Genomic DNA, 57671 nt, shown 5'->3' with positions numbered 1-57671 from the left:
TGCACCTGCTCCAGGTAGTCCGAGCGGTCCACGCCGGTGGCCTGGAGGAGCTCGTCGAAACCGTCCAGGACGATGACCGGCAGCGCGCCGTCGGCGGACTCGGCGAGCTCGCGCCACGACGTGTTGTCGTGCAGGGTGCCCTTGAGCCCGTCCTCGATCTGCACGTGGATCGGCGAGTTGGGCTGTACGTTGCGCAGCTCGATGCGGATCGCGAGGAAATCCGATTCCGGGAGCTGGGCGGCCAGCATCTCGGTGAACTTGGACTTGCCGGCCCCGGGGTGCCCCAGGATCACGGTCGGCCGCGCGGTGGACTTCGGGTGCACCAGGTGGGCGGCGAAGAAGGACTGCAGGTCGCCGGCGGCGGGCTGACCGTCCCACCAGGCCTCGGAGGAGGGTACGGACGCGGGGCCGGCCGTGGTCACCTGGCCGCGCGGAGGGATGTAACCGTCCCGGAGCGAGGGCAGGCGCATCCCTTCGGGCAGGTCACCGGCGCGGATGACGTTCCGGTCGAGCGTCGCACGGTGGACGGCGGCCAGTTCCTGGCGGCGGGTGTCGACCGGACGGCCGGAAGCGATGCCCTCCAACTTGCCGTGCAGTTCCTCGAGGCCGGTCCCGAGCTTCTGCCGGGAGCGTTCGTGCTCGGCCGTATGCACCCACATCGCGAACTCGGGGACCTCGGAGGCCAGATGCAGCAGGTGTTCGCGGTAGCGCTCCTGGGCCGACTCCACGGACGCGAGGGAGGCGTCGTCGGGTTCACCCGACGGTGTGGCCGAGAACGCGATGGCCAGGGAGTCGAACTCGTGGAAGAACATGTCGCCGTTCGCCCGCCCCGACGCGTCCCCGACTGGCTCGCCGGAGAGGCTGCCCAGGTCCGTGGGGGCGGGAAGGCCGACACGGTCCTCGACGAGCTCGTCGAGCGCGTGCTCGGCCGGGAGAAGGGCCTTGCCTTCCTTCCACCCCAGCGGGACCTCCTCGCCCCGCTCCTCCAGTGCTTCGAGGAAGGAGACCACCACGATGATCCGGTGCGCCGCCTCGATCCGCTCGGTCCGGGTCAGCCGGCTCTCACCCCGCAGCTTGGCGCCGATGCCCTCCAGCGCACCCCTGCCCTTCTCCACCAACAGCTCGCGCAGGCCGAAGAGGTTGGGCACCCCCAACGCCCCCAGCCCGCCGTCGGTGAGTTTCTCGGCGAAGTCCAACAGCTCCGAGTCGTTCTTGCCGAGAACCTTCAACGCGTCCGCATAGCTCAGCTTCTTGGCCACGGCGAAGGGCCGCCTTCCTCGGTCGGGGGGTGGAGTACGAGGTCGCGTGCAGGGGAGTCAGGGGTGTGGGGCCGCAGGGGAGTCAGGGGTGTGGGGCCCAGTGTCTCAGGGCAGCTGCCAGTTCACCGGCGGCGCCCCCATCTCCTCCAGCATCTGGTTGGTGCGGCTGAAGGGGCGCGAACCGAAGAAGCCGTTGCGCGCCGACATCGGGCTCGGGTGCGTGGACTCCACACACGGCACCCCCGGCATCAGCGGACGCATGTTGCGGGCGTCGCGGCCCCACAGGATCGCCACCAGGGGCTTGCCGCGCTCGGACAGCGCCCGGATCGCCTGGTCGGTGACGGTCTCCCACCCCTTGTTGCGGTGCGAACCCGGCTTGCCCGGGGCGACCGACAGCGCCCGGTTGAGCAGCAGGATGCCCTGCTCGGTCCACGGTGTGAGGTCGCCGTTGGAGGGCATCGGCAGCCCGAGGTCGTCCTGCATCTCCTTGAAGATGTTGCGCAGGCTCGCCGGCAACCGCACGTCCGGAGCCACCGAGAAGCTCAGCCCCACCGCGTTGCCCGGCGTGGGGTAGGGGTCCTGGCCCACGATGAGCACGCGCACGTCGTCGAAGGGCTGCTGGAACGCGCGCAGCACGTTCTGCCCCGACGGCAGGTACGTGCGGCCCTCGGCGACCTCTTGGCGCAGGAAGTCCCCCATCTGGGCGATCTGGGGCGCTACCGGCTCCAGCGCCTTGGCCCACCCGCTGTCCATGATTTCGTTCAGGTCCCGTGTCGACATGGCCAGAACACTAGCGGCCGAGCCGGGTGGTCACGGCCGTTTCGGGGCATCGAACGCCCCGCACGCGGGGATCGTCACCTTCGCGGAACCCTGCGCTGCGCCTCGTGTTCGCTGCGCACCTCGCGGAGGTAGGCGCGCGCCGCCCGTTCCGGGATCCGGTACACCGAGCCCACCCGCAGCGCGGTGAGCCCGCCCCTGCGGATGAGCCGGTAGACGGTCATCGTGGACACGCCCAGGAGCGCGGCGGTCTCGGCGGCGGTGAGCATCGCCGCGACCTGTGCGGCTTCGAGCGGTTCCCCGTCCGTGTCGCGCGCGGGCTCGCCGCCGTTCGGTCCCCGCCCCGTGTCGTGGTCCCCCATGGCACGAGGTTAGAACGCGCAGACCCGCTGACGGGGGCGAATGCTGCATTCGGCCGATCGAGGACGGTGCCCCGCTTCCGGGTCAGAACCAGCCGAGCACGCGGTAGTCCTGGCTGCCGTCCTCGTCCAGGCGGGTCTCGTCCGCGGAACCGTCAACGGGCAGGAGGAACACTTCGCCGTCCCTGCTCACCGCGATCTGCTCGTGGTCGGGGGAGAGGGCGAAGGCGTCGATCCCGTCGGCTTCGGTGATCTCCGACCACTCGCTCACCTCACCCTCGTCGTCGAAGGTGAGCTCGACGAGGTGGCCGACGTCCGGCTCGGCGGTGTCGGACCCCTCCGTGCGGTCGATGCTCGCGCCGATGTAGGTCCCGTCGGGGGTGGGGGCGAAGTCCTCGTACCCCTCGTTCGGGCCGATCATCTCCCCGTCCGGCCAGATCCGTACGTAGGTGGGCATGGGCTCCTCGCCGGAGTGCACGCCCTCCACCTCGATGATCTCGCCGTCCACACCCTCGTGCTCGTGGTTGTACCTCTCGCCCGCCCGGAAGTCGTGGTTCCAGGCCCAGTCGGCGGCACCGCCCTCGGGCTCCCAACGTGCGCTGCGGACCTCCTCGGGATCTCCACCGTTCGTGAAGTTGGCCCGGTGGAGCGTTTCACCGTCGCCGTCCGCGGTGCCGAAGCCCAGAGACACACCGTCGGATGCGAAACCGACCCAGGTGAGGTCGGTGTCGGCCGGGTGGAGGCCGTCGGACCCCAGGTCGTGCTCCCACACCGGTTCCTGATCGACGAGGTCGTGCACCTCGACCTTTCCACCGTCCTCGGTCACGCGAGCCATGTGGCGGAAGTCGGGAGAGAAGGCGGTGGTGAACGGTTCCCCGGACGCGCCGAAACCGTAGTCCGGCGGGTCGTCGCCGAACCCCGGGTCGAGGCTGTCGATCTCTTCGCCGGTCTCGGGGTCGAGCACGTGGAGCATGCGGCGGTCGTCGCTGTGCACGACCACGCCTGGGGTGTCACCCCACACGTCCGGGTCCTGGCCGTCGCCCGTCCCTGCCTCGCGCTCGTCGTCCTCGCCCGCGTCACCCGTGCAGGAAGCGAGGGCGAGGGAGGCGCACACCGCCAGGGACAGCAGGCCGGCCCTGCGGGGGAGGAAGGGCATTCTTCCTGTTCCTCTCATGAAGAGCAGAGGGGGCCGGATGCCCCTGAGGTCAGTCCACGCGCCAGGCGCCCTCGCGAGTATGGAGGTTGAGGGCGGTCGTGACCAGGGGGACGTGGCTGAAGGCCTGCGGGAAGTTGCCGACCTGGCGACCCGCGCGCGGGTCCCATTCCTCGGCGAGCAGCCCGACGTCGTTGCGCAGCGACAGCAGGCGTTCGAAGAGCTCGTTGGCCTCGTCCTCGCGGCCGATGGACAGCAGTGCGTTGGCCATCCAGAAACTGCAGGCCAGGAACGCACCCTCGTCGCCGGGGAGCTGGTCGGCGGAGGTCTCCAGGTCGGTGCGGTAACGCAGCACGAAACCGTCCACCATGAGGTCCTTGCGGATCGCCTCGATCGTGCCGACCACACGGGGGTCGTCGTAGGGCAGGAACCCGACCTCGGGGATCAGCAGGAGGGCGGCGTCGAGCTCCTTGCTGCCGTAGTACTGGGTGAAGGTGTTGCGCTGCGGGTCGTACCCGTACTCGCAGACCTCGGCGTGGATGGTGTCGCGCAGGGCCCGCCACCTTTCCACGGGGCCCTCCTTGCCGAACTCCTCGATGCTGCGCACCGCGCGGTCGGCCGCCACCCACGCCATGACCTTGGAGTGCACGAAATGCTGGCGCGGCCCGCGCACCTCCCACAGGCCCTCGTCCGGCTCGTCCCAGCACCACTCCAGGTAGTTGACGAGGGAACGCTGCAGACCCCACAGGTGGTCGCCGCCGCGGATCCCGTGGCGCCGCGCCAGGTGGAGCACGTCCATGACCTCGCCGTAGACGTCGAGCTGGTACTGGCCCACGGCGGCGTTGCCGATCCGCACCGGGCGCGAACCCTCGTACCCGGGCAGCCAGTCGGCCTCCCACTCGGTCAGGCGCCGTTCGCCCCGGATCCCGTACATGATCTGCATGATCTGCGGTTCGCCGGCCACCGCCCGCACGAGCCACTCGCGCCAGGCCCAGGCCTCGTCCTTGTACCCGGAGCGGATCAGCGCCTCCAGGGTGATCGTGGCGTCCCGCAGCCAGCAGTAGCGGTAGTCCCAGTTGCGCACCCCGCCGATCTCCTCGGGCAGGGACGTGGTGGGCGAGGCGACGATCCCGCCGGTGGGCCGGTAGGTCAGGGCCTTGAGGGTGATGAGGGAGCGCACGACCGCCTCGCGGTGGGGGCCGTCGTAGGAGCACTGCGTCGCCCAGTCCTGCCAGAACCGCTGGGTGCGCGAGAGGGCCTTCTCCGCGTCCAGGTGGTCGGACTCCTCGGTCTGGGAGGGGTGCCAGGTCATCACGAAGGGGATGCGCTGGCCCGCGGTGACCGTGAAGGTCGCGTCGTGGGTGAAGTTGTGGCCCTGCAGCTCGATGGGGGCGCTCAACCACACGGCGTCCGGTCCGGCGATGGCCACGAGCTCGGACCCCTCGCGGTGCATCCACGGCACGACGTGGCCGTGGTCGAAACGCAGGCGGAGGGAGGTGTGCATCTGCACCGACCCGCGCACACCCTCGACGATGCGCACCACGTGCGGGGCGCCGCCGCGCGGGGGCATGAAGTCGATGACCCGCACCGTTCCGGTGTCGGTGTCCCACTCCGACTCCAGCACCAGCGTCTCGCCCCGGTACCCGCGGCGGGTGGCCTCGCGCGGACCCTCGGCCGGGCGCATGGTCCAGCACCCGTTCTGTTCGTCACCGAGCAGCGCGGTGAAACAGGAGGAGGAATCGAAGTCGGGCAGGCACAGCCAGTCGACCGACCCGTCCCGACCGATCAGCGCCGCGGTCTGCATGTCGCCGATGAGTGCGTAGTCCTCGATCCATCCGGGCACGCCGCTCACCCCCATCACGTCGTCATGGTCACTGCGCCGGGCTCTGCTCCCGGCCCGGGGCCGGGGCGTCGGTGCCGTCGCGGGTCGCATCGCGCACGCCGGTGTGCGCGCCTCTCGGGGCCCGGCCCGGTTCCCGGCGGCGACAGGTGGTCGCCGGCGGGCCGTGGGCCGCCGCCTCGGACATGGCCGCCTCCCCCTGGCCGCCCGTCGTCGTCACACGGGATATGTGCCCAGGTGGGGGCGGCCGAAAAGATCGGCACGGCAGAACCCCGGAAACGGGGCGGCCGGTGTCCGCCGCGCTCCATCTTCCACGCCCCGGAGGGTGCTGGCCACCTCCGATTGCACGTGCACCCGAGAATGCACGAGGTATGTCGGCATATGGGAGGCTTCGTCGCGGCAGAAGTTATCGACCGGTGACCCGAGGGCCCGTCCTCAGGACGGCTGATGGTCCGACGGCTCCGGGGGCCGCTGCGGCGCGTCAGGCATGCGCATCCGCGGCAGGAACACCTGTGCCAGGGGGCCGATCGCGAGCATGAACACCAGCGTCCCCACACCCACCGTGCCGCCGAGGAGGAACCCGCTCAGCGCCACCGTCACCTCGATGAGGGTCCGGGCCAGGCGCACGGACAGGCCCAGCGAGGCCAGGCCGGTCATGAGGCCGTCGCGCGGTCCGGGGCCGAGCCCCACACCGATGTAGCACCCGGTCGCCACAGCGCACACAAGAACGCCCAGGGCCAGCAGGAGCACGCGCAGCGGCAGCAGGCCGGTCTCGGGCAGCAGCCACAGGGACAGGTCGATCGAGAGCCCGATCACGACCACGTTGCTGAGCGTGCCCAGCCCGGCCTTCTGGCGCAGGGGGATCCACAACAGCATGAGCAGGGCACCGACCACGATGCTCCACGTGCCCACCGACCACCCCGTTTGCGCGGACAACCCCTGGTGGAGTACGTCCCACGGCATCGCGCCCAGGTCCGAGCGGATCAGCAGGGCCCCGCTCAGGCCGTAGAGGTACAGGCCTGCGTAGAGCTGAGCGAGGCGGCGCAACCGGGGACGAGGCAGCACGGGGATGATGAGCAGGCGCCCGACCAGGGGCGGGGCTGGTCGGGGACGGGACGGTTCGGACACGGGTGAGACTCTCCTTCGGTCATTGATCGGGTGGTGGGATGAAAGGCCGGGCGTCGGGCCACCTCGATAGAGTGGCGTAACCAGAGGTCGGCTTTGAAGAGCCAATCCACGAAAGTGGACCGTTCATCCGCGGTGAGGAGACCCCCCATGACGAGGCAGCGCACCGACCGACCGGGGACCGGGGGCGGGACCCGCCGCATCAACGGACCGCTCCTGGCCCGGCTCATCGGTGCGGCGCCCGTCGAACGCCCCTACTACCTCGCGATCGCCCGGTCCGTGAGCGGCCTCGTCCTGGACGGCCGTGTGCCCACCCACACCCGCCTGCCGGCCGAACGCGACCTGGCCGCCGCACTCGGGGTCAGCCGCAACACCGTCACCGCCGCCTACGCGTGGCTGCGCGACCACCGATTCCTCGACAGCAGGCAGGGCGCGGGCAGCTGGACCGTGCTGCCCGACACCGGGGCGAAGGGGCCCACCTCGTTCGCGCCCACCACCGAACACATCGACCTGGGCGTGGCCGCGCCGCCGGCCGTCGACGGGCTGCGCGAGGCCTCCTTCCACGCCTCCGAACAGCTCGCCGCGCACACCGGGGGCATCGGTTACTACCCCTACGGTCTGCCGGAACTGCGCCACGCCATCGCCCGGCGCTACGTCGAACGCGGGCTGCCCACCACACCCGAGCAGATCTTCGTCACCAACGGGGCCCAGCAGGCGATCACCATGGCCGTGGAACTGCTCGTGCAACAGGGCGACGACGTGCTGGTGGAGTCGCCCACCTATCCCCACGCCCTGGACGCCCTCAGGCGGGGCGGCGCCAGGATCCGTACCACCGGGGCGACGCCGCAGGGCTGGGACATGGACTACCTGGTGGACGCCTTCCGCCAGTGGAGGCCCGCGACCGCCTACATGGTGCCCGACTTCCAGAACCCGACCGGGGCGCTCATGGACGACGACGAACGCCGTGTGCTGGTCCGGGAGGCCCGCCGCGCCGGCAGCCACCTGATCGTCGACGAGTCGGTCGCGGAACTGGCCATCGACTCCGGGGACCTGCCCACCCCCGTGGCCGCCCACGACACCGACGGGCGGGTGCTGACCGTGGGGTCGGTGGCCAAGCTCCTGTGGGGCGGGCTCCGGGTGGGATGGATCCGGACGACACCGCCGATGGTCGACCGGCTCATGGCGGTGCGCCAGCGCTTCGACCTCGCGGGCTCGGTGCACGACCAGCTCATGGCCACGCACCTGCTCGCCGACGTGCTGCGGATCCGGGCCGAACGCAGCCGCCAGCTCCGCCGCAACCGCGACGCACTGCTCGAGGCCCTGCGCGAGCGCCTGCCGTCGTGGCGGCCCAGCGTCCCGGCGGGCGGGCTCGTGGTGTGGGTGTCGCTGCCCCAACCCGTGGCGACCGCCCTGGCCGAGACCTCCGGGCGGCACGGGGTGCACCCGGCGGCCGGCCCGGTCTTCGGCTCCGACGGGACCTTGGAGCGCTACCTGCGCCTGTCCTACACCCAACCGCCGGAGGTCCTGGCCGACGCGGTGGACCGGTTGGCCGCTGCCTACGACGAGACGCTCGACCACCCGGCCCAGCCGCGGGGCCGCCTCTACGTCTGACACGGGGGGCCGGCGCCGGGACCGACCTGCGGGGGCCGGGCCTACAGAGAGAAACGGTGGGCGAAGCGGGTCACCTCGGCCAGCACCTCGTCGCGGTTGGTCTCGTTGAAGATCTCGTGGCGGGCGCCGGGGAAGATGCGTGCGCTCACGTCCTCGCCGCCCAGCGACGCGATACCGGTGACCGTGTCGGAGACCGGGACCAGGGTGTCCTCGGAGCCGTGCAGCCAGAGCAGCGGCAGCGACCCGATGGAGCCCGCCGCGCGTCCGCGCTCGAGCTCGGTCATCAGACCGTTGACGGTGGGCCGCTTGAACGGGCCGTGCCAGACCAGCTCGTCCTCGACGTAGGCGCGCCCCACCGCGGGGTCGCGGGAGAGCGTGGACGGGTCGATCGGGTCGTCGGGGATCTCCTCGGCCGCGTGCAGCTGTTCCAAGGCGGTCCACCGGCCCAGGACCGGCCCCGAGAGCACGAGCGCCTGGATCGACCCCGGGTGGACCTGGGCGTAGCGCGCGGCGATGAGCCCGCCCATCGAGTGGCCGATGAGCACCAGCGGGAGCGTGCGGTAGGCGGTTCGGGCCTGGGAGACGACGCGGTGCACGTCCTCGACCACACCGCTGTAGTCGTCGATGAGGACACGCTCCCCGGAGGAGTTTCCGTGCCCGCGGTGGTCGGCGCCGTAGACCACGGCCCCCGCGGCGATCAGGTCCTCGGCTACCGCGTGGTACCGGCCCAGGTGCTCGCCGTAGCCGTGCACCAGGACCGCCAGCCAGGTCGGTTCGCTCCCGGCCGGGGCCCAGGCCCGCGCCGCCAGCTTGGCCGTGCCCGCGGGGTCGCCCGCGATGGCCCACTCGCGTGTGGTGATCACCGTGTTGTGCCTCCTCGTCCGTTCCCTCGTCTGGGAGCATGCCTGCCCCAGGGGTCTGCCGAACGAACTCTAGAGGCCGGAACCGGGGGCCCGCGAGGCGTCGGGCGCGTAACGATCGGGGATCTACGGGGCACGGAAGTTCTCAGTGGGCTCTATTGTTCCCCCAATACACGTGAACTGTGCCATAAGGCGCGAAATGCGTTACTCGCTGTGAAATGGGACCATTTGCGTTGAACAGTGGGTAGCGCTCGGTCGGGTACAGAACGAAGGACCCGCCCGAGAGCTCAGAGTGGAGAGGGTGACGCCCGTGCTGGCCGACTCCTATGGCCGAGTGGCGACCGACCTGCGAGTGTCGCTCACCGACCGCTGCAACCTCAGGTGCTCCTACTGCATGCCCCCCGAGGGCCTGGAGTGGTTGCCCAAACCCGAACTGCTCACCGACGACGAACTGCTCCGGCTCATCGACATCGGTGTCACACGTCTGGGCATCACCGAGGTCCGATTCACCGGAGGCGAGCCGCTCCTGCGCCGCGGCCTCCCGAACATCCTCGCCGGGACCACCGCGCTGAGCCCCCGGCCCAAGACCGCCCTGACCACCAACGCCATCGGGCTGGCCCGCACCGCGCCCGCCCTGGCCGAGGCCGGGCTGGACCGCGTCAACGTCTCCCTCGACACCCTCCAGCCCGAGGTCTTCGAGAAGATGGCCCGGCGCCGCCGCCTGCACGACGTGCTCGACGGGCTGTCTGCCGCAGCTGAGGCCGGGCTCACCCCCGTCAAGATCAACGCCGTGCTGATGCGCGACCTCAACGAGCACGAGGCCGCCGACATGCTGCGCTTCAGCATCGACCACGGCTACGAGCTCCGCTTCATCGAGCAGATGCCGCTGGACGCACAGCACGGCTGGCGCCGCGACACCATGATCACCGCCGACGAGATCCTGCAGTCCCTGGAGGCCGAGTTCGACCTCCGCCCGGCCGACTCCGAGACCCGCGGCAGTGCCCCCGCCGAGCTCTTCCACGTCGCCGGCGAGACCTTTCCCAACGGCGAACCCGCCAACGTCGGTGTCATCGGCTCGGTCACCCGACCCTTCTGCGGGGCCTGCGACCGCGTGCGCCTGACCGCCGACGGGCAGGTGCGCAACTGCCTCTTCGCACGCGAGGAGTCGGACCTGCGCACGCCGCTGCGCGACGGCGCCACCGACGAGGAGATCGCCGAACGCTGGAAGGCCGCGGTGGCACCCAAGCTCCCCGGCCACGGCATCAACGACCCCAGCTTCCTGCAGCCCTCCCGACCCATGTCGGCGATCGGCGGCTGACCCGCAACAGGCGGCACAGCAGGAAAACCGTTTGCCGTTCCTCCGCGGTTCTGGCTCGATGTAGGCGGCGCCACGCCCCCGCGCCCGCCACGAACCGACCCAGGAGGAGGTGAACCGGCGATGCCCTACCAGGAGGTGTCCGGAACCCGCGTGCCCATCCGCATGTGGGCCGACCCCGACGGCGTCGACGACCAGGTGATGGGCCAGCTGCGCAACATCAGCGGGGTCCCCTGGGTGCACGGCCTCGCCGTCATGCCCGACGTGCACTTCGGGAAGGGTGCGACGGTGGGGTCGGTGATCGCCATGCGCGATGCCGTCAGCCCCGCCGCGGTCGGCGTCGACATCGGCTGCGGCATGACCGCCGTGCGCACCGGGCTGCGGGCCGAGGACCTGCCCGACGACCTGCGCCGTCTGCGTTCGGCCCTCGAGGCGGTCGTGCCCGTCGGTTTCCACATGCACGACGAGGCCGTCGACCCCCGTTCCCTGCCGCTGTCGGGCAAGGGCGGCTGGGAGCGGTTCTGGGACGGCTTCGACGACCTGGCCCCGAGCGTGCACCACCGCCGGGACCGCGCCCACCGCCAGCTGGGCACCCTCGGAGGGGGCAACCACTTCCTCGAGGTGTGCCTGGACGACGACGGGCAGGTGTGGCTCGTGCTGCACTCCGGCTCGCGCAACATCGGCAACGAGCTCGCCGGCCACCACATCGAGAAGGCCCGCGCCCTGCCGCACAACCAGGACCTGCCCGACCGCGACCTGGCCGTCTTCGTCTCCGACACCCCGGAGATGGAGGACTACCGCCGCGACCTGTTCTGGGCGCAGGAATATGCCGAGCGCAACCGCGACGTCATGATGGCCCTGGCCTGCCGCGCGGTCGCCGAGCAGATCCCGCGCACCACGTTCGAGCAGTGGATCTCCTGCCACCACAACTACGTGGCCGAGGAGACCTACGACGGGGTGGACCTGCTCGTGACCCGCAAGGGCGCCATCCGCGCCGGCAAGGGCGAGTACGGCGTCATCCCCGGCAGCATGGCCACCGGGACCTACATCGTGCGCGGGCTGGGCAACCCGGACGCGTTCAACTCCGCCTCCCACGGGGCGGGGCGCCGGATGAGCCGGAACAAGGCGCGCCGCACGTTCACCCGCCGCGACCTGCTCGAGCAGACGCGGGGCGTGGAGTGCCGCAAGGACACCGGCGTCATCGACGAGATCCCCGGCGCCTACAAGGACCTGGAGTCGGTGATCGAGGCCCAGACCGACCTGGTCGAGGTCGTCGCACACCTGCGCCAGGTCGTCTGCGTCAAGGGATGAGCCGGCACCGGCCCGGGGCTCCGTCCGGGCCGGTGCGCCATCCTGGAACCATGCACGACACCGATGCCGCCCCGCACGGGCCCGCAACGGCCGCCGTCGTCCTCGCGGGCGGGGCCGCACGCCGCATGGGCGGGGCCGACAAACCCGGCCTGGTCGTGGGCGGCCGCACCCTGTTGGAAGGGGTCGTGGCCGCAGTGCGTGACCACAGCCCCGATTCCCACGTGGTCGTGGTCGGACCGGAGCGCTCCAGTCCGGCCGCCGAGTACGTGCGCGAGGACCCGCCCGGGGGCGGACCCGTGCCCGCCCTGCGCGCCGGCCTGGCGCGCGTGCACGCCGCCCGCACGGCGCTGCTCGCCGCCGACCTGCCGCACCTGCGCGCCGCCGACCTGGCCGCCCTCGAGGAGGCCGCCGCCCCCGGCCCGGGCGCGGTGTACAGCGACGCCGAGGGGCACCCGCAGTGGCTCACCGGGCTGTGGCACACCGAGGTGCTGCGCGGTGCGCTCGAGCGTTACGAGGGCGCGTCCCTACGCCGCCTGCTGGGTCCCCTGGGGCCGGTGCTCCTGCGGCCGGCCGACGAGCGCGCCGTCGCCGACTGCGACACCCCCGAGTCCCTCGCCCGGGCCCGTACCGACCTCGACCGGCCGGACCACCCTGACGACGGCTGACGCCTGTGGGACCGAGCGCGTGTGTCCTCCGGCCGGCGGTGACGGGGGCGGGTCGGGGGGCGTTCGTGCACGCCCGGATTCGGGTCGTGCTGGGTGTGTTTGCGTTCGTCACCGGCGAGTGGTGCGGGCGCAGTGTGGGTGCGGCGTCCCGTGGGGACGGCGCCCGGACGCACGTCCGGTGGGCCCGGCACGTGCCCGCGCGTCCGTCCCTCCGAATCGGAGCCGGGCCGGTGGCGCGCGGCCCTCGGGCGCTCCACGGGCGGGTCGTGCGGCCGCATGTGTGGCCGCAAGCGGCCCGAACCCGCTCGGGGCTTGCCGCGGCACCGCGCCGCCGCCATCATGGGCGCATGATCGACATGAAGGGCGTTGAGCGCCCGGGCCGTTGAGCCCCACCCGGCCGACGCATGCGTCGGCCCTCCAGCTGCTGCACGCCCACCGGCACCTCTCCGTCGCCGCGCGCGACCGTGCCCTGGCGCTGTACGCTCACCGGCACGCAGGAACCGAACACCTCACCTCGCTCCTGGACGAGCTCCGGGACCACGGACACGGCCGCACCTGCCTGCACATGGCCGAGGCCGCGACGCACACCCCCACCATCACGCGGCTGCTCCGCGACCCCGACCCCGCCCTGCGCCGGGCCGCCCTCGGAACGCTGAAACACGTGCCCGTGCCCGACGAGGCCCTCGAACCCGTCCTGGAGGACGCACCCACCGACCTGCGCCGCGCCTTCTACCACGCCCTCTTCCTGGGCCGGCGTACCGCGTTGGCCGACCGCCTTCTCCCACGGGTCAGGCAGGGCCACGGCGACCCGGACACGGCCGCGCTCCTGCCCGCCTGCACACCCGCAACGGTCCTCCGGGAGCTCCCTGGTCTCGCGCACGCCGTCGTCTCCTGGCGGCGTCTGGCCCACCGCCACCCCGAGACCCTGATCGACCTCCTGGACCGGGCCCGGGCCGAGGGCGAGGACCCGCGCAGTGACTGGAACGGTGCCCTGCGGGCGCTCGACCCGGTCCGCCCCGAGAGCGTCGCACTCCTGCTCGGGGACGTGCGCTACAACCCACGGACGTACCCGTGCGCCCACCGCACGCGCACCCACAACGGCAACGACGTCTTCTACGACCGCAGCTACCCGCCCCTGCACGACGGCACCCGGTCCCGGGTCCTCCTCAGGCAGCTCCTGTCCGGCGGCTCCGGGATCGCCCTCCAGGTCCTGCGTGCCATGCCCTGGGCAGAGCGCCGCCGTTACCTGTCCGTCGGGGAAGGGGAGAAGGGCCTGTCCCTGCGCCAGGTCGAGCTGCTGGAGGTCCTGCCCGAGGACCTGCGACGCACCGAGGCCGAGCGCCTGCTCGAACGGTGCGCGGAGGCCCGGAGGCAACGGCGCAACCGCGACCCCAACACGGACCTGGACGTGCTCGCCCACCTGCCCCTGGACGAGGTGGCGCCCGCCCTGCGCGAGGCGGCCTCCGACCCCGACCCCTTCCGGCGCGCCCGCGGCCTCGCCTGCCTGGTCCGCGCGATCGGCAGGGCCGGACGTGTCGCCGAGCACGCCGAGTTGATCCGGGAACGCGCCGAACGGGCCGGCGCCGACCGGGGACCGGTACGCCTGGCCCTGACCAAGGCCCTGGCGGCGCTCGACGCCGGGTCCCTGGCCGAACACCTGCTCCCCGCCCTGCGGCCGCTCCTACGGGCCGCGGTGGAGTCCCGGGACGTCTCCGCCGAGACCCTGCGCGCCCTGCGTGAGGTCTCGGCGCGCCTGCTGGGCCACCCCGGCCACGGCCCCGGCACCCCGGCTCGGGCGTTCGCCCTGCAGGTGCACACCCTCCTCATCGGGGTGCACGGGACCCGCGCCCTGGCCCCCGCCGGTCCGTCGCGCCACCGCCGACCCTGGTGGTTCCGCACGGCCAGGGGTACCTGGAGGAACATGTACCTGGGCCAGGAACCGCCGCTCGACCAGGTGCTGTCCCAGGAGGACGCCACCGAACTGCTCGCGCAGTTGGAACCGGTTCTGCGCGCGGCCGCCCAGCGGGGCGAACACGGTCTCGCCGCAGCCCTCGCCGGCTCCCTGGGCCGACGGGGACGGGACCACCCGGAGCTCGAGGAGGCCTTGGCGGCCGCGGTGCGCGAGGACCCCGAGGGCGCCGGGCAGCAGGCCGCGCAGGTCCTCCTCGACCGTCCCGACGCCCCGGACCGCGCCCTGGCCCTGTGGGAACGCAGCCCCGCGGCGATACGCGCCCCACGGGTCCGGTCGGTCCTGAGCCGCCACGCCCCGCCGCACGCGCTCGCCGCCGCCTTCGACGAGGCCGACCGGCGCAGGGAGGCGACCGGCAAGGTGTGGGTACCCCAGTCGGACCCCTCGGTCCTGCGCCGCTGGCCCGCCGCCCTGCGCGCCCGGGCCGCCCGCCACCTGCGTGCCGTCGCCGCTGACACCGGCCGCGCCGCCGGCGAACGCGAACGGGCACTGCTCGCCCTCTCCACCCTGCCCGGCGGGGCGGTCGACGACCTGGCCGCCCACCTGCACGGGGACGAGGGTGTGCTCAGGGAAGGGGCCGCCCTCGCGCTCGGGCGCTGCGACCGGCCCGGCGCGGCCCTGGACGTCCTCACCCAGCACGGCCCCGGGGCCGCCACCCCGTCCGCGTCAGGGGCCCTCTCGAACTGCGCCCGGCGCATCGCCCCCTCGGCGCTGGGCCCGCGGCTCGTGCACCTGCTCCACTCGGCGGAGCGCCTCTCCCACGCTCGCGCCGCCGCCCGCATGCTCGCCCGCCACCGCCCGCCGGGGTGGCTCCCGCCGCTCCTGGACGTCCTGCACGGTCCGCACACGCACCGGGACCTGCGCGCGGCCGCGACCGCGGCGCTGATGGGCGCCCTGGACGTGCCCGGGGCCGCCTCGGCGCTCCGTCGTGTCCTCCGCCCGGACGGTGAACCGCGGGCCAGGGTGGAGGTGCTCTCCCGCCACCCCCGTGCCGTCCCGGCCGCCGTCAGGATCCCCCTCGCCGTCGCGCTCCTGAAACTCGTGGACGACGGGGAGGAGGACGACCTGAAGTGCCGCGCGGGTTCCCTCGCGCGCTGGGTCTGCTGCCTGCCCGACCCCAGCGGGGAGGTCCTGGACCGCCTCCGTGAACCCGTACCCGTGGAGATGCCCCTGGTCAGGATCGTCGACGACCTGGCCCGGTGGGGGATCCTGGACGGGGACCGCACGCTCGACGCAGTCGCCGAACTCGTGGCCGAAGAACCCGTCGACGGCGGCGGGAGCGACCCGCGCTGGTGGGTGGAGGAGGCCGGCGCCGACCGCTTGCAGTGCCTGCGGGAGGCACTGATCCTGCCTGGTGCCCCGGCGGCCCGGGACGAACGGTACGCCGACCGGCTCGACCGGCTCTTCGCTCTGCTCAGCGGGCACCCGTACCAGCTGCCGGCGGCCCTGGTGGCCCACCGGGAAGCCACCCACAGCCGGATGTCGGCGTCCGACGGGGAAGGGGTCCCCGCGCTCCTGGCCGACCGGGTCCACGAGGTCGCCGAGCTGCTCGCCGAGGACCCGCTCGGCAACACCGGGGGGATCGCCGAGGCCGCACGCCATCTGACCTGGACCCCGGCGTCGTCGGTGCCCGCCGGCCTGGAACCGGTCTTCGACCTGTTGACCGAACGCCTGCCCGAACTGTCCGGCCGGGTGCGCACCGTCACCGGGCTCATCGTGCTGACCGCTCTGGAGGGGTATTCCATGGAACGCACGCGCAGGAGGGCCCTGGCGCTCCGTGTGCGCGACGCGGGCGACGACAGCCTCGCCCGCCGGGCGTGGACGGCGCTGGCACGGATGTGAGCGACACGGCGTCGCGTGGCCCCTTCCGCAGGGGCCGCGCGGCGCCCTCCGGCCGGGGTCAGCCCTCGTACTCGTCCCAGGGCACCGTCTCGCGCAGGAACCCGCGCATGTCCAGGAAGTTCGCCAGGTACTCGCGGTGCTCGTCGCAGGCGGTCCACACCTTGCGGCGCTCCGGCGTGTGCAGCTTGGGGTTGTTCCACACGATCGCCCAGGTGGCCCCGTTGCGGCAGTCCCGCCGTGAGCACTGCAGATCCGTGGCGTTCATGGCGGCCCCCTCGTGTCGATGCGTCTCCTCCGACGCCGGGCGCCGGATCCGGGCTGCAGCGTACCGGGCGCACAAAAAAGCGGCGCCGGGTGGTTACGGGGGCAAACCACCCGGCGCCGCATGCGATGTTCCGACGGGGGCTCGAAACATCGCCCCGCGCTTCGACGGGGGACCGAAGCGCTGATCCCAATGTACACCGATGCCCCCCTCTGTACGTCAAGAGTCAGTTACGACGTTGTCTCGGGACAGTCCCGTCCGCGCAAGGCCTTCGGTCCCGTAGAGTGACGGGAATCGCCCTGTGGCGGCACTTGTGGAGGCCTGCGCAGGGGTTCCGTCCTCATACGCGGGTCAAGAACGATCGAATCGGGACCCACGGCCCTGCCACACCCGGGTCAAGGGCCCCCGATGGGTCCCGGGTTCCGCGCGCGGGTGCGAACGCGGGGTCCCGTGTGGCCGACCTGGAGCCGGGGCAAGGAGGGGGACGAGGCCGCCATCGGGGCGGCCGGCGCACCGACCGACACGAGGGGTTGCCATGTCCGACCACACCTATCGAGTCACGGAGATCGTCGGGACCTCGCAGGAGGGCGTGGACCAGGCGATCCGCAACGGGGTCGGCCGGGCCTCCGAGACGCTGCGCGGACTGGACTGGTTCGAGGTCACCGAGGTCCGCGGCCACATCGAGGACGGCGAGGTCGCCCACTACCAGGTGGGCATGAAGCTCGGGTTCCGTCTGGAGGGCTGACCCTCCCGGCCGACGCCCCGACGTACGAGGGGGACGGCCCGCACGGGGTGTGCGGACCGTCCCCCTCGTGTGTTCCTCTGCGGCGGGTCAGGCGTCGTCCGAGCGCTCCCCGCCCGGCTGGACGTCGACGTGGACGTGGTCGAGGTGGCGCAGGATCTCGTTGTCCGGGTCGGCCTCGTAGTGGCGCCAGCCCATCGACGGCGCGTACGTGCTCCAGATCTTGTCGTCGAAGATGATCACGTCGATCTCGTAGTCGGGCGCGTAGGCGATGAGCCAGTGCGCCATCTGCCAGCCCTCGCGCCGGTTGTCCTCGTTGACCGGGCGGAAGAAGGCGTCGATGGCACGCCCGTCGTAGTGCGCGGACCCCTCGCCGTGGCCGGTGTCGTACCCGCCGGGCTCGTACCCGCCCAGGCTCGGCTCGGCGAAGACCTCCTCGATGCCCTCCTTTAGGTTCTGCGCGCGCGGCGTCAGACCCGACGGCTCCAGGTCCTCCTCGACCTCCAGCTCCGGGTTCTTGGTGGAGCGGCAGGTCATCGACGGGCCGGCGTCGTCCTCGGGCCCGTCCTGCAGGACCTGCATGGCACCGTCGGGGATGTCACTGGTGTCGGGCGCCTCGACGGGGGAGTCCTCGCCCTGGTGGTCGGCGACCGCGGCGGTGGCGGCGCGCTGGGCCTGTTCCCTCTCCAACGGGACCTGCTCGTCCCCGACGGTCACCGAACACTCGGGGCCCCATGGGGTGGAGGTGGGGAAGGCGACGTCGATCCGGTCGATCGCCGCTCGGGTACCGATGACCCCGATCACGGACAGCACCCCGAGGAGTGCGACCGAGATGATGAGGCCGTACCAGCGGCGGTGTGGCATGGCGGCTCTGTGCGTCATAACCTCGATTTCCCTGGGTCAGGGCCGGTCCGATCGCGGTCCGACCCGGGCTTCCACACAGTCAACCCGCCGACCTGTGCAGAGATTTCCGGCATGCGCGACATATTCCCGAGATCACACTCCGGTCACGGACTCAGGACCGACCACAGGACAAAAAGGCCGCCCAGAACCAGCGTCAGCGCCCAGACGCGGTCCATCGTCACCCCGCGCCACCGCAGGGCGTGCACCCCGAAGAAGTCGTAGGCGATCAGCGCCGCCACCCCCGCGGCCCCCACCATCGCCAGCGTGTGCACCCCGGTGGCGGCCAGGCCCACGAGCGTGGCGTCCCACAGGCTCCAGGTGGACTCTGCGGCCGCGCCGGTCTCCACCTCGCCCGCTGCCCCGGAGCCGCCGTTCTGAGCCCCGTGTGCGCCGTGTGAGCCGTGGTCGTCGTGTGCGTGCGTGAGCTGTCCGGCCAACACCGGGAACAGCATCAGACCCGCCCCGTGCGCCGACGACATCAGGAACGACCACGTGCCCACCTGCCACAGCGGCAGGCGGATCGCGCTCCAGTGGAAGTGGCGCCGCCGCAGCAGCATCCAGAGCCCGTACAGGGCGATCGCCGCGCCGCACACCACGGGGAAGAGCACCGAGGCCGCCATCGAACCGGTCACCGTCACGGCCACCGCCGCCACCGCCACGGCACCCGCGTGGCCCAGCCCCACCGCCGGCAGCGAACGCAGGACCTGCGCACGTCCGCCCTCCTGCAGGCCGCGGGTGACGGCCAACAGCCAGCCCATCCCGGGGTGCAGGCCGTGGAAGGCGCCGAGCGCGACCAGGGTCCAGAGTTGCGCGGCGGTCACGGCGCCAGAGTCACACGGCCCCTGCGGCAGGACAACGGATCACGGGGGATCGACCGGTTCCGGACAGCGGGAGCCGCCCCGGTTTGTGCGCACCGGGACGGGGGCAGGGGGACGTCCCTCCCGGGGCCGGTGGCGCCGACCCGTGAGACGGCGGCGGGGCCGGCGCACGTGGATGCGCCGGCCCCGCTCGTGTCGGTTCTTTTCCGACCGGCCCTAGCTAGGGGCAGATCGCGTCGAGGTCGGTGGCCTCGGCGCCCACCTGGCGGCCCGGGTCGGCGGGGGAGGGCTCGGCCAGACCGGTGTAGTCCTGCCACTCGGTCGACTCCTCGTCGGTGCCCTCCTCCTCGGGGGCGCCGTCCTCGCCGTCCTCGGGGGCCTCGTCCGCACCCTCGCCGGACGCGTCGCTGTCGGGGTCGGCCGGGACGTCGTCGTCGCCCTCGTCGCCACTCTCCTCCGCGGCGGCGGCGATGGCCTCGGCGACCAGATCCTGCACCTCGTCCCAGTCCGGGTCGGCGGTGCTCACCTGCGGCGGGGAGAGCTGCAGAGCGCTCATCGACCCGGTCTCGGTGACCCGCTCGGCCAGGTCGACGAAGGCCGGCACCTTCGACTGCGGCACGTCCGTGGTCAGGGTGCGCTGGGTGGCCCCGGCCAGGTCCCGGTAGCTGGTCAACAGGGTGGTCGGGTCGATCTGCTCGGCCACGTACTTGACCAGGCAACCCTGGCGCCCCATACGCCCGTAGTCGTCGCTGCCGATGCGCGAACGCCCGTACCAGAGGGCCTCGTAGCCGTCGAGGAGCTGGTCGCCCTCCTCCAGGACATCGCCCTGCATGCCGTAGGGGATGGGCTCCTCGATGTGGACCTCGATGCCGCCCACGGCGTCGATGAGGTCGCGGAAGCCCATCATGTCGACCATGGCGTAGTACTCCACGTCGAGGGCGAGGTTGTGGCCGATCACGTCCTTGAGGGTGTCGGCCGCGGGGTCGCGCACGCCCTCGTTGAAGGCCAGCTCGTCGGGCTCGTCGGCGACCGCCTGGTAGACGTCGTTGAGCAGCAGGTCGAACCCGTAGGGCTCGGGGTAGCGCTCGGCCAGCTCGGAGTCCTCGGGGAACTGCACGTTCTCGAGGTTGCGCGGCAGACCGACGAGCACGGTGTCACCGGTCTCGGTGTCGATGCTGGCCACCATCATGGTGTCGGTGCGCACGCCGTAACGGGTGTCGTCGGAGTCGGCGCCCAGCAGCAGCACGTTCATGCGCTCGGCGCCGTTCCACGGGTCGGCCTCGTCGTGGTCGCCGGCCTGGTCGTCGCCGCCGAACACGTCGCTGACCGTCTGGTAGGTGGTGTAACCCGCGTGCAGCGCGTAGGCCGAGGGCACCGCGATCGTCAGCACCAGCAGCGCCACCACGGCGCCGGCACCCAGGCGCAGCCCGAGGGAACCCCCCGGCGGGCGCGTGATCACCCAGGAGTGCACGACCACCGCGATCCACACCACGGCGACCACGAACACCACCACCATCGCCTGGAGCAGCCACCGGCTCGAGGTCGCCATCCCGGCCACCGCCGCGAGGGTGTCCGAATCGGCCCCCAGCGCGTAGGCGCCCCACCCCAGGAGGGCCAGCCCGCCCAAGTAGGCGAGCAGGATCAGGGCACCCGCCGTGCGACGCCCCACCCTCAGGTGGGCGATCCCCGGGAGCGGCACCGAAGCCGCGGTCCACAGCAGGGCCCGCGATGTGCTGCTCGGGCGCGCGCTCGTGCGCGGGGGTGCCGCCTCCTGCTGTTCGTCGTCCGCTGCCACCGACGCATCCTCTCCAGCCGGAGGGCGGACGTGATTCCCGCCCCTCGTGTACCTGTGTACCCGCCGCGGCCGTCGATCGCCGGGAGGGTTGCCGTGCCCCCGCGCGTCCCGTTCTCCGGAACGTCACGGTCCCCTGGACTCACAGTGTGGCGCCTCCGCGAGGGGCAGCGCACTGCCGCCGGTCTCATACCGGGTGTTCTATACAAGTCTGTTATGTGTCTCCGAGGCCGCAGATGGGGGATTGCATCGCGCTTTCGGACGGCCGAACGGTCCGAATCCGACCATTTCTTTTGCGATCAGTAGTGAACGGGCGCGACAACTGCGATGATCTGGCCGCAGGAGGGGGCGCCGTCCTGTCGGGAGCGGACGGCGTCATGGGAACGAAAGGCAGCACCATCGTGCTCGATGCGGTTGACGCAGCGCTCATGCGCGCGTTGCAGGGGGACGGAAGAGCAACTTTCCAAGCGCTGGCCGACGGGGTCGGGCTCTCACGCACGGCTGTGCGCGCCCGGGTCCGGCAGCTGGTGCAGTCCGGGGCGATCAGGATCGTCGGGGTCCTGCACACCGGGGTCCTGGGGATGGAGGCCCTGGGGCATGTCTCGTTCACGGTCAACGGGCCGGTCGGCCCGCTCATGAACAAGCTCGGCGAACGCGAGGCCGTGACCTTCGCGGCGCTGACGGCGGGGCGCTGCCAGGCGGTGGCGCAGGTGCGTGTGGCCGACGACCGCGCACTCGCCGCCGAACTGGCCGACCTGCGATCCCTGCCAGGGGTGGAGCAGGTGGAGGTCTTCCGCGCGGGGGCGGTCTTCCGGGACTCCCACAGCAGCGTGCGCAGGCTCCAGGACATCGAGCTCGACGCCCTGGACTGGCGCCTGGTGCGCAGGCTGCTGGTCAACGGGCGCGCGTCCTACGCCGACCTGGCCCGCCAGGTGGGGTTGTCGCAGGCCGCGGCGCGCTCGCGGGTGGTGCGGCTGCTGGAATCGGGGGTGGTGCACGTGACCGCTCTGGTGGAGCCCACGGCGCTGGGCGCCAACGAACAGCTGGGGCTCGGCGTGCACTGCCGGGGCGACGCCGAGGCCCTGGGTACGCGCCTGGCCGCCGTCGACGGCGTCTCGTTCCTGGCGAGCGGTTTCGGACGCTACGACCTCGTCGCCACGCTCACCGCGCCGGACCGCTGCCGCCTGGTGGAACTGCTCGAGACGGTTCGCGCCACGGCCGGCGTGGGGCCTGTGGAGACCTGGGACCACCTCTCGGTGCGCAAGGAACGCCGCGGGGGTGAGCACCTCGTGGACTGGCCCGACGCGGCCGGTTCCCCCGAGTAACGGACAAGCCCCTGGGTTTCGGCCCCCTGTAACCAGCGGTAGCATTTTTCTGTGTTTCCGCCTCGTATGGCTTGCGTCACGCTTAAGTTACCCGTGAGTATAGAAGGCGGGCCGGTGCCGACCGGCCACACCGGGCGCGGGTGTTTTGGGAGGCAGACGTGAGGCTTGCGGAGACGTTGACGGCGGTGGGGACCGCGGCGCTGGCGCGCTGCGGCGGTCGGCCCCTCGGGGCGCATCTCTTCTCCGTCTGGCCCGGGGCCGCCTTCGCCGCCTCGGCCTTCCCCGTCCGGTGCACCCCCGGCGACAACCTCGCGCTGCACGTGGCGGTCGAACAGGCCCCGCCCGGTTCCGCGCTGGTCGTGGACGTGTCCGGGGAGGCCGAGTTCGGCTACGTCGACGAGATCCTCGCGGTGGCCGCGCACACCCGCGGCGTCGAGGGCATCGTCCTGGAAGGCTGCGTGCGCGACATCTCCGCCATCGCGCGCTGCGAACTGCCCGTGTTCAGCGCGGGCGTCTCGGTGCGCGAGGCCGGACACCACGCCGGGGGATCGGTCGGGCAGACGGTCACCATGAGCGCCACCGGCCCCGTCCCGCTCCAGGTGCGCCGCGGCGACTGGATCGCGGCCGACGACGACGGGGTCGTGCTCCTGCCCCGCGGCCAGGTCAGCTCCGTCATCGGCCAGGCCATGGCCGGGCTGTCCCGCGAACGCGAGATCATCGACGCCGTGCACGCCGGGCAGTCCACGCTCGACCTGCTGGGGCTCGATCCGTCCCAGGTGAGCGGTTGGGAGGGCGCCAACGGCCTGCGTGGCCGAAGGGCCGGCCGCACGCGCGGGCGGGGAGGTGCACGCGGTGAGGGCCACGCGCCCCTGCGCTCGTGCGCCACGCCCCACACCTCCGTGGGGGAGGGGCGCCAGGACTGAGCGCGCCGACCCGGGTCCGGGAGATCCCCGCCCGGGCCGACGGCCTCACTCCTCGGTCAGGCTCAACAGTTCGTCGATGTAGCAGTTGGCCTCGCGAGCCGCCTCGGCGGGATCGGCGGCCCGGATCGCCTCCACGAGCTTGCTGTGGTCCATGCCCTCGTAGGACGAGGAGGGGCGGTCCCGCCGGTCGGTGCCCTCGTCGTCCTGCTCGTAGGCGGTGTGGGCGATGCTGGCGTAGACGACCTGGGCGATGTCGTCGTACAGGTCGATCAGCAGCCGGTTGTGGGTGGCCAGGACCACCGCCTTGTGCAGTGTGAAGTCCGACTCCACGAACGTGCCCATGTCCCGGTCACGCCAGGCCTCCTCGCGCACCCCCAGGGCGCGGTCGATGTCGGCCATGTCGGCGTCGCTGTGGCGCAGCGCGGCCAGGCGGGCCGCCTCGACCTCCAGCGCCCGGCGTACCTCCAGGTTCTCCCGCAGGCGCGAACGCTCCAGGCGGCGGCGGAGCGCCCCGCCGAGCTCGCTCGAGGCGCGGACGAAGGTGCCCGCCCCCTGGCGGATCTCGAGCAGGCCCGCGTGGGCGAGGGCCCGGACCGCCTCGCGTACGGTGTTACGGCCCACCTCCAGCTGATCGGAGAGCTCCGACTCGGTGGGGATCCGATCGCCCACGCCCCACTCACCCGAGTCGATCTGTGCTCGTAACTGACTGATGACCTGGTCGACGAGACCGGTCCGGCGCGTCGAGGCGAGGGGCACGCGGTTACCTCCTAGGGGCGGGTCGCCGGATGACAGGACCAGCGCACGGGTGCGGAACGGTTAGGCGGGAGCATAGACCAGTTGAGGCAAGGAAATGGCTATGAACGGCAATGCGTTATGCTCATGATGTACATCGGGTCATCCTATGAATATGTGAGTCGACTTTCATGAGCGCCGGAGCGGGGCACCACGAACCCGTGTGCACTGAACCCCCGGCGGCACGACGGACCCCGGCACCGACACGTTGGGCTCTGCTCCTGATCGGTGCCGGCATCGCGCTGGCCGCCCTCAACCTGCGAACCGCCATCACCAGCGTCGGCCCGGTCCTCGACGAGGTCACGGGCGGTCTCGGCATGTCCGGCGCCGGTGCCGGACTGCTCACCACCCTGCCCGTCCTGTGCTTCGCCCTCTTCGGCGGGCTGACCCCCGTGCTCTCGCGCCGGCTCGGCGACCACCACGTGCTCGTCTACGCGCTCCTGGCCCTGACCCTCGGCCTGACCGCCCGCGCCGCGGCGACCGAACCCTGGATGTTCCTGGCGCTGAGCGCCGTCGCACTCTCCGGTGGCGCCATCGGCAATGTCATCCTCCCGGCGCTGGTCAAGCAGCACTTCCCGCACCGGGTCGGGCTCATGACCACCGTCTACACCACCGCCCTGGCCGCGGGCACCGCCATCGCCGCCGCGGCCACCGTGCCGGTCGAACAGAGCACGGGGGAGTGGCGCCTGGCCCTGGGCATGTACGCCTTCTTCGGTGTGGTCGCCGCCCTGCCCTGGCTGGCGGTCCTGCGGCACAGCAGCCGCGGCGGCAACGGCAAGGACACCCTCGGGTTCACCCAGGTCCTGCGCACCGGCATCGGGTGGCAGGCGGTGGTCTTCTTCGGCACCCAGTCCTCGATCGCCTACATCATGTTCGGCTGGTACGCGCAGATGCTGCGCGACCAGGGCATGGACGCCTCCGAGGCCGGGGTGGCGCTGGCCTACCTGACCACCCTGGGCATCCCGCTCTCGCTGGTCCTGCCCGGCCTGCTCACCCGCACCCGCGACCAGCGTGTGTTCGTGGTGCTCTTCGCCGTCGCCTACCTGGCCGGTGTGGCCGGGCTGTGGATCGCCCCGCTGCAGGGCGTGTGGATCTGGACCACGCTCGTCGGCATCGGCATGGGCAGTTTCGTCTTCGCGCTGACGATCTTCGCGCTGCGCACCCGCACCAGCGCCGGCACGGCCGCGCTCTCCGCCGCCGGCCAGAGCCTGGGGTACCTCATGGGCGGCGCCGGCCCGTTCCTGTTCGGGTTCCTGCACGACCTCACCGACTCCTGGAACGCGCCGCTGCTGCTCGTGGCCGGCCTGGTCGTGGTCAACCTCGGCGTCGGGCTCCTGCTCGGCCGCAACCGCTACCTCGAGGACGCGGTGGAGGCCAAGCAGGGCCGCGCCTGACCCCTGTCTCAGGGGAGCAGCGGGACCTCCGCCCCCAGGAGCACCGTGGCCAGGGTCTTGCCGTGGGTGTCCAGGTGCAGCGACGTGGTCACCGTGTCCTCGGGGGCCCGCGCGAACACCAGGACGAGCGTGTGCACAGCGTCCAGCCGGTGCACGGTCAACGGGCCCCGCATCCGGTCCGCCAGTGCTCCACGGACCCGTTCGGTGGTCAGCGCCTCGCACAGCACCGGGTACCAACGCGGCTCGCGTGCGATGACCGAGACCGTGTTGAGGTTGCCCTTGTCCCCGGCCCTGGCGTGGGCGATGTCGCGCAGTCGGACGTTCACTGCGCCCCCTTCCCGACATAGGTGGTCACGGGCTCGACCAGATCGCGGCCGATGGTGGTGGACAGGATGCCGATCACCTCCGTGCTGCGGGTCCGCACGCCGCCCCCGCCCGCGGGGCCGCAGGTGTACAGGGCGGTGACCTCTTCCTCCACCGCCTCGGCGCCGGCCCGGTCCGGTCCGATCCCCGCCACACGCAGCCGGCACTCGCCCGATCCCCCGGAGGTGTCGCCGATCAGGTCGACCCTCGTCCGCACACGGCCACCCAGGCGCTCGACGGCGACCTCGCCGGCCAGCCGGGCACGCTCGGCGGCGCCGGGCCCCGCGTAGGAGATCTCGCCCTCGCCCCGGAACCCGGCCCGGTGGCCCACGCTGGCCTTCAGCCGGTCGGGCCGCGCCCTGCCACGCGCCCCCGCCACACGCACACGGTCGGTCCCGGCCGGGGACATGCGCACGCCCGTCAAGTCCAGTGAAACGTCCGGCGTCAGGTACGCGGCCGGATCGGTGACCTCGTAGGTCAGCTGCTCGGCCACGGTCATGGTGTCCACGCGCCCGCCCGTCCCGGGCAGCTTGGTGATCACCGCGGACCCGTCGGCGCCGACCTCGGCGAGCGGGAAACCCAGGTTCGCCAGGTCCGGCACGTCCTTCACCCCGGGATCGGCGAAGTACCCCCCGCTCACCTGGCCTGCGCACTCCAACAGGTGACCCACCAACGTGCCCGAGGCCGTCAGGTGCTCGTCGCGCGGATCCCAGCCCAGGCGTTCCAGCAGCGGTGCCAGGAACAGGGAAGGGTCCGCCGCGCGGCCCGCGACCACGACGTCCGCGCCGCCCCTCAGGGCCGGCAGCAGGGCATCGGCGCCCAGATAGGCGTTGGCGGAGACGAGTTCGCCGTGTGCCTCCAGGGGCAGGCCGTCCTCCCACGCCGGTGCCGAACGGTCGATCCGGTCCAGGACGTCGTCGCCCGTGACGGCGGCGACCCGGAGGGACACTCCTGCGTCCCGGGCCAGACCCGCGGCCATCCGCGCGGCCCCGAGGGGGTCGGCGGCCCCCGCGTTGGTGACGATCCTGGTGCCGTGGCGTGCCGACGGGCCCAGGAGGGGGAGCAGGCGCCTGCGCAACAGCGGGTCGTACCCGGGGCCGGAACCGTCCCGGGCGCGCAGGGCAGCCGCGGCCACCGTCCTCTCACCCAGGCACTCCAGGACGAGGGTGTCGAGCTCTCCCCTCTCCACCAGGTCGACGGCGGGCTCGAGGCGGTCGCCCGCGAACCCCGCTCCGCAACCGATACGGACACCACTGGGCACGAGTTCTCCTTCGGACGTGCGGTCAGGACTCACCGGGTCAGGAGACCCAGAGCGGGACGACACCCATCGCGGCCGCGGAGCCGAAGACCACCAGGCTCACAAGCCAGGCCCACGGCAGCAGGAACCGGATGTGGTCCCCGATGGACACCCCGGTCAGGCCCACCAGGAGGTAGAAGGCACCGGTCATCGGACTGATCGCGAAGCCCACGGTCTCCTGGCCGGTGATGGAGGCCTGCGCCACGTCGACCGGGGCCACCCCGAAGCTCTCGCCCACCGCCGTCAGGACCGGCATGACGGCGAAGTAGTAGGCGTCGGGGCCGAAGAGCAGACTCATCGGCACGGCGAGGACCCCGATGAGCAGGGTCAGGCCCGGGCCGAGGAAGGAGGGCATGGAGCCGGTCATGGACTCGGCCATCGCCTGGATCATGCCGCTCTCCTCCATGATGCCGAGGAACACCCCGGCTGCCAGCAGGGTGCTGGCCATGAGGATCGCGCCCCGGGCGTGGGCGTCGATCCGGGCAGTCTGCTGTTTCAGGCCCGGGTAGTTCAGGACCAGGGCGACCACCAGGGCCAGCATGAAGACCAGCTCCGGCGGCAGCACACCCGAGATGAGCACGCCGACGGTGGCCACGGTCAGGGCCGCATTGACCCAGTACAGGCGCGGGCGCAGCAGCTCGGCGGCCTCCGGGCCCTGTTCTTGCCCCTGGCCGTCTGCCCCATGCGCAGGGGGCTCTGTGCCGCCGACGGGCGCGGGAACCCTCGGCCCCGCCGGGGTCGCACGCAGCCGGTTGCGTTCGCGCACACCCAGGTAGTAGGCGATGGCCACACACGTGACCATGCCGATCAACTGGGCCGGGATGAGCGGGGCCCACAGGTCGTTGGCGGGGATGCCGGTGGCGGTCGCGGCCCGCGCGGTCGGTCCGCCCCAGGGAACCATGTTCATGATGCCCGCGCCCAGGCCGGTGAGCGCGGCCAGCACGAGCCGGCGCATGCCCAGGGCGTCGTACAGGGGCAGCATCGCCGGGACGGTGATCAGGAACGTGGTGGCCCCGGCCCCGTCGAGATGGGCGGCCATCGCCAGGAGCACCGTCGCCACCGCGATGGTCACGGGGTTGTTGCCGGCGAACCGCAGGACCCGGCGCACGACGGGGTCGAAGAGGCCCGCGTCCCGCATCACCCCGAAGTAGAGGATCGCGAAGACGAACATGGCGGTGGTGGCGGCCACGCCGTCGATGCCCTCGCCCACGAACGCCGAGACCTCGCCCGGACCGAACCCCAGCAGGAAGGCCGCGGTCACCGGGACGCCGATCAGGGCGACCACGGCTCCGACGCGGTTGGACAGCAGGAGCACGAGGACGACGGCGATGGTCGCGAATCCCATGAAGGTCAGCATCCGGGGGCTCCTCGAATCCGGGGGGCGGGGGTGGCTCGGGCCACATGAGCGCCATGTTTCCCCCGGGTTTCCGTGCATGTCCAGCATCGAATCCGCAAGGACCTATGATCCGGATGCATGGACGTGACACTGAGGCAGTTCCAGGTCTTCGCGGCCGTCGCGCGGTGCGGGAGTTTCACCGACGCCGCCGAGCAGTTGCACGTCGCCCAGTCCTCCCTGAGCCGGACCGTGATGGCCATGGAACGTGTGCTCGGGGTGCCGCTGCTCGAGCGCACCACCAGGAAGGTCCGGTGCACCGCGGAGGGGAACGAGGTGCTCGCTGTCGCCGAACGCCTGCTGTCGCAGCACCGGGCCGAGATGAACGGGCTGGAGCGTTACCTGCGCGGCGACCGCGGCGCGGTCACGGTGGCGACCCTGCCCTCCCTGGCCGCCACGTTGCTGCCCCCGGCGATCGTGCGCCTGCGCGAAGAGGCGCCCGGCATCGACGTGCACGTGCTGGACGGGATGTCGGAGGCGGCCCTGGACCGGCTGGAGGATGGCGAGTGCGACCTGGCCCTGGTCGTGGTCGGCCGTTCGCGCCCCGGCGTCCGGGCCTCCCCGCTGGTCAGGGACCGCTTCCAGGCGGTCCTGCCCGTGGGACACCCCCTCGCCGAGCATGCGGCGCCGACGTGGGGCGACCTGGCCGCCGAGCCCTTCGTCGTCACCGGCGGGGACTCGAGCGTGCGCAGCGTCGCCGAGCGCGCGCTCCGCGACGCCGGCGTCCTGTCCCCGCACCTGATCCAGGCGGGGAACATCTCCACCGTCGGGGGACTGGTCTCGGCCGGCCTCGGTGTCTCGGCCCTGCCCACCCTGGCCCTGCCCCTGATGGGCTTCGCCCCGCACACCCGCAGGCCGCTCGGAGGGCCGGTGACCGAACGCGGTCTCAGTGTGGTCGTGCCCGAGCACCGGAACCCCAGCCCTGCGGCGCGGCGCTTCCTCCGGGTCCTGCGGGACATGCGCGAGGAGGGGCACCCGTTGCCCGAGGGTGCGGAGTGGGAGGGGTGAGCCGGGCCGCCCGCGCCCGGGGGGCGCTGTCCCCGGGTCAGCGGCTGGGTCGGACCCCGAAGGCCGCGGGGTCGATCGGCCGGTCGGCACGGGGGAGCTTGCCGACCACCAGGCGGTAGGACTCGGTCACCAGCTCGTGCACGAGGTCGGCGTCGGCCCCCGCTGCGTCGGGGACGTCGGGGTACAGCGTGATCCAGTGACGTTTGTTCATGTGGTAACCCGGGCCGATCCCGGGGTGGCTCTCGCGCAGCGCCTCGGCGTCGATGGGAGCGGCCTTGAGCGTGACCACCGGCCCCGCCTCGAGCTCGGTCATCAGCAGGAAGACCCTGCCGCGGACCTTGAAGACCTCGTGCTCGGGCCCGAACGGGTACACCTGCTCGCTGCCGGGGAGCTCGAGGGCGCGTTGCCGGGCGGTGTCCTGCAAGCGGGTGCCGTCCACGGTGTGCCCTTTCCCTGTGGTCTGCTCCGGCCGCACGCCGGAGGCTTCCGTGCCATGATGCCCGCCTGCCGACCGCAGGTGTCGAACACACAGGAGAGTGGAGGAAGGGGGAGGTGAGAACCCTGCAGGCCCACACCCCCGCACGTGCGGCCGTCCTCGGATGGGCCACCCTGTGGCTGCTCTCCTGCTGCGGGTGGATCCTCCTGATCGGCCTGGGGCGGTACTCGAGCGGGCCGACGCAGTGCGCGTTCGACGGCACCTCGTTCTTCGGCGAGAGCTCGTGGTCGTGGCTGCCTCCGGGGCAGGTCTGCACCTGGGAGGTCACCGCCGGCGGGCAGAGCCACACGGTCACCGATGCGCCTTCGGCGGCGCGCCTGGCCGTCCCTGTGCTCCTGCTGCTGTGGGGCGCGACCGTGGCGACGCTGAGCCTGTGCCGGCTGCGCGGGTGAGTGCGGGGCTGGTTCCGAGCATGTTCTTGGGCCAGAATGCCCGGATGGCCACGCTCGAGACACCCCGCTTGCTCCTGCGCCGTTGGCGCCCGGACGACGTCGGTCCCCTGGCGGCCGTCAACGCAGACCCGGAGGTCATGCGGTGGATCGGTGACGGCAGCGTGCGCGACGAACAGCAGACCCGCCGCGGGGTCGAGGCGATGGAACAGCAGTGGGACACGCAGGGCTTCGGCCTGTTCGCCGTGGAGATCCGCTCCACCGGCCAACTGGCCGGCTTCACCGGCCTTGCGGTTCCCCACTTCATGCCGGAGCTGCTGCCCGCGGTCGAGGTCGGCTGGCGGCTCGGGCGTTCCCACTGGGGGCAGGGCCTGGCCTCGGAGGCCGCCGCGGCCGCGGTGCGGTACGGCTTCGAGGAGTGCGGGCTGGACCGGATCGTCAGCATCGTCCAGCCGGGCAACGGAGCCTCCGAACGCATCATCGCGAAACTGGGGATGTGCCTGTTCCGCGAGACCGTCGACCCCGGCTGCGGCCGTCCGGTGCGGGTGTTCGAGCTCCGCCGGACCGACGTGTGAGGGGCCGGGGAGGACCGGCGACCTCGGTCACCGTCCTCCCCGGCCCTCGAAGGCGTCACCGCACGGGCAGGCCGGTGATCTGGCGGCCGATGATGAGCTTCTGGATCTCGCTCGCGCCCTCGAAGATCGTGAAGATCGTGGCGTCGCGGTGCCAGCGCTCGACCGGGTACTCACGCGTGTAACCGTTCCCGCCGAGGATGCGCACGGCGTTCTGGGTCACGAACGTGGCGGTCTCACTCGCGTAGAGCTTGCTCATGGAGCCCTGCGCGTTGTCGAAGTCCTTGTCGTTGCGGGCCATCCAGGCGGCGCGCCACACGAGCAGGCGGGCGGCGTCGATGCGGGTGGCCATGTCGGCGAGCTGGAAGGCCACACCCTGGTTGTCGCCGATCGGCTTGCCGAACTGCTCGCGCTGGGTGGAGTACTCGAGCGCGTACTCGTAGGCGGCGCGGGCGCAGCCGATGGCCATGGCGCCGACGGTCGGGCGGGAGGCCTCGAAGGTCTTCATCGCGGCCTGGCCCTTGGACCGGCGGCCCTCGCGCGCGCGGGCGAGGCGCTCGTCGAGCTTCTCCTTGCCGCCCAGCAGGCAGGAACCGGGGATCCGCACGTCGTCGAGGATCACCTCGGCGGTGTGGGAGGCGCGGATCCCGTGCTTGGCGAACTTCTGGCCCTGGCTCAGGCCGGGGGTGTTCGGCGGGATCACGAAGGTGGCCTGGCCGCGGGAGCCGAACTCGGGTTCGACGGAGGCGACGACGACGTGGATGTCGGCGATCCCGCCGTTGGTGGCCCACGTCTTGACGCCGTTGAGCACCCACTCGTCCTTGGCCTGGTCGTAGACCGCGCGGGTCTTGATGGCCGAGACGTCGCTCCCGGCGTTGGGCTCGGAGGAGCAGAACGCGGCGAGCTTGACGTCGTCCGCGGTGCCGAACATCTGCGGCGTCCACTCCATGAGCTGTTCCTGGGTGCCGTTGGCGGCCACTGAGACCGCCGCCAGGCCGCTGCCGGTGATGGCCAGGGCGATGCCGGGGTCACCCCAGTACAGCTCCTCGAAGGCGACCGGGATGCCCAGGCCGCTGGGCTCCAGCCACTGGTTGGCGAAGAAGTCCAGGGAGTACAGGCCGATCTTGGCGGCCTCCTGGATCACCGGCCAGGGGGTCTCCTCCCGCTCGTCCCACTCGGCGGCGGCGGGGCGGATGACGTCTTTGGCGAACCCGTGCGCCCAGTCCCGGACGTCCCTGACGTCCTCGTTCAGTTCCAGGCTGAAGCCGGGGGCGTTGCCCTCACTCATGCGCTCTACATCCTTCGTCGGGCCCTCGGGGGAGGGGTGGCCAAGTGCGTGTTACCAACGGTAACAGTTGGCCTTGTGCAGGCACAATCACCCCGTTCACCAGGGGCGTCCGGCGGGCCGGGGTGCGATCCCTCCTGCGCACGGACGCGCAGTGGGGCGGGAGCGGAGCCGAGGGGAGGCCTTGACATGCCGGTGCGCCGCCTCGGATGATGCGCGTCACATTGGCACCCACCCCCATTTCCGGAGGCGTCCATGGCGTCGCGCTACGGCGACTACCAGCTCGAGATCTACCTGAACGGCCTCACCGGGGTCGTTCCCTCCCACCCCATGACCTTCGCCGAGCTGGAACGCCGGGCCGCCGAGACCCTCCCGCCGTGGGTGTGGTCCTACGTCGCGGGAGGCGCCGGCGACGAACACACCCAGGACTCCAACGCCGCCGCCTTCCGGCGCTGGGGCATCTACCCCCGCATGTTCGTCGGGGCCTCCGAACGCGACACCTCCGTCGACCTGTGCGGGATCCACCTGCCCTCACCGCTCATGATGGCCCCGGTCGGCGTGGTCGGCCTGTGCTCCCAGGACCGGCACGGAGACCTGGCCACGGCCGAGGCGGCGGGCCGCACCGGCGTGCCGATGATCGCCTCCACCCTGTCCCAGGACCCCATGGAGGACGTCGCCGCACGCTTCGGTGGCACCCCCGGCTTCTTCCAGCTCTACACACCCACCGACCGCGAGCTGGCGGCGAGCCTGGTGCAGCGGGCCGAGGCAGCGGGGTACGCGGGCATCGTCGTCACCCTGGACACCTGGGTCACCGGGTGGCGCCCGCGCGACCTGGCCACCGCGAACTTCCCCCAGCTGCGCGGCCACTGCCTGGCCAACTACACCTCCGACCCTGTCTTCCTGGAACGCGTGGGCGAGGACGCCGCGCCCGACGCCGTGGTGGCGCACTGGGCCGGGATCTTCGGCAACCCGCTCACCTGGGACGACCTCCCGTGGCTGCGGTCGCTGACCGACCTCCCGCTGATCGTCAAGGGTGTCTGCCACCCGGACGACGCCCGCCGTGCGGCCGACGGCGGCGTGGACGCGATCTACGTGTCCAACCACGGCGGACGCCAGGCCAACGGAGGCATCCCGGCGCTGGAGTGCCTGCCCGACGTGGCCGCCGCCACCGACCTGCCGATCGTCTTCGACTCCGGTGTCCGCTCGGGGTCGGACGCGGTCAAGGCCCTGGCGCTGGGGGCGACCGCCGTCGCCGTGGGCCGCCCCTACGTCTACGGGCTGGCCCTGGGCGGCGCCGACGGGGTCGTGCACGTCCTGCGGTCTATGCTCGCCGAGGCCGACCTGCTCATGGCGGTCGACGGTTATCCCTCGTTGGCCGACCTGGGCCCCAAGGCCCTCAAGGACCTGCGCGCCTGAGACGGGCCCGCCGCCCGTGTGTCCGTCCAGGTCACCGAGGCGGGGCGGCCTAGTGTGGGCCGGATGGAAGGACTGACCCTGGTCTTCTCCCTCGTCGCGGCGACGGCGGGCATCGTGCTCTGGCGGCTGGAGTGGCTCAAGGCGCCCCGGCACGCCTGGCGTGTACGCCGCCACCTGGTGCGGCCCGAACCCGGCAGCGAGGGGTACTGCGACGTCTACGTCCTGCCCGAGGGCCGCTACACCGTCTACAGCGTCGTGTGCACACTCCACGGCGCGTCGGTCCAGAACAAGCAGCCGCGCGCCCGCCGCAACCGGGTCTCACCCGACTCCGCGCCGCTCCACCTCACCGTGCCGCTGGCCGACCCGGACCCCGAGGACCTGTGGGTGGAGATCACCTGGGTGACCTTCCGCCCCTGCCTGCACCACGGCGAACGCATCGACGTGCACACAGGACAGTTCCTGCGCTGGACCTGGCTGTGGCGCTCCCTGCGCGTGCGCGGGCGCCCGGGTGAAGGTGTTGCGGGGCTGCGCCTGTGCCGCACGCGGGGGCGCTGGAAACACAGTTCCGCGCTCCCGCTGGTGATGATCCCCGGCGAAAGCTGACGGCCGGGCACCCGGCCCCGTGACACACGAGAGCCGGGGCGCAGCGCGCCCCGGCCCCTCGACCACTGTCCCCGCGTGGGCGGGCGTACTCACTCCCGGTTGTGGCGCTCCAGGAACGTGTACACGTCGTGTTCGTCCACGCCCGGGAAGGTCCCCGAGGGCAGCGCCGAGAGCACGTGCGAGTGGGCCCGGGCGGACGGCCACACGTTGCCCTCCCAGCGCGCCGCCAGTTCGGCGGGCGGGTGCACGCAGCACTCGCCGCCCGGGCAGTTGGACTGGGTGCGGTTGGTGGTCTCGCGACCCCGGAACCACCGCGACTCCTTGTACGGCACCCCCAGCGTGATCGCGAAGTTGCGCTCGCGGCTGGGGTCGACGTGGGCCACGCACCAGTGGGTGCCGTTGGGCTTGTCCGTGTACTGGTAGTAGATCGAGTACCGGTCGGGGGAGGCGAAGACCTGGCGCCCGGACCACTGCCGGCACATGCGCTGGCCCTCGATCGCGCCGGTCTCGTCGGTGGGGAAGACCAGCCCGTCGTTCTCGTAGGCCTTGTAGATGATGCCGGTCTCGTCGTTGCGGATGAAGTGGCAGACCAGATCCAGGTGGCGGTGGGCCAGGTTGGTGAACCGGTGCGCGGCCATCTCGTAGGAGACCGAGTAGACGTCGCGCAGGTCCTCCACGGACAGGTCCCGGGCCGCCTTGGCCTCCTGCAGGTACTTCACGGCCGTGGACTCGGGGATGAGCACGGCGGCGGCGAAGTAGTTGGCCTCCACCCGCTGGCGCAGGAAGTCGCCGAAGTCGTCGGGCTTGCGGTGTCCCAGGATCACGTGCCCGAGGGTCTGCAACAGGATCGTGCGGGGGCTGTGCATGCCCAGCGTCGTCTCGCGCTTGAGGTAGATGCGCCGGTTGACGTGGTCGGTCAGCGAACGCACCGAGCGCGGCAGGTCCTGCACGTACTTGAGGGTGAAGCCGTGGTGGGTGGCGATCGCCAGGATCTGCCCCTGGGAGAGGGGGCCCGCGGTGTAGTTGACCGCGTTGAGGGTCTCGGCGGCGGCCCGCTCGATGTGCTCGAAGTAGTTGCCGCGCTCGCGCATCTGCCACCGCAGCTCCGCGTTGGCCCGTCGGGCCTCCTCGGGGGAGGCGGTCGGCTTGGCGCTGCGGCGCCTGAGCTCGTCGTACAGGCCCACGATGTGCTCGAGCACGTCGTTGGGGACCCGCTTGCCGACCTTCAGGTGCGGCAGGTCCAGCCCTTGGTAGAGGGGATCGCGCTGGGCCTCCTCGACCGAGATCTCCAGCTGCGCGCGCCGGCTCGGGGGCTGCTTGGACAGGAGTTCCTCGACGGAGACACCGAGCGCAGTGGCGAGCGAGGTGAGCAGGGAGAGCTTCGGTTCACGCTTGCCGTTCTCCAGCAGGGACAGCTGGGAGGGGGCCCGACCCACGCGTTCGCCCAGGTCGGAGAGGGTCATCCCGCGTGCGCGGCGCAGGTGGCGCAGCCGCTGCCCGAAGGTGACGAGATCTAGGTCACCCGTCAAAGACGGTATTTCTTCGTTCCCAAAGTACGTCATGCGTTCATGGTACGGAAAGAATCAAGGATCTTCACCCGATTTTGAGTGGAAAACTCTTGGATCTTCCCCAAGAATCATAGTTACCGGCGGGGAACTTACGGGCCGGGGCTCACCCCTCAGCCCCGGAACAGGACTCTCTCGACCGGTACGAACACCTTGGGGACTACACGTAAGGCGGGAACGAAGATGAGCACCAGCGCTCGCCGTCAGGAAGCCAGCGCCGCGCTCCAGCGCGAGTGGGAGACCAACTCCCGCTGGGCCGGGATCGAGCGGAACTACTCCGCCGACGACGTGATCAAGCTGCGCGGTTCGGTCAACGAGGAGCACACTCTGGCCCGTCGCGGTGCCGAGCGGCTCTGGGACCTCCTGAACAACGAGGACTACGTCCACAGCCTCGGCGCCCTCACGGGCAACCAGGCGGTCCAGCAGGTCCGCGCCGGGCTGAAGGCCATCTACCTCTCGGGGTGGCAGGTCGCGGCCGACGCCAACCTGTCCGGCCACACCTACCCGGACCAGAGCCTCTACCCGGCCAACTCGGTCCCCTCCGTGGTCCGCCGCATCAACAACGCGCTCCTGCGCGCCGACCAGATCACCTGGTCCGAGGGTGACGACAACGCCCCCGAGTGGCTCGCCCCGATCGTCGCCGACGCCGAGGCCGGCTTCGGCGGCACCCTCAACGCCTACGAGCTGATGAAGGGCATGATCGCGTCCGGCGCCGCCGGTGTGCACTGGGAGGACCAGCTGGCCTCCGAGAAGAAGTGCGGCCACCTGGGCGGCAAGGTCCTCATCCCGACCGGCCAGCACGTCAAGACGCTCAGCGCGGCCCGCCTCGCAGCGGACGTCGCCGACGTGCCCTCGCTGGTCATCGCGCGGACCGACGCCCAGGCCGCGACGCTGATCACCAGCGACATCGACGAGCGCGACCAGCCCTACATCAGCGGCGAGCGCACGGCGGAGGGCTTCTACCGCTTCCGCAACGGTGTCGACGCCTGCGTCGCCCGCGGTCTGGCCTACGCGCCGCACTCCGACCTGCTGTGGATGGAGACCGGCACGCCGGACCTCGAGGTCGCCCGCGACTTCGCCGAGCGCATCAAGGCCGAGTACCCCGACCAGATGCTCGCCTACAACTGCTCGCCGTCCTTCAACTGGAAGCGTCACCTGGACGACTCCACCATCGCCAAGTTCCAGCGCGAGCTGGCCGCCATGGGCTACAAGTTCCAGTTCATCACCCTGGCCGGCTTCCACTCCCTGAACTACTCGATGTTCGAGCTCGCCAAGGGTTACGCCGAGACCGGCATGACCGCCTACGTCGACCTCCAGGAGAAGGAGTTCGCGGCCGAGGCCGATGGCTACACCGCCACCCGCCACCAGCGCGAGGTCGGTACCGGCTACTTCGACGAGATCAGCACCACCATCTCGCCCGAGGCCAGCACCACCGCCCTCACCGGTTCCACCGAGGAAGACCAGTTCTCAGCGGCTCACTGACTCTGGCTCTTCCCTTCCCTCGGCGGTCGCTCCCTCCCCGCTTTCGTGGCTGGGGCGGGGCGGGGGCGACCGCCACCCCCTAGCCGTCGACCATGCGCGCTCCGTGTCACACGCGCATGGTCGACGGCTTTTTGTATGCCTTTCGGGGTGGTGTGCGCGAAGCCGGTGGTCCTCGAGCTGCCGCCGGTAAACGCGGGTCCGCTGGCCGGATGCGGCCAGAAGAGGGCGTGCTCACCCCTGGTCACCGGACGACGACGCCCATAGGCTGACCGTAGATGGGTCACAGATCAATAACGCCCGGTTCGAGTCATGTCCGGGCCGAGTACCGCGAGACGGCCCCACGGGTTCACCCCGGGTCGACCCACGGCACACACATCCCCTATCTGATGGAGTCATCGTGAAGCTCGAGGACATCAGCAAGGAGACCCTGACCACCCTCCGCCGTACCCTCGCCGGCAGCGCCATCGCGGCCGTGGCCGTCTTCGGCGTCGCCGCCTGCGAGGACACCGCCACCGACGACCCGGGCGTGGAGGACCCCGGCGTCGAGGCCCCTGAGGACGGCCTGGAAGAGGCCCCCGAGGACGGTCTCGACGACGCGCCCGACGACCCGGAGGGCGAGGACTGACCCGCCCGTTCCGTGTGACCACCGCGGCGGCCGCAGGAGAGGGACCCGTCCCGTCCCTCCCGGCGGCCGCCGTCGCCGTGTGCACGTAGATTCGACGCGTGAGCGACAAGACCGAAGCCGCACCGGGCCACCGCACACCCGTCCCGTCCGCGATCACCCCGCGCCTGATCCGCTGGGAGATCCTCTGCGTCCTGGCGCTGTCCCTGGGCGCGGCGGCCGTCTCGGCGACCATCACGTTCCTGGGCGTGCTCACCGCGCCCGAGTCCCTCTCCGCGCAGAGCACCAGCCTCATCAACAGCCGCGCCGAGGACCGCCCCTGGCTCGACCTTTCCCTGCAGCTGCACGCGGTCGTCTTCGCGCTCGCGCCGGTCGCGCTCGTGGTGTACCTGCTGCACCGGAGCTCCGAGTCGGCCCGCACCATCGGGTTCGACCTGCGCCGGCCCGGCTTCGACATCGGCGGGGGCGCGCTCCTGGCCGCGCTCATCGGCCTGGGCGGGCTCGTGGTCTACGTGGCCTCCTGGCGACTGGGGCTCACGCTCACCGTCACCCCCAGCACCCTGGACGGCAACTGGTGGGACGTGCCGATCCTCGTGCTCCAGGCCGCCAAGAACGGCATCCTCGAAGAGGTCATCGTCGTCGGCTACCTGCTGCACCGCCTCGCCCAGCTGGGATGGAGCCCGTGGAAGGCGGTCCTGGCCAGTTCGGTGCTGCGGGCCTTCTACCACGCCTACCAAGGGGTGGGCATGTTCTTCGGCAACCTGGTCATGGGCCTGGTCTTCGGCTGGTTCTACCTGCGCTACGGGCGGGTCATGCCGCTGGTCGTCGCGCACACCGTCATCGACGTGGTCGCCTTCGTCGGTGCCGTGTACCTGCTCGGCAACATCGACTGGCTCCCGGGCTGAAAAAGCCGGTGGAGTGTCGGTCCCGGGGCGTAGGATGCGTCGGGTCCCGCCCCCTGACCCAGAAGGCTCCGCGCGTGCGACCCCTGTTGTTCCTGGACGTCGACGGCCCCCTGAACCCGTTCCACGCATCCCTTGCGGCCCTGCAGGAGGGCTACACCGCCCACTCCCTGCGTCCGCGGGGGTGGGCCCCGCCCCTGCCGGCCCTGCGCGTGCTGCTCAACCCCGACCACGGCGAGCAGCTGCTGCGCCTTCCGTACGAGCTCGTGTGGGCGACCACCTGGGAACACGAGGCCAACAGCATGATCGGCCCCCGGGTCGGCCTGCCCGAACTGCCCGTGGTCGAACTCCCGGCCCGCGGGAGCGCACCCGACGGGGTGTTCTTCAAGACCCCGGCGCTGGTCGAGTACGCCGCCGGACGCCCGTTCGTGTGGGTCGACGACGAACTCACCGACCGCGACCACGAGTACGCCTGCAACCACCACCGCGCGGCGCTCCTGCTGCACCGCATCTCGCCCGCCCACGGGCTGGTCGAACGCGACCTGGACCTGCTCGCCCGGTGGGAGCCGGCCCGCACCGCGGCGATGGTCCCCGGAAAGGCCCACGAGGGGTGAAACCGGCCGGCGTGACCGGGGCGGGGGAGCGGTACCCCGGCCCAGGCGTTCGGGCGGGGCTGCGCCTATCCTGTGGCGCATGAACCACGTCACACCCGCCGACGGCGACCCCATCGTCACCATCGGCGCCGCGCACAACGGCCCCGATGGGTCGGGCAACGGCGGATACAGCGCTGGTCTGCTCGCCGAACGCCTGACCGCACCCGGAGGCCCGGCCGTCGAGGTCACCCTGCGCACCCCGCCGCCCTTGGAGGACCCGCTCACCCTGACCACCGACGGCGCCGTCCTCACCATGAGCGGGCGCGAGACGGTGGCCGAGGCCCGCGCCGCCGACCTCACCGACGAGGCCGTGCCCGGCGCTCCGGTCGACCCGGCGACCGCGAAGGAGGCAGAGGCCCGCTACCCGGGGCTGAGCGAGCACCCCTTCCCGCGGTGTTACAGCTGCGGACCGGAACGTGCGGAGGGCGACGGGCTGCGCCTGTTCCCCGGTAGCGTGCGCGCGGGCAGCGGACCGGACAACATCGGCAACACCGTCGCCTGCACCTGGGTCCCCGGCCCCGAACTCGACGACGGCACCGGCCACGCCGACCTGCGGCAGACGTGGGCCGCCCTGGACTGCCCCGGCGGCTGGTCCAGCGACATCGTGGGCCGGCCCATCGTGCTCGGGCGCATGACGGCCCAGGTCGCCGAGGCCCCGCGCACCGGCCACACCCACGTGGTCACCGGCCACCTGCACGCGGTGGAAGGACGCAAGGTGCTCACCGGCAGCGCCCTGCACGACTCCGAGGGGCGCCTATTGGCCCGCGCGCGGGCCACCTGGATCACCCTGCGCTCCTGAACACGCAACGCCCCGTCCCCGCACCCGTTACCGTGAAACCTTGTGGCCCTCGAAGAAACACCGCAGAGCGCTCTGACCGAGAACGGTTCCCGCCCGCGCCCGACCCCCCGCACCCGGGGGCGCGGCGTGCGCGGGCGCGACCCCGAACGGCGCCGGACGATCCTGGACGCCGCCGACCGCGTGATCCAACGCGACGGCCCCGACGCCTCGATGGTGGCCATCGCCGCCGAGGCCGGGATCAGCAAACCGATCCTGTACCGGCACTTCGGTGACAAGGGCGGCCTCTACCGTGCGCTCGCACAGCGCCACGTCGACCCGCTCATCGAACGCATCCGGGCCGAGCTGCACCAGCACACCGAGTTCGAGGTGCGGGCGCGCGCGACCGTCGGCGCCTACCTGTCGATGATCTCGCAGAACCTCAACCTGTACCGGTTCCTCATGGACCGGGCCACCTCCGAGGACTCGCGCACCCGCAGCGACCTGGGGCTCATGGTGCGCCGCCTGGGCGACGAGCTGGCCGAACAGCTGGTCACCGAACGCGACTTCACGTCCCGCTCGCGTTCGCAGATCGTCGCGCACGCCGTCGTCGGCATGGTGCAGGCGTCGGGGGAGTGGTGGCTGGAGCACCCCGAGGTCAGCGAGGAGGAGATCATCGACGATCTCACCGACGCGGTCGTGGGGGCTATCCGCCAGAGCGAGAGCTGAGCCGGGGCTTGCGGTCCGGGTGGTGCGGCCGGTGTCGGCTGCCCAGGGTGCTGCGTAGGGGGGCGGACGCTCGGGCGGCGCAGCGCCGGGCAGTTCGGGGCGGGCCGGAGCGGGGCCGGTCGGTGCTGCCGGGGGTGGGGGAGAGGCTGGGCGCCGCCGGCCTTGTGGTGCCGCTACGCCGAGGCGGGTGCGGGGGCTGGGCCCATGGGCTGCACGCTGCGTCCGGTTCCGGCCATGAAGGCACACGAGCCGACAACGGAGGACAAAAGGGGTAGACAGCCACTCTCGGTCGCATGAGGGTACGTATGTGCGATCATGCGGTTTTTGCGGTTCCCGAGCGGATACCTTCCCTACGGGGCGGCCCGGCCGCTCGCCCGCGGAACACCGAGGAGGGGGCACGTGTCGGAGAGCACCTACCACCAGATCCACTTCGCCTGGGCGGAACCCACTCTGCTCGGGCGCGTGGGTCCCGGGCCCGCCGCCTCCTCCCTGACCGAGAGCGGACGGCCCTCCCTTCGGTCCTGGCGCGACCGCCTCGTTCCCGCGCTCACCGTCGACTACCGGTCCGCACTGCCCGGGACCGACCCCTCGGACCTTCCCGAGACCCTGTGGGCGCGCAGTTACGCCGACGGGCAGGCCGCCCTCGTCTACCGGTGGCCCGGTGACGTGCGCGACGCGCACGCCTGGGCCGTGGTCGGGCCCGCCAACGGGCTCACCCTGCCCCGTATCCTCAGTCTGCACGAGAACCCCAACACCCGCCCCGCCGCGCGCAGGCCCCCCGTCCCCGGCTGGGGGAGCATGCCCACGCTCGACATGCCCACCCCCTGGGAGCTCACCGCCGCGCCCGGGGCCGTGCGCACCCGGGACCGCCGCGCCGCGGAGACCACGGTCCAGGGCGAAGCGGTGCTCGTCGGCGCGGTCGCCTCCGCGCTGCACGCCCCCGACCGGCCGATCCGCATCGCCCTGGAACCCGAGCACGCCGACCTGTGGCAGGCCACCCAGATCCGGGTCCTGTGGGGCATGCACCGGATCCTGCACGACGTGCTCACCCCGGCGCGTGCGATCCCCGCGGCCGGGTGGCAGTGGTCCTTCTCCACCTACGACCCCGACCTGGCCACCGAGGGACAGCACCTGGCCTTCGGCCCGCCCCGGCCGGGCACCGACGGGCCGTACCTGCACACGCCCGACCCCGAGTACCGGCGGGTGGCCGAGCGCCTGGTCGAGGTGTTGCGCGACGAGGGCGGGGACGCGCTCGCCGACCACCTGCGCGACCGCGGCGTTCCGGACGCACCCACGTTCGGCGACCGGCGTGCGCTGCTCGCGGAGTGGTTGGACCCGGACGGGGCCGCGGAGGTGCCGAGCAGCGCGGGGGTGACCTCTGCCGTCGCCGCCGCATCCGTGGGGGAGGGGGACACCCACCTCGCGGAAGCCGGGGCCGGCGCGGTCTCCGAGCCCGGCGCACGTTCGACCGGTGCGGACGCCTCTGGTGAGGCCAAGACGCACGGCCGTCCGGGCGATGACGATCGGGTCGTCGCGGGTGGTGTTCGGGGGACGGGTCTTGCTGCCGACCCGAACCCGCGTGTCCGAGCGGGAACCGGGAACGGAGGAGAAGCCGTCGGGGAACCCGGCCAGGATCGCAGCGGTCACGACGGTGACACGTCGCCTGCTGACGGTTCTCCGAGCGCATCCGGCGTGCGGGGCGAACGCTTGCCCGGCACCGACGAGAGCGACGGCGTCGACATCCCTGAAGCTGAGCCGCTGCCCTCCGACGACGCAGCGGACGGCGGGGGGACCGGGGCGGCCTCCACGGCAACGTACGGGCGCGGCGGTTCGGGTTCCGGTAACGCCCTCGACGAGCGCGGGCAGGTCACCGAGGACCTGGTGGGCTCGGGCGTCTCCGGCCCGTCCGAGGGTGAGCCCTCGCGCGGCGTGGGCGCCCAGCGCGAGCGGATCGACGCACCGCGCCCGGAAGGGGCTACCCGTCCCGACGATGCCCGGGACGAGGCAGATCGCCCGGGGGCGGCCCACCACGCCCCTGAAACTGGGCACGGCCGTCCGGGATCCGGGAGCGCCCTCGACGAGCGCGGACAGGGCGAGCACGATCGCTCGGAGCCGGACACCTTCCGGCCGTCCGGTGGCGAGGACCGGTACAGCGGGCCCCCGCCCGAGGGGGAGAGCGTTCCCCGCCCTGGCGCGGCTCCTTCGCCTGCGCACGACGGCTCGGAAGACGTGTCGGCCACGGGTGTCGGACTCGGTCGGGACGGTGCCTCCTCTGCGTTCGCGAACTCGTCGGGCACGCAGAACGAGGCGGCCGACCCGTGGCCGCGCTCAGCGGCGGACGACCCCTCTTCGGCGCTCGTTGGACAGACCGGACACGAGTCCGTGGGTGCCGTCTCGGGCGAGGACCACCGTGAAGAGGCCGTCGGTGACGCCGAGGCCGCAGGCTCGGACCGGCCCCGCCCTCGCGCCTACCCCCGGTCCGTCGCCGGCGCCCACCCCTCCTTCCGCCTGAACCGGCCGTCCGACGAGGACGACGGCGACCCCCTGCCCGAGGTCGAGGACCTCGACGCACCCGAGTCCGCTCGCGACGTGCGCGTGCCCGTTCCGGAGAACGGGGTCGGCGGGCGCGAAAGCCCGGGGGACGCCGAGCCCACCGAGGACGCGCGGTCGGAGGGCAGGGCGCCCCAACACCCGCCAGGCTCTCCCCGGCCGCTCTTCGGCGAACGCAGGCCCGGGTTCGCGCCACCCGCGGAACATCCCGTCTTCGGGGCCCCCGAACCGCACGATCCCCCCTCGAGACCCACCGGTGAACCCCCGCCCCTCCACCTCCCCCGGAGCCACGAGAGCGACCTCCGCCCCCGGACCCCTGATGACCCCGCCCCGGCCCCGACGGGCCCCACGGATCCCCCGGACCCCGTGGAAACCACCGAGAGCTTCGAACCCGCCGCCCCCGAACCCCGCCGATCCGACGCCGGAACGACCCGTGTCCGCAGCGGGTCGCGCCGGCATGCCGAGGAGGCCTTCGGCGGGCCGGCCCGCGAGGAGCCGCCCGAGGACGACGACACCTACGACACCGACGACACGGACCACACCGACGAGGACGGGGCGCCGCACGAGCGTTCCCCCGCGCAGGCTCCGCCCCTCCTGGTCGCGCCCGACGGGGTCCCCGCCCCCGACTACGCCGCCGAGACCGAACCCGAGACCGACCCCGACTTCGACGACAGCGGCGCCAACTGGCCCACCCAGTACGCGGACCTGCCGCTCGCCCGGCTGGAACGCTGGCACGCCAAACGCGGCCCCGAGGGCGCCCACACCGACGTCGTCGACGCCCGGGCCGCGGTCCGGGCCGAACGTTCCGAGCTCCAGCGGGTCCGGGACGAGCGCGACCACTACCACGCCGAGGTCCAGGACCTGCGGCGCGAGGTGGCCCGGCTCGACCGGCCCTTCCTCGACGGCGACGACGGGCCGGTCGGTGCGGACGGTGGCCGACGGTGGCCCGCACGCCTCCTGGTGGTCGTGCTGCTGGTCGCCTTCCTCGCCACGGGGCTGGAGGCCGGGGCCCGCTTCGGGGTCGGAGCCCTCGACGTGCTCTCGGCGCTGCCCTTCGTGCCCTGACCGGACGGGGCCGATCGGCGCCGCGCTGTGTCGAGCGCGACGGACATCGGCGCACCGGAGCGGTCCCGGCCGCTCCTAACCTTGGGGACATGACCGACAGCGCGACCCCGGCCCCGCTCCCGCCCGAACTGGTGACGGCCGTCCTGGACCTCGATCTCCCCCAACGCCACCTGGACGACATGGCGGCCGCCCCCGACTCCGTCGGCGACGTCCTCCTGGAGGCCGCCGGGGAGATGCGCGAGACCGACCCCGACTCCGCCCGGGCCGTGCTCGGGGTCCTGCGCGAGCACGCCCCGCAGGACGACCACCGCCAGTACGCCGCGCACATGCTCTCCCAGATCCTGCGCGCGCAGGGCAGCTCCGAGGAGGCCGACCGGATCATCAGTGACCTCCTGCGCCCCGGTGTGCTCGGCCGCGGCATGGCCGCCGTGCTCGCCGAGGAGTACGCCGAGAGCGACCCCGACACCGCGCTCTACTGCTACAACGTGGCCTGCCGCAGCATCCTCGCGCAGCCCGCGGAGATCGTCGGGCAGCTCGACCCCCTCGGGCTCGTGCTCCTCACCGGGCGCGCCCGCGTGCGCGAACGCCTCGGGCACGCGCCCGACGCCCACGACGAGCAGGCTTCGGCCGCCGACGCGTCCGGTACCGGGGTCGACACGGAGATGGAGATGCTGGACCGGGCCATGCGCGAGGGGTCCGAGGACGAGGGGGACGACGCCCCCGCCGTGTACGTCGCCTACGACCGCGCGTTCCTCGACCAGGCACAGGAACGCGGCCTGATCACCGACCCCGGCGCCCACCACCACGACGTCGAACGTGCCCTGCGCTCCGCCGCGCGTGAGACCCCCGGCACCGCGCTGCACACGGCGACGGCCACCCCGGACCAGGTCCTCGCCTACGCCTTGGCCGCCGACCTCGACCCGGCAGACCCCGGAACCCGCGACCAGTGGGCCCGGACCTTGGACGCAGACGCCCTGTCGTCCTGGCCGCCCGAGCGCAACCAGGCCTGCTGGTGCGGCTCCGGGCGCAAGTACAAGAAGTGCTGCGGAGCGCCGTCCGTGCGCTGACCGCGCGGGGATCTTGCTACCAGAGCCGACTTCGGCGCTGAACCCGGCTCCAGTAGCAAGATCCCGGGGTTCAGGGCGCGCCTCGGGCTGTCCTCTGCGCCTCCGCCTCCGCCCGCAGGTCGAGCAGCAACCGTTCCGCCACCCGTTCCTCGTGCACGGCCACCCCGTGGGAGGCGATGGCACGGTCCAGGCCGGCGTCCCAGGGCGCAGGTGTGAGCCGCCCCGGGGGCGGTGCGGTATGCACCCTTTCAGCCGCTTCGAGATAGTCCTCGGTCCCCATACGCCAGGGCCGCGCCCCGGTCCGGACCATGACGTGTGCCGCGATCCGCAGCCCCTCGCCGTCGAAGTCACCGTGGTAGCGCAGCTCGCTCCCGCATGCTGCCAACCTCTGCAGCAACGCCACCGCAGCGTTCCCGGGCCACCCCGAGACACACACGAGCGGCGGGCAACCTGTGCCCAGCCGCCGCTGGGCCAGAGCCAGGACCGAAGGGTTCTCCACCACGTGCACCACGGGGGAACGGCACACGAGTTCCTCGGCATCGAGTTGGTCCAGGGTGACCGACACGGCCCGTCCGGCCTCTGCCCACGTGCGGAGGGTCGAGGGCAGCGGGCCCGCCCCGCCCGGGCGCAGGCCGAGCACCAGAACGTTCGAGGAGTGCGCATCGCAGTCCACCCCGAACGCGCCCCACAGGTCCCTACGCTCTTGTGCGTTCTCCGGCGCTGGCTCGGCCCGTAGCGCCGACAGAGCTCGCAACACAGCACGTGACAAGGGGCGGTCCTGGTCCAGCCCGTGGGGGTCCCCGGTGGCCTCGGCTGCCAGGTCGGGAAGTGGCCTGCCGTCCGGCAGCGGCAACGAGGCAACCACGTTCAGGGCCGTGTCCAGGCGTTCGCGCAGCCCCCGGCTCCCGCTACTGGGGACGCCCTCGGACCGCACCTGTTCCACCCACCCCAGGAGAGCGGGTTGGGCGGTCACCACCGGGTGGCTGCCCAACCAGGTCCACAGGGCCTCGCGCTCCCCGGCCACCCGAGCCTGTTCCGCGGCCCGGTCCGTGAGAGGCCCGACCACCGTTTCCACCACGGTGCGGGCGTCCGTCCCCGACAGCGCCAACGCCGCGTCCAACCGGTCCAACCGCACGGTCGCCCTGGGGCCGGGGTAGGTCGCCCACCCCAACAGGTCGGCCAACGCCTCCTGCGCCGCATCGTCCAACCTCTGCACGGTCACCGAACGCACGGCCCTGCCGGAGGACAACCGGTCGTGGACCGCACGCCACAACGGCAGCAGGGCGTCGTCCGCCAGGTGCCCGGGCACACCGTCCGCGCTCACCGCTCCTCCCCGTCGGCCTCGAGGGACGTCCCGGTCCACACCCACCGGGCGGTGGTGATCGCATCGTCCTCCTCACCGGGTTCACCGGTCAGGAGCTGATGCACGGCGATCCCGTCGAGCTCGGCGTAGGTCCCCCACTCGTGGTCGCTGGTCAGAACCAGATCCAGCCCCAGGTCGACCAGCAGCCCGAAGATCTGCCCGCGGTTGGTCGTGTCCACACCCACGAAGACCTCGTCCAACAGGATGAACCGGGGAGCGCCGGGCGCGGTGGCATAGTGAGCGGCCACCGCGGCGAACAGGGGAAGGTGGAGCGCGATCGCTTTCTCACCACCGGAGAGGCTGCCGTGCACCCGCTTGGTCAGCGTCTGGCGGCCCGAACCATCGCCCTTGTCCAGCTCCACGACGAAACGGTGCCAGTCGGTGTAGTCCAGCACCTGGGCCAGGTGCTCCTCCCAACCGGAGGTGGAGTCCTGCGCACGCGCATCGTCGATCCGTTCCCGGAAGAAGGTGTGCAGCACCTCCCGCTGCCCGTCGCTCAGCCGGCGGGGGTCCTGGACGAGCAGGTCCCTCGCTGCCTGTGTCCCGTTCGGGGCGTCGTCGGCGACCTTCCACCGGAGCCGCACGGAGATCCCCGAAGCCGTGCGCACCTTCTCCAACCGGTCGTTCATCTCCTCGACGAGCCCGTTCGCCCGCCGCAGCCGGTCGGCCAGGTGGCGCCGGGTGTCCCCGGTCAGGACACGGTCGAAGAGCCCGCGTTCCTCGTCGGTGAGGTCGTTCTCCCGGGTCTGCTGCTCCCGCACGAGCGCTTCGTACAGCCCGCGCGCTCCGACCCGCACCCCGTCCAGGAGCGCGTTGACCTGCTGGACCCCGTCCTCGGTAATCAGCTCCAGATCGGTACGGCGGTTGAGGGTGTCGCGGGCCGAGTACACGGTCTCGGCGACCTTGCCCCGGGCCCTGTCGGCCAGCTCGGGTGTGTGGTCGTCGCGTTGCGAAGTCGCAACCACGGCCCGGGCCGTGTCCAGGGTGCCGCGGACGGTGGCTTCGGCCTCGACCGGGATCTGCATCCCCGAGTCCTCGTACAGGACCGAACCCATCAGAGCGCGGAAGTGCTCGGCCGCCGCGTCGCGTGCACCGACTGCCGCGGTACTGGCCTCCTGCCGGGTGCGGACCGTCGCCGCCAACGCACCGCTCTCGCGCTCCAGCTCGCGCTGCCGGGTGCGGAGCATGTCCAGCTCCGTGCGCAGTGCACGCAGGTGCCGGTCGGCGGCGCTGATCTTTTCCTGCACGCGGCGGTGCTCCACACCCATGGTGGAGTCCAACGCGGACAGCCGGGCGTGCAGGTGATCGGCGTCCGACTCGGCCTCGGCCGCCGCACGGCCCGCACGTGCGGCCTCTTCCTGCGCGTCCTGGGCCAGGGCACGTTCCTGCGCCAGCCGGTCGGCCAGCGCGTACACCTGTACATGGCGGTCGAGCCAGGGGTCCACGGCGCGCTCGAAGTCCGCGACCCCGGAGCGAGCAGTGTCCAGCGCCTCGGTGCCGTACGGCAAACGGTGGCGGGCCGCGAGCGCGTGCAGGTGCTGCTCGGCCTCGGCCACCAGCGGTACGTGAGCTTCCAGGCGCTGCTTTCGGCGTTCGAGCACCGTGTGCCGGTCGGCGAGGCGTTCCTGCGCCGAGTGCAGGGCGAGGGCCGCTTCGCGCGCAGCGGCGTCCGAGGGAGAAGAAGCGGCCTCCTCGGCGAGGGTCCGCCGCCGTCGGGCGACCTCCTCCTGTCGGGTGCGGGCCTCCTCCAGGGCGCGCTCGAGCCCCTCCAAACGGGCAGTGAGGGCGGCCACCGCACGCTCCCTGGCGCGCTCGCGGGCCAGGGCCCCGATGTGGGCCGGCTCCGGCTTCGACCACTGCCCGTGCATCGGCCCTGCCCACCAGCGGCCGTCGGCGCTCACCCCGACCGCCGCGCCGGGGCGTTCCGGGCCGGAGACGGAGTAGGCCACGCCCGCGAGCAGCGCGTGCACGTGCTCGCCGGAGACCGGGGAACGCTGTTCCACACGCAGGACTTCCAGCAGGCTCGGCCCCTCCACCGCGCGTGCGGTGGCCGCGGCGACCGTGTCGCCCGCCAGGCCTCCTTCGGGCACGGTCCCGTCCGGCAGCAACCAGGCGTCCAACAGGCCCGAGGCCTCCAGAGCCGCCTCCACACCGGCCCGGACCCCGTGGGCGACGCCGGGCACGAAGTCCACCAGCTTCCACAGCGGCGCGCCAGGCCGCCCTGCACGGTCCGCGGTACGGGTGGGAGGGGCCGGGGGTGCGGCCTCGGCCCGTGCGGACACCGACTCCAACTCCTCGGCCACCCCGTCGCGGTCGGCCCGCACCTGCGCCTCGTGGCGGTCGGCATCCTGTGCCATGGCCGCCAGGTCCTCTCCGGCCTGCTGCCGTGCTGCAGCGACGACCGCCCCCGGGCCGGTGCCGAGGTCCCGGTCGATGTGGTCCACCAGCGTCTCGGCGTCCCCGACCGGCAGTTCCCTGCACGCTTGCGCCCACTCGGCGACCGCGGAGGCCAGGTGGTCGACCTGGACGTCGAGGGCGGTGGCGGCGGCCTGGGCCTGTTCCTCGGCCTCGGTCAGCTCCTCGCCGGAGACCGCAAGATCGGACTCCAGTTCCTGCCGGCGACGGACTCGGGACCGGTGGTCCTCGGCGGCGCCCCGTACCTCCTCGATCCGGGACCGGCGGTCGTGCGCTGCAGCCCTGAGCAGTCTGCGGACGTGGTCCACGTTTCCGTCCCCGCCCGCATCCAGCTCGGCCCCGGCGTGCTCGAACGCGCCCTCCAGGTCGGCGGTGCGCGCGGAGCGTTCGGCCGCGGCCGCGGCATCCCGGTGCCTGCTGTCGGCCCGGTCGTGCTCCTTGGACAGTCCCTGAGCCCGGTCGGCGTGGTGAGCGGCCGCCCCCTCGCGCCTCTGCGCCTCGGAGACACGGGCTGATGCCGTGGACGAGGCCTCCTCAACACGTTCGCGCAGCAGCTGGATGTCGCTGCCGGCCTTGTAGGCGTCGCTCTCCCTGAGCCCCTGCAGTTCACCGGAGACGGTCGTGATCGACGCGTCCAGCTCACCCTCCCGGTCGGACAGCCGGGACAGCTCCGCCTCGGCGTCGGCGGCGCTGCGGCGCGCCTCCTGCTCCTCCCGCCTGCACCGTTCCATCCCGGAGGTCGCCGAGGTCAGCTCGGCCGCGGCGCCCCTCAGAACACGGGAGGCGTAGACCCGCTGCCGGTCGGCGAGGCTCTTGGCGGCAGCGACCTCCTTCTCCAGGGACTGCAGCTCCACCCGGTGGCGGTCGAGGCGCTCGAACCCACCGGCGATGTCGGCGAGCTCCCCGTGCCCCAGCGGCGGCAGCGCACTGGAGAGCAGCGACGACAACAGGTGCGGGTCCAGGCGCTCGGAGAGCTTGGGTGTGCGCAACTGCAGCAACGCGGTGATCAGCGCGTCGTAGCGGTCCGGGGCCAGCTCCGGGTAGAGCGCCGTACGTACCGCCGACCGGTAGTCGTCCGGGCCGCCGTGGACCGTGCCCAGCCCGTTCCCGTGCACGGCCTCCTTGAGCTGGGCGACGGTCAGCGGCTGGTCCCCGGCGGTGAGCAGCGACAGGTCCTCGCCCACACGCCCGCGCGCGGTGAAGTAGGTCGGGACCACCCTGGTGGCGTCGCGTGTGGCCTGCAACCGGGCGCCCACCGTCAGGAACTCGGGTCCGTCCTCCCCGGGCCGGGAGAACTCCAGCCAGACGTAACCCACCCGGGTCGCCCCCGGGTAGCCGTGGCCGATCATGTTCCAGTGCATGGCCCTTTCGTTGCCGCCGAAGGTCGACAGGCGGTTCGGGCGCAGGCTCGCATCCAGCAGGAACGGAAGGAGCAGCTCCAGCGCCTTCGACTTGCCGGTGCCGTTGGGCCCCCGCAGGAGCAGCCGGCCCCGGTGGAAGGTGAAGACCTCCCGGTAGTAGCGCCACACATTGAGGATGCCTGCGCGGGTCGGCCGCCACCGGCCCGGTGGATCCCCAGGGCCCGCCGCGGTGGCGGGGGAGTGGAGCGATCGCGCACCGTTCATGACTCTCCTTCGAAGGCGGGACGGTCGACGGTATAGCGGTGGGCGGCGGGGAGCGCCCGGTAGGCCGCCGTCGTGCGGTCGTGATCGGCGGCGGCCAGACCGTGCCCCACCAGCACCGCAGCGGCCTCGCGGGCCAAGCGTTCCGCGCCTCCCTCCGAACGGAACGACCGCGCCCACGAGGGCCGCTGCTCCAGCAGGGCCTCGACCTCGGCGACGAGGCGGCCCAGGGGCACCGTGGCCGAGGAACCGGTAGCCGCGGATTCGGTCAACAGGTCCAGCAGCAGCAGCGCGGTCTGCTTCACGTGGCCCTCACCCGGGAAGCGGTCATCGGTGGCCGGTGTGGCCGACGGGTCGGCCAACAGGTACCCCTCGGCGCGTTCCTCGAGCTGGAAGCCGGCCTCCTCGGCGGCTCTGCGGAGCAGGGACCGCCCGGTCAGCGAGGCCGCGTACTCGGCCTCCGCGGCGGTCAGGTCCGCGAAGTACACCACCGGGTCGTCCAGAAGCCTGCGCATCAACGAGTGGCGCGCCCACAGCAGCTCCTGGTTGCGGGAGGGGCCGGTCTCCGCGGTCTCGGACCGGTCGCCGTAGCGCTCCTCCTCCAACACCGCCGGCAGGTCCGGACGGGCGCCCGCCACCCGGGACAGAGGGACCGGCGCGCTCAGCAACCGGGCGATTCGGGCGGTGTCGGCACGGTAGAGCACGAGCGCGTCGTCCCCGGCCACGTACGACTCGGTGTTGCCGTCGAGTGCGGTCAGCGCACCGAGGCGCTCCAACAGCAGCAGCGCGTCCACGAGCGCGGACCGCTCGGCCCGCACCGACGAGTCGAAGTCGGCGATACCCTCCTCCAACGCGCACGTGTGCGCCACACGTCGGGCCAGCAACCCGATCGTCGTCCTGTTCAGCACCGTCAGCTCGGCCGCCGCGAGGAAGAAGAGGGTGTACCGGCGCCGGTCGAAGGGGGCTCCCGCTCCGCGCACCCGCCGGGCCGGGCGCGGAGGACAGGCGTGGGAACCGGGCGCACGGACCTTGGCCAGGCGCGCGTACCCCTGTCGCGGCTCCACCGTGAGCGCCCACCCGCAGAAGTAGTCGAACCAGGCGACGAGCTCCTCGCGGCGGCGGCGCACCGCCACGAACGCGGCCTCGTCCGCCTCCCGGGTCAACAGCGGACGGGTCAGCAGAGCACGGATCCCGTCCTTCATGTCGTCCCGCGTCTCGACCACACGCCGGTTGGCCGACCGCCCGCCCGACGGCCCCCTCACCGGCGCTCTCCGGGAACGCCGATGGAAACCGTGTGATCGGGCCCGGTGAACTCCCCGAGCGGGGTCCGCAGCGTCGCCGAGCCGCTGTCGGGGGAGGGCGGGCCCAACACGATCTCCAACCGCCCGTCGGAGGTCAGCGCACGGCGCAGCCCATCACTCGACGGCGGTTCCGAGAGTGCCCGCCCCAGCAACGACAGCAGGTGTTCGAACAACGTGTGCTCCAGGGTTCCGAAGGAGGACAAGGCCACTGACCCGTCCGTGGAGAGCAGCCGCAGAGCCTGATCGGCCTCGGCCTGCTCCGCCAGGGCCCGCTCCCGCCGACGTTCGACGGTCTCACCCACATCGCGTACGCGGGCCGTACGTGCCACACGCCCCGAACGCCCCGACGAGCGCAGATTCGGTGAGACCGGTACCGGGTCCGCGTCCGTCCACGGGGTTCCGGGTGAGATGAGTTCGGCGTCGTCGTGCGCCAGTACCGCGTGCCGGGCCGGGGAGAGGCCGGTCAGGGAGGACCACACCAGAGGGAGCTCTTCCTCGGACACGGCCCCCGCACACCATCGGGCCGCGGTCCGCAGGTCCTCGGCGGTGCTGGAGGACCGGCGCCGTGACGCGGTGATGCGCTCCAGCGTCTCCAGCAGCGCCCCGATCGCGCGCCGTGCCACCTCGTGGAGCCGGCGCACACCCTCCTGGCCCTCCGCCGTGGGCGCGAACCACAACCGCAGCCCCTCCCACTTGGCCCGGCGGCCCGCGAGCCAGTCGGCCCGGACCCGGTCGGTGGCGCTGGGCGGAAGATTGGCACCGGCCAGGGCCCGCTCCAGCATCGGCTCGACCCCGAGGGCCTCGACCCGGGCCAGGGCGTCGGCGATGGTGTGGGCCCGCACCTCGAGGTTCTCGACGAACTCCTCCAGGTAACCGACGGTCGCACGCTTGACCTCGTGGAAGGTGTCCAGGTCGGCGCCCTCGGAGCGCAGCAGCCTCTGCAGCTCGTTGTTGAAGCGCTTGGTGTTGTCGCGCAGTGAATCCAGGTGGCCCTCGAGCTCCTGCAATGCGGTGAACACCCGGCTGTCCGTCCCGGCGGCGCCGGGCTCGAGCAATGAGTACAAGGTGTGCAAACGGTCGCCGATGGCGTCCAGTACCGCCGTCTGCAGGGCGCCCTTCTCCTTCAACCGGTCCAGGACGAGCTTGATCCCCGCGAACTCGGCCTCGCCCTGAGCGGTGAGTGTGTACTGGACGTTCTTGCGTTCGAACTCGGCGGCCGTGGAGTAGGAGGCGGTGTAGCTCTGGGAGGACTCCAGCAGGTCCAGCGACTCCAGGTGGCGCAGAGCAATGCCCACCGTGTCCTCGTCGACCGGCTCGGCGAACCCGGTTCCGGGAACACGTGCGTGGACCTGCTCGGCCAGGAGCGCGGTCTCCAACCGCTCGTTGGCGTCGTTGAACACGTGCAGGATCGCGAAGTAGAGGTCGCGGCGGTTGCCGGAGGTGAAGTCGAACACGCGCGGCGGCAGACGTTCGAAACCCGGCATGGGCGGCCCCGTTTCATGTGTTCGCGGAACTCCGACTCACCCGATCCACCGTATGTGTGCCGTCGCGGTGGTATCGGCGGATCAGGCAGGAGCCGATCCTGCAGATTCTCCAGAACCCCGAGTGCTGCACCGCCTCTTCCCCGCACATGGAGGGCGTGCGCATCGTGGAAGGCTTCTGGGAGACCGACCGACTGCGCGTGTGGGGGATGGATCCCCGTACGCCGGAGCCCTCGCCCGGTCGTCCCGGCCGCACCCTGATCCGTACACGGTCCCGGGCCTGGGGCCGCCCCGGCCCGGGTCAGCCCTCCCAGGGCCAGGGGGCGTCCGCCCCGCGTTCCAACAGCGGGATCATCCGGAACGCGGCGTCGCTCAGGCCGCCGAAGGTGTGCCGGGTGCCGGTCCCGGACGGCGCGTGTCCGTGCCGGTACCCGGCCAGGTTCCAGGTGTACATCGGGACCGGAGCCGGGACCTGTGCGTCCGGCGTCCCCAGGCGGGAGGGCGCGGCCTGCTCGTCGGTGATCAGAACGACGCGGTCATGTCCCCGGTAGTGGGCGCGCAGAGCCGCCGAGGTGTTGGTGCCTCCCCGCCACGAGAACCGGTCCATCACACGCAGGACCGCGTCGCCCCGCGCGACCTCCACCGGACCCGAATCGGTGCCGAACTCCACCAGGTCCGCGTTCCGGCAGCGCAGCGCGAGGGCGGAACCGAACACCGCCGCCGCGTCCGCCCGGTTCAGGTCGGACCGCGCCGACAGCGCACCGCTCATCGACCCCGACCGGTCGACCAGCACCAACGTGCGCCCCGAGAGTTCCGGGACCTGGGCCAGCGACGCCTGCAGGCCGCGTTCGAGCGCCTGGCCCCACCGCAGCGACGGCGCCGCACGGTGGGCGGACAGGAAACGCATCGGCAGCTGCCGGGAACGCGCGACCTCGGCGGGGTCGGCCAGGCGCGCCGCGACCTGCTCGGCCACGGCGTCCGAGACACCCGAACGGTCGAAGTTGCGCAGGTTCCGCAGCAGCGCCATGTACCCCATCGACGGGATCAGCGCCTCCCACAGCCGCGCCTGGTCCACCCGTCCGCCGGCCAGCGACAGGGCGCCTTCCCATGTGAAGCCGGCCCGGCGCAGCTCGTCGGGGTCCAGGAGCAGCTCGGGGTCCCGATGCACCCGCTCGGGAAAGGCCCCGTGTGCGGCGACGAGCGGCAGCGTCCCGGCGTCCGGGCGCACCCCGCGCTCGTTGCGACGCTCGTGCGCGTGCACAAAGAGCGCGCTCTGCCAGGGCCGGTCGGCCGCGGGCGAGGCGTGCACCAGGTTGAGCACGTCCGAGAACCGCCAGGCACGCGAACCCGTGTCGTACTTGACCAGGGCACGCTCCGTGTACAGGCGCTGGACCGCATCGGCCACCCCGCGCTTGAGGGGCTTGGGCAGCGCGCGCCCGTACCGTCCGGTCCAGTACGCCAGGGCCTCACCCGGTTCGTCGGCGCGGGCCAACACGGCCGACACCATCTGTCGGGAATGTCCGTGCTCACCGGCCTGCACCCGGGCACGCACGCCCTCGAGCGCCGCCACCAGCGACGCCGAACGCATGTGGGCGCCGTGCCGCAGCCACCGCACGAACCCCGTGAACCACACCGGATCGGCGACGGCGACCTCGTGCACCAGCTGCACGAACCGGCTGTCGCGCTCTGCTGCGGACTCGTAGAAGGTCTGCTCGCCGACCATGTTGTGCACTGCCAGCAACCACAGCTCGGACTCGGCCGACCGCCCGTGACCGGGCCCGCCCTCGTGCGTCGCCCCGGTGGGCGCCGCCTCGGAGAGCACCGGGCTGATACCGGCGGGCCGGGCGCCCGGACGGTTGAACTTGGCCATGGGGGGCTCCTTCCGGTCCGGGAGGAGCCGAACACCGGCGGACGGGCCCGAGATCGGAACGGCCCGGGGTACGAAGGCGCTCTACGCGATTGAGCTACACCGGCCTCACGACCGGCGACGGGACTCGAACCCGCAACAACCCCATCCTGAATGGAAGTAACCCCGGGCCTGCGCACCGGGCCCGTCCGTCGGCATCCTGCCTCCCGAGATCGTGGTGCACCGGGAGGGTGCTGAGCCACGACCCTAAGGGCCAGGACCGCCGTGGTTCCAGGGGTTTTTGCGACCCGGTCGGAGACGCCGGCCCTCACACGGGCGCCCGGGCCGAGAGGAGCGGGGAGACCCTGCCTCGGCCGGTCGCACGTTGCCGTCTCCGGTCCGCCCCCTCTGCAGGTAGGGGCGGGTGCGTGAACTTTGCCTTCCTGGAGTAAATCTTGCTGGGAAACTAATTCCTGGATAGAGTCCTCCCGAAAGCGACACGTCGTACCGCCAGGAGGGGAACCATGACCCAGCCCGTCAAGCTCAGCATCATCTACTACTCGTCGACCGGCACCATCGCCGAGATCGCGCACTTCCTTGCAGCCGAGGCAGAGGCGGCCGGGGCAGAGGTCCGGCTGCGCAGAGCCGCCGAACTGGCCCCCGACGCGGCGATCGACTCCAACCCGGCATGGCGCGAGAACGTCGACGCCGACCAGCACACCCCCGAGGCGACACCGGACGATGCCGTGTGGGCCGACGCGGTGCTGTTCGGGACGCCGACCCGCTTCGGCAACGTCGCTTCCCAGCTCAAGCAGTTCCTCGACTCCCTGGGCGGCCAGTGGCAGCAGGGCCTGCTCGCCGACAAGGTCTACAGCGGTTTCGTCTCCAGCTCGACCGAGCACGGCGGCCAGGAGTCCACGCTGCTGGCGCTCTACAACACGATCCACCACTTCGGCGGCATCCTGGTCGCCCCCGGCTACACCGACGGCGCCAAGTTCGTCGACGGCAACCCCTACGGCACCGGCCACGTCGCCGGTCAGGGCGAACTCAAGGTCGGCGACGTCACCAAGGACGCGGCGCGTGTGCAGGTCCGCCGCGCGGTCTCCGTCGCCGCGGCGCTGAAGAACGCCTGATCACCGCATGTGCTGCCGGGTCGGGGCCGCGCCGCCCCGCCCCGGTCCTCGGCGGCCGTCACCCGCTGCGGTCAGCAGGTGCACGGTCGGCAGCTCGCAGGGGCCCGAACCTTCCACCCCCTCAGTTCTCGTGGAACACGGCCAGATCCACCTCCGGCGCCCCCGTGTAGATCACCCCCTCCTCCGGCGAGAGCGGCTCACCCGAGGCCGCGTCCATGCAGTGCGCGTCGAACATCGCGGCCTCGTCGAGGGGGTACAGCGTGCGGTCGGAGGCCACCCAGCCGCGGACCAGCTTCATGGGGATCTCCACCCCGTCGGGGCGGGTGTGTGAGACCTGGTCGGTGAAGCTGCGCAGCACCACCGACGCGAGGTCCCCGCGGGCGAGGGCGGTGCACAACCGTTCCACCACTTCCGGGTGCTCGACCTCGAACCCGTCTGCCCGGCGGTCGATGGCCGTGGACCGCGCCATTCCGGTGTGCAGGGTGAGGATGTGGTTCTGGTGGGGCAGATCGGTGAACAGGGCCGACAGCAGGACGTGGGAGAGGGAAAGCGCCATGTCCCGAGTATCGCCCGCCCGACCCGGCCCGGAGGGGTTGTCCACAGGCCGGATTTCCGGCGCCTCGTCCACCGGTTTCCTGCCCGGGGAGGCTGCGCGATCGGCGGCCGTTCGTCGGTCCCCGGCCGTAGGCTGAACGGGACTGTGTCCCGCTTCCCTCGCAGCCACCACGACCCCCGGAGCGCTCATGGCCGAACCAGCCCCCTCACCCCTCGTCCACCGGGCCGTACTCCCCGTACAGGGGGACGGCGATTTCGACCTCCTGGCCACCGTGCGCCGCCGCGGCGTCGACTGGGTGCGCAGCAAACACCGCCAGGCCGTGATCCCACAGGCCTCGGGGCGGCACCTCCTCGCGGAGCACGTGGTTCTCGACGTGGCCAGCGCTTATGCGCAGGACGGAAGCGAGACGGGGGTGCGCTTCCGACTGCGTGAGGCCAAGGAGGAAGGCCTCTGGCAGACGACCCTGACCGCGGTGAGTACCGGGCCGGGGGAGGGCTGGGCCGGGGTCGACCTGGAATACAGCCCTGAGGAGGGGCAGGCGGTGACCGACCCCAAGCCTCCACGCGTGATCCGTGAACTCACCGGGCACCTGCCCGTGCGTGACGGCTCCGCGCGCGTGCACCAGCGACCGGCCGTCATGACCGGGGTGTACATCCCACAGCTGGTCAGGGTTCTGACCAATGCC

48 protein-coding genes (2 of these 48 running past the window's edge) are annotated in these 57671 nt (G+C 72.2%); 24 read left to right on the top strand and 24 right to left on the bottom strand.

From position 1 onward, the window contains the following. The 6 genes from IDM40_RS03345 to yczE form a co-directional block, all read right to left on the bottom strand. Window positions 1-1259, bottom strand: partial view of an NACHT domain-containing protein gene (locus tag IDM40_RS03345; protein ID WP_193120389.1) — the 5' portion only. It extends 1939 nt beyond the left edge of the window; the window shows 1259 of its 3198 coding nt (coding positions 1-1259); the start codon lies at window positions 1257-1259; its stop codon lies off the left edge, out of view. Window positions 1260-1364: 105 nt separating this feature from the next. Then, on the bottom strand, window positions 1365-2039 hold the full coding sequence (locus IDM40_RS03340) for a uracil-DNA glycosylase (RefSeq protein WP_193120388.1): 675 nt from the start codon (window positions 2037-2039) through the stop codon (window positions 1365-1367). Window positions 2040-2113: 74 nt separating this feature from the next. Further along, complete coding sequence (locus IDM40_RS03335; protein ID WP_407939927.1) at window positions 2114-2398, bottom strand: helix-turn-helix domain-containing protein; 285 nt, start codon at window positions 2396-2398, stop codon at window positions 2114-2116. 82 nt (window positions 2399-2480) lie between these two features. Continuing rightward, window positions 2481-3551 (bottom strand): hypothetical protein, encoded by a 1071-nt coding sequence (locus IDM40_RS03330; protein WP_193120387.1) that lies wholly within the window; start codon window positions 3549-3551, stop codon window positions 2481-2483. A gap of 49 nt (window positions 3552-3600) precedes the next feature. Further along, window positions 3601-5406 carry a glycoside hydrolase family 15 protein gene (locus IDM40_RS03325; protein ID WP_193120437.1) on the bottom strand — a complete coding sequence of 602 codons (1806 nt, stop codon included), beginning with the start codon at window positions 5404-5406 and terminating at the stop codon, window positions 3601-3603. A 417-nt stretch (window positions 5407-5823) separates the two neighbouring features. Continuing rightward, window positions 5824-6516, bottom strand: coding sequence for a membrane protein YczE (gene yczE, locus IDM40_RS03320; RefSeq protein ID WP_193120386.1), 693 nt, complete (start codon window positions 6514-6516; stop codon window positions 5824-5826). A 147-nt stretch (window positions 6517-6663) separates the two neighbouring features. Here yczE and yczR point away from each other — a divergent pair, with 147 nt between their 5' ends. Next, the gene (gene yczR, locus IDM40_RS03315) at window positions 6664-8124 is read left to right on the top strand and encodes a MocR-like transcription factor YczR (RefSeq protein WP_193120385.1); all 1461 of its coding nucleotides are present in this window, start codon (window positions 6664-6666) and stop codon (window positions 8122-8124) included. 41 nt (window positions 8125-8165) lie between these two features. On the opposite strand, the gene IDM40_RS03310 is transcribed toward yczR, so the two are convergent. After that, complete coding sequence (locus tag IDM40_RS03310; RefSeq protein ID WP_193120384.1) at window positions 8166-8987, bottom strand: alpha/beta hydrolase; 822 nt, start codon at window positions 8985-8987, stop codon at window positions 8166-8168. Between the two features lie 307 nt (window positions 8988-9294). Between IDM40_RS03310 and moaA the strand changes: the two genes are divergently transcribed. The 4 genes from moaA (at window position 9295) to IDM40_RS28540 (ending at window position 16086) form a co-directional block, all read left to right on the top strand. Next, window positions 9295-10302 (top strand): GTP 3',8-cyclase MoaA, encoded by a 1008-nt coding sequence (gene moaA, locus IDM40_RS03305; protein ID WP_328806924.1) that lies wholly within the window; start codon window positions 9295-9297, stop codon window positions 10300-10302. Between the two features lie 120 nt (window positions 10303-10422). Beyond that, entirely contained in the window at window positions 10423-11610 is a 1188-nt protein-coding gene (locus IDM40_RS03300; RefSeq protein ID WP_193120382.1) for an RtcB family protein, read from the top strand. Window positions 11611-11660: 50 nt separating this feature from the next. Next, window positions 11661-12275 carry a molybdenum cofactor guanylyltransferase gene (gene mobA, locus IDM40_RS03295; protein ID WP_193120381.1) on the top strand — a complete coding sequence of 205 codons (615 nt, stop codon included), beginning with the start codon at window positions 11661-11663 and terminating at the stop codon, window positions 12273-12275. A 382-nt stretch (window positions 12276-12657) separates the two neighbouring features. Then, complete coding sequence (locus tag IDM40_RS28540; RefSeq protein WP_193120380.1) at window positions 12658-16086, top strand: HEAT repeat domain-containing protein; 3429 nt, start codon at window positions 12658-12660, stop codon at window positions 16084-16086. A 58-nt stretch (window positions 16087-16144) separates the two neighbouring features. Here IDM40_RS28540 and IDM40_RS03285 read toward each other — a convergent pair whose 3' ends face one another. After that, complete coding sequence (locus tag IDM40_RS03285; RefSeq protein WP_193120379.1) at window positions 16145-16351, bottom strand: hypothetical protein; 207 nt, start codon at window positions 16349-16351, stop codon at window positions 16145-16147. Window positions 16352-16883: 532 nt separating this feature from the next. Between IDM40_RS03285 and IDM40_RS03280 the strand changes: the two genes are divergently transcribed. Continuing rightward, the gene (locus tag IDM40_RS03280; protein ID WP_193120378.1) at window positions 16884-17093 is read left to right on the top strand and encodes a dodecin; all 210 of its coding nucleotides are present in this window, start codon (window positions 16884-16886) and stop codon (window positions 17091-17093) included. 87 nt (window positions 17094-17180) lie between these two features. On the opposite strand, the gene IDM40_RS03275 is transcribed toward IDM40_RS03280, so the two are convergent. The 3 genes from IDM40_RS03275 to IDM40_RS03265 all read right to left on the bottom strand — a co-directional run bounded on the left by IDM40_RS03275 (window position 17181) and on the right by IDM40_RS03265 (window position 20606). Beyond that, the gene (locus IDM40_RS03275) at window positions 17181-17972 is read right to left on the bottom strand and encodes a hypothetical protein (RefSeq protein WP_193120377.1); all 792 of its coding nucleotides are present in this window, start codon (window positions 17970-17972) and stop codon (window positions 17181-17183) included. 125 nt (window positions 17973-18097) lie between these two features. Next, window positions 18098-18814 (bottom strand): cell wall anchor protein, encoded by a 717-nt coding sequence (locus tag IDM40_RS03270; RefSeq protein WP_193120376.1) that lies wholly within the window; start codon window positions 18812-18814, stop codon window positions 18098-18100. A 217-nt stretch (window positions 18815-19031) separates the two neighbouring features. Continuing rightward, the gene (locus IDM40_RS03265) at window positions 19032-20606 is read right to left on the bottom strand and encodes an LCP family protein (RefSeq protein ID WP_193120375.1); all 1575 of its coding nucleotides are present in this window, start codon (window positions 20604-20606) and stop codon (window positions 19032-19034) included. A gap of 398 nt (window positions 20607-21004) precedes the next feature. Here IDM40_RS03265 and IDM40_RS03260 point away from each other — a divergent pair, with 398 nt between their 5' ends. Together IDM40_RS03260 and IDM40_RS03255 are read left to right on the top strand one after the other, a co-directional pair. Then, complete coding sequence (locus tag IDM40_RS03260; RefSeq protein ID WP_193120436.1) at window positions 21005-21928, top strand: Lrp/AsnC family transcriptional regulator; 924 nt, start codon at window positions 21005-21007, stop codon at window positions 21926-21928. A 185-nt stretch (window positions 21929-22113) separates the two neighbouring features. Next, on the top strand, window positions 22114-22851 hold the full coding sequence (locus tag IDM40_RS03255; protein ID WP_193120435.1) for an RraA family protein: 738 nt from the start codon (window positions 22114-22116) through the stop codon (window positions 22849-22851). Window positions 22852-22896: 45 nt separating this feature from the next. On the opposite strand, the gene IDM40_RS03250 is transcribed toward IDM40_RS03255, so the two are convergent. Beyond that, on the bottom strand, window positions 22897-23607 hold the full coding sequence (locus tag IDM40_RS03250; protein WP_193120374.1) for a FadR/GntR family transcriptional regulator: 711 nt from the start codon (window positions 23605-23607) through the stop codon (window positions 22897-22899). A 167-nt stretch (window positions 23608-23774) separates the two neighbouring features. Between IDM40_RS03250 and IDM40_RS03245 the strand changes: the two genes are divergently transcribed. Continuing rightward, window positions 23775-25037 (top strand): CynX/NimT family MFS transporter, encoded by a 1263-nt coding sequence (locus IDM40_RS03245; protein ID WP_193120373.1) that lies wholly within the window; start codon window positions 23775-23777, stop codon window positions 25035-25037. Between the two features lie 8 nt (window positions 25038-25045). On the opposite strand, the gene IDM40_RS03240 is transcribed toward IDM40_RS03245, so the two are convergent. Genes IDM40_RS03240 through IDM40_RS03230 form a run of 3 tightly spaced genes read right to left on the bottom strand, consistent with a single transcriptional unit; the run spans window position 25046 to window position 28054 of the window. Beyond that, on the bottom strand, window positions 25046-25363 hold the full coding sequence (locus IDM40_RS03240; protein ID WP_193120372.1) for an AtuA-related protein: 318 nt from the start codon (window positions 25361-25363) through the stop codon (window positions 25046-25048). Continuing rightward, a complete protein-coding gene (locus tag IDM40_RS03235) occupies window positions 25360-26661 on the bottom strand; it encodes an acyclic terpene utilization AtuA family protein (protein WP_193120371.1) in 1302 nt (433 codons plus the stop codon). Before IDM40_RS03235 ends, IDM40_RS03240 begins: the two co-directional genes overlap by 4 nt. Before the next feature lie 37 nt (window positions 26662-26698). Continuing rightward, window positions 26699-28054 (bottom strand): CitMHS family transporter, encoded by a 1356-nt coding sequence (locus IDM40_RS03230; protein ID WP_193120370.1) that lies wholly within the window; start codon window positions 28052-28054, stop codon window positions 26699-26701. A gap of 117 nt (window positions 28055-28171) precedes the next feature. Between IDM40_RS03230 and IDM40_RS03225 the strand changes: the two genes are divergently transcribed. Then, window positions 28172-29098 carry a LysR family transcriptional regulator gene (locus tag IDM40_RS03225; RefSeq protein ID WP_193120369.1) on the top strand — a complete coding sequence of 309 codons (927 nt, stop codon included), beginning with the start codon at window positions 28172-28174 and terminating at the stop codon, window positions 29096-29098. Between the two features lie 37 nt (window positions 29099-29135). On the opposite strand, the gene IDM40_RS03220 is transcribed toward IDM40_RS03225, so the two are convergent. Further along, window positions 29136-29537 carry an MmcQ/YjbR family DNA-binding protein gene (locus tag IDM40_RS03220; RefSeq protein WP_193120368.1) on the bottom strand — a complete coding sequence of 134 codons (402 nt, stop codon included), beginning with the start codon at window positions 29535-29537 and terminating at the stop codon, window positions 29136-29138. Window positions 29538-29650: 113 nt separating this feature from the next. On the opposite strand from IDM40_RS03220, the gene IDM40_RS03215 reads away from it, so the two are divergent. Then, a complete protein-coding gene (locus tag IDM40_RS03215; protein ID WP_193120367.1) occupies window positions 29651-29986 on the top strand; it encodes a hypothetical protein in 336 nt (111 codons plus the stop codon). 44 nt (window positions 29987-30030) lie between these two features. Further along, on the top strand, window positions 30031-30558 hold the full coding sequence (locus tag IDM40_RS03210) for a GNAT family N-acetyltransferase (protein WP_193120366.1): 528 nt from the start codon (window positions 30031-30033) through the stop codon (window positions 30556-30558). A gap of 55 nt (window positions 30559-30613) precedes the next feature. On the opposite strand, the gene IDM40_RS03205 is transcribed toward IDM40_RS03210, so the two are convergent. Continuing rightward, on the bottom strand, window positions 30614-31843 hold the full coding sequence (locus IDM40_RS03205; protein ID WP_193120365.1) for an acyl-CoA dehydrogenase family protein: 1230 nt from the start codon (window positions 31841-31843) through the stop codon (window positions 30614-30616). Between the two features lie 252 nt (window positions 31844-32095). Between IDM40_RS03205 and IDM40_RS03200 the strand changes: the two genes are divergently transcribed. Together IDM40_RS03200 and IDM40_RS03195 are read left to right on the top strand one after the other, a co-directional pair. Next, complete coding sequence (locus IDM40_RS03200; protein WP_193120364.1) at window positions 32096-33256, top strand: alpha-hydroxy-acid oxidizing protein; 1161 nt, start codon at window positions 32096-32098, stop codon at window positions 33254-33256. Between the two features lie 63 nt (window positions 33257-33319). Then, window positions 33320-33859: a hypothetical protein gene (locus IDM40_RS03195; protein ID WP_193120363.1), complete on the top strand. Its 540-nt coding sequence runs from the start codon at window positions 33320-33322 to the stop codon at window positions 33857-33859. 89 nt (window positions 33860-33948) lie between these two features. Here the strand turns inward: IDM40_RS03195 and IDM40_RS03190 are convergent, their stop codons facing one another. Next, window positions 33949-35388, bottom strand: coding sequence for an XRE family transcriptional regulator (locus tag IDM40_RS03190; protein WP_193120362.1), 1440 nt, complete (start codon window positions 35386-35388; stop codon window positions 33949-33951). A gap of 219 nt (window positions 35389-35607) precedes the next feature. Here IDM40_RS03190 and aceA point away from each other — a divergent pair, with 219 nt between their 5' ends. From aceA to IDM40_RS03150, 8 genes are all read left to right on the top strand, one after another. Beyond that, window positions 35608-36906, top strand: a complete 1299-nt coding sequence (gene aceA, locus IDM40_RS03185; RefSeq protein WP_193120361.1) for an isocitrate lyase — start codon at window positions 35608-35610, stop codon at window positions 36904-36906. A gap of 397 nt (window positions 36907-37303) precedes the next feature. Then, window positions 37304-37531, top strand: a complete 228-nt coding sequence (locus IDM40_RS03180) for a hypothetical protein (protein WP_193120360.1) — start codon at window positions 37304-37306, stop codon at window positions 37529-37531. Window positions 37532-37629: 98 nt separating this feature from the next. Beyond that, on the top strand, window positions 37630-38433 hold the full coding sequence (locus tag IDM40_RS03175; RefSeq protein WP_193120359.1) for a CPBP family intramembrane glutamic endopeptidase: 804 nt from the start codon (window positions 37630-37632) through the stop codon (window positions 38431-38433). 74 nt (window positions 38434-38507) lie between these two features. Then, window positions 38508-39044, top strand: a complete 537-nt coding sequence (locus tag IDM40_RS03170; protein ID WP_193120358.1) for an HAD domain-containing protein — start codon at window positions 38508-38510, stop codon at window positions 39042-39044. Window positions 39045-39123: 79 nt separating this feature from the next. Next, on the top strand, window positions 39124-39882 hold the full coding sequence (locus IDM40_RS03165; protein ID WP_193120357.1) for a hypothetical protein: 759 nt from the start codon (window positions 39124-39126) through the stop codon (window positions 39880-39882). A 42-nt stretch (window positions 39883-39924) separates the two neighbouring features. Further along, window positions 39925-40587, top strand: coding sequence for a TetR/AcrR family transcriptional regulator (locus tag IDM40_RS03160; protein ID WP_193120356.1), 663 nt, complete (start codon window positions 39925-39927; stop codon window positions 40585-40587). A gap of 399 nt (window positions 40588-40986) precedes the next feature. Further along, the gene (locus IDM40_RS03155; RefSeq protein ID WP_193120355.1) at window positions 40987-44202 is read left to right on the top strand and encodes a hypothetical protein; all 3216 of its coding nucleotides are present in this window, start codon (window positions 40987-40989) and stop codon (window positions 44200-44202) included. Window positions 44203-44291: 89 nt separating this feature from the next. Continuing rightward, window positions 44292-45269 carry an SEC-C domain-containing protein gene (locus tag IDM40_RS03150; protein WP_193120354.1) on the top strand — a complete coding sequence of 326 codons (978 nt, stop codon included), beginning with the start codon at window positions 44292-44294 and terminating at the stop codon, window positions 45267-45269. A 70-nt stretch (window positions 45270-45339) separates the two neighbouring features. Here the strand turns inward: IDM40_RS03150 and IDM40_RS03145 are convergent, their stop codons facing one another. The 5 genes from IDM40_RS03145 to IDM40_RS03125 all read right to left on the bottom strand — a co-directional run bounded on the left by IDM40_RS03145 (window position 45340) and on the right by IDM40_RS03125 (window position 55321). Next, window positions 45340-46593 carry a TIGR02679 family protein gene (locus IDM40_RS03145; RefSeq protein ID WP_193120353.1) on the bottom strand — a complete coding sequence of 418 codons (1254 nt, stop codon included), beginning with the start codon at window positions 46591-46593 and terminating at the stop codon, window positions 45340-45342. Next, window positions 46590-50672, bottom strand: coding sequence for a TIGR02680 family protein (locus tag IDM40_RS03140; RefSeq protein WP_193120352.1), 4083 nt, complete (start codon window positions 50670-50672; stop codon window positions 46590-46592). The genes IDM40_RS03145 and IDM40_RS03140 overlap by 4 nt, the downstream gene beginning before the upstream one ends. After that, complete coding sequence (locus tag IDM40_RS03135; RefSeq protein WP_328806923.1) at window positions 50669-51931, bottom strand: TIGR02678 family protein; 1263 nt, start codon at window positions 51929-51931, stop codon at window positions 50669-50671. The genes IDM40_RS03140 and IDM40_RS03135 overlap by 4 nt, the downstream gene beginning before the upstream one ends. Further along, the gene (locus IDM40_RS03130) at window positions 51928-53454 is read right to left on the bottom strand and encodes a TIGR02677 family protein (protein ID WP_193120351.1); all 1527 of its coding nucleotides are present in this window, start codon (window positions 53452-53454) and stop codon (window positions 51928-51930) included. Before IDM40_RS03130 ends, IDM40_RS03135 begins: the two co-directional genes overlap by 4 nt. Before the next feature lie 298 nt (window positions 53455-53752). After that, window positions 53753-55321, bottom strand: a complete 1569-nt coding sequence (locus IDM40_RS03125) for a TROVE domain-containing protein (RefSeq protein WP_193120350.1) — start codon at window positions 55319-55321, stop codon at window positions 53753-53755. Between the two features lie 500 nt (window positions 55322-55821). On the opposite strand from IDM40_RS03125, the gene wrbA reads away from it, so the two are divergent. Then, window positions 55822-56430 carry an NAD(P)H:quinone oxidoreductase gene (gene wrbA, locus IDM40_RS03120; protein ID WP_193120349.1) on the top strand — a complete coding sequence of 203 codons (609 nt, stop codon included), beginning with the start codon at window positions 55822-55824 and terminating at the stop codon, window positions 56428-56430. Between the two features lie 121 nt (window positions 56431-56551). On the opposite strand, the gene IDM40_RS03115 is transcribed toward wrbA, so the two are convergent. Continuing rightward, window positions 56552-56986 carry a hypothetical protein gene (locus IDM40_RS03115; RefSeq protein WP_193120348.1) on the bottom strand — a complete coding sequence of 145 codons (435 nt, stop codon included), beginning with the start codon at window positions 56984-56986 and terminating at the stop codon, window positions 56552-56554. Window positions 56987-57173: 187 nt separating this feature from the next. Between IDM40_RS03115 and IDM40_RS03110 the strand changes: the two genes are divergently transcribed. Then, on the top strand, window positions 57174-57671 hold the start of the coding sequence (locus IDM40_RS03110; protein WP_193120347.1) for a hypothetical protein. It continues 1227 nt past the right edge of the window; 498 of the gene's 1725 nt are visible here — the first part of the coding sequence; it begins with the start codon at window positions 57174-57176; its stop codon lies off the right edge, out of view.

The sequence above is a fragment of the Nocardiopsis coralli genome (genome assembly GCF_014892575.1).
In the GTDB taxonomy this organism is placed as follows: domain Bacteria; phylum Actinomycetota; class Actinomycetes; order Streptosporangiales; family Streptosporangiaceae; genus Nocardiopsis; species Nocardiopsis coralli.
Note: the sequence above shows the minus strand (reverse complement) of the source record. Positions and strands in the feature narration are given on the sequence as shown.

Excerpts from the sequence above, each read along its gene's own strand:
- IDM40_RS03195 (WP_193120363.1), top strand. The coding sequence starts at position 33,320 with ATGGAAGGACTGACCCTGGTCTTCTCCCTCGTCGCGGCGACGGCGGGC.
- IDM40_RS03275 (WP_193120377.1), bottom strand. The coding sequence starts at position 17,972 with ATGACGCACAGAGCCGCCATGCCACACCGCCGCTGGTACGGCCTCATC.
- mobA (WP_193120381.1), top strand. The coding sequence starts at position 11,661 with ATGCACGACACCGATGCCGCCCCGCACGGGCCCGCAACGGCCGCCGTC.
- yczR (WP_193120385.1), top strand. The coding sequence starts at position 6,664 with ATGACGAGGCAGCGCACCGACCGACCGGGGACCGGGGGCGGGACCCGC.
- IDM40_RS03230 (WP_193120370.1), bottom strand. The coding sequence starts at position 28,054 with ATGCTGACCTTCATGGGATTCGCGACCATCGCCGTCGTCCTCGTGCTC.
- aceA (WP_193120361.1), top strand. The coding sequence starts at position 35,608 with ATGAGCACCAGCGCTCGCCGTCAGGAAGCCAGCGCCGCGCTCCAGCGC.
- IDM40_RS03300 (WP_193120382.1), top strand. The coding sequence starts at position 10,423 with ATGCCCTACCAGGAGGTGTCCGGAACCCGCGTGCCCATCCGCATGTGG.
- IDM40_RS03245 (WP_193120373.1), top strand. The coding sequence starts at position 23,775 with ATGAGCGCCGGAGCGGGGCACCACGAACCCGTGTGCACTGAACCCCCG.
- IDM40_RS03210 (WP_193120366.1), top strand. The coding sequence starts at position 30,031 with ATGGCCACGCTCGAGACACCCCGCTTGCTCCTGCGCCGTTGGCGCCCG.
- IDM40_RS03150 (WP_193120354.1), top strand. The coding sequence starts at position 44,292 with ATGACCGACAGCGCGACCCCGGCCCCGCTCCCGCCCGAACTGGTGACG.
- IDM40_RS03335 (WP_407939927.1), bottom strand. The coding sequence starts at position 2,398 with ATGGGGGACCACGACACGGGGCGGGGACCGAACGGCGGCGAGCCCGCG.
- IDM40_RS03140 (WP_193120352.1), bottom strand. The coding sequence starts at position 50,672 with ATGAACGGTGCGCGATCGCTCCACTCCCCCGCCACCGCGGCGGGCCCT.
- IDM40_RS03340 (WP_193120388.1), bottom strand. The coding sequence starts at position 2,039 with ATGTCGACACGGGACCTGAACGAAATCATGGACAGCGGGTGGGCCAAG.
- wrbA (WP_193120349.1), top strand. The coding sequence starts at position 55,822 with ATGACCCAGCCCGTCAAGCTCAGCATCATCTACTACTCGTCGACCGGC.
- IDM40_RS03330 (WP_193120387.1), bottom strand. The coding sequence starts at position 3,551 with ATGCCCTTCCTCCCCCGCAGGGCCGGCCTGCTGTCCCTGGCGGTGTGC.
- IDM40_RS03200 (WP_193120364.1), top strand. The coding sequence starts at position 32,096 with ATGGCGTCGCGCTACGGCGACTACCAGCTCGAGATCTACCTGAACGGC.
- IDM40_RS03125 (WP_193120350.1), bottom strand. The coding sequence starts at position 55,321 with ATGGCCAAGTTCAACCGTCCGGGCGCCCGGCCCGCCGGTATCAGCCCG.
- IDM40_RS03165 (WP_193120357.1), top strand. The coding sequence starts at position 39,124 with ATGAACCACGTCACACCCGCCGACGGCGACCCCATCGTCACCATCGGC.
- IDM40_RS03130 (WP_193120351.1), bottom strand. The coding sequence starts at position 53,454 with ATGCCGGGTTTCGAACGTCTGCCGCCGCGCGTGTTCGACTTCACCTCC.
- IDM40_RS03225 (WP_193120369.1), top strand. The coding sequence starts at position 28,172 with ATGGACGTGACACTGAGGCAGTTCCAGGTCTTCGCGGCCGTCGCGCGG.
- IDM40_RS03115 (WP_193120348.1), bottom strand. The coding sequence starts at position 56,986 with ATGGCGCTTTCCCTCTCCCACGTCCTGCTGTCGGCCCTGTTCACCGAT.
- IDM40_RS03325 (WP_193120437.1), bottom strand. The coding sequence starts at position 5,406 with ATGGGGGTGAGCGGCGTGCCCGGATGGATCGAGGACTACGCACTCATC.
- IDM40_RS03285 (WP_193120379.1), bottom strand. The coding sequence starts at position 16,351 with ATGAACGCCACGGATCTGCAGTGCTCACGGCGGGACTGCCGCAACGGG.
- IDM40_RS03205 (WP_193120365.1), bottom strand. The coding sequence starts at position 31,843 with ATGAGTGAGGGCAACGCCCCCGGCTTCAGCCTGGAACTGAACGAGGAC.
- IDM40_RS03280 (WP_193120378.1), top strand. The coding sequence starts at position 16,884 with ATGTCCGACCACACCTATCGAGTCACGGAGATCGTCGGGACCTCGCAG.